This is a genomic window from Bifidobacterium samirii (assembly GCF_003952945.1).
Lineage (GTDB): Bacteria > Actinomycetota > Actinomycetes > Actinomycetales > Bifidobacteriaceae > Bifidobacterium > Bifidobacterium samirii.
On the sequence record NZ_QXGK01000010.1, the window covers coordinates 1 to 57,671 of the forward strand.

Sequence of the window (57,671 nt, forward strand, 5' to 3'; positions counted from 1 at the left end):
GCGGTCAGCGGGCGTCCCCGTTCCCGGCGACGACACCCCCCGGATCATCAACGACAGGGCGAGAAAGTCATACCGGAACCGGCGACCCGGTCCCGACCATCGGGACCTACTAAACATGGTAATGGGGAGCCACCGGCTACAAGTATAGGACGTCTCGTCCGTCTCGCGTCGCACATGTCGTCCGATGGTTGACGGCGTCGGCCGTCCGGCCTTGTCAGCGGCCGCGGCGGTAGAGGCGTTCCAGCGTGTCACGCAGCTGGGCGAGCGTCTCGCCGTGGCGTTCGGTGCGCAGCTTCGGGAACGAGGCGATCATGCGCCGCTGCTGGAAGTTGAGCGCCGAATCGGCGGCGTCGCGGATCCTCATCATCAGCTCGACCGACATGCCGCGGCCCGCCTGCCAGCGTTCGCCCAGACGGTCGTGCGCGTCGGCCATCGCATCGGCGACCGCGCCGGACACCACGCCCGGCACGCCCGCCTTCACACCGGAACGCACGTCGTCGGCGGCCTGGCCGAGCCGCTCCTGCGCGTCGGCCACGGCGTCGCCGACCGCGTCGCGCGCCAGCTCGCCGTACCGGGCCATCATCTCGGCCATCCGGTCGAGACGGTCGTCGAGGTCGGCGACGCCGGCCACGGTGACGGCCGTGTCGATCACCAGCAGCAGGAAGAACACGACGCACAGCCAATGCATCGCCGGCAGCGGCAGCATGTCGGTCCAACGCTCCACCTGCGGCTGCGCGACGCCGGTGATGACCACGCCGCCCACGCCGAACACGACCGCGCCCAGCAGGCAGATGCGGCCGTCGAGATTGAACCGGAAATTCGAATAATCCCACCATCGCGCGTGGAACAGACGCTCCATCACCCACGACGTGGCGTATTCGAGCACGCTCGCGCCGAACGCCGAAATCAGGAACACCAGCACCGGACTGCGCACGTCGCCCAGCAACACGACGGCCAGCACCGCGCCCGTACCGTAGATCGGACACAGCGGGCCGTTGAGGAAGCCGCGGTTGACCGGCCGGCGCTGCTGCACCGACACGAGGATCGACTCGTACACCCAACCGCAGCAGCTGTAGAACAGGAACCACAGGAACAGCTTCTCGACCATCAGCATCGTTCAGCCCCGCCTTCCCGCACGCGGCGCGCGGACACGGCCCCGGCCGCGGCCGCCCATGAGCCGCGGATTGTCGAAGCGCGACAGACTCACCGTCTCGCGCGTCGCGCTGAGCTTGTCGGACATGGTCACCAACCAGCCCTCCACGTAGGTGGGTGGTTTGGGCGTCATCGGGAACATGTGGCAGCGGATCGAATCGCGCTCCACATGGTTGAGACGGAAGTCGCGCATCGCGTTGCGCAACGCCGCGCCGCCGTGCGTGAATCCGTGCAGGCGATGCTCGCCGTCGTCCCAGTCGTGCCAGTCGTACAGGAAGTAGTCGTGCAGCAGGGCGGCGCGCACGAGCGAACGCGCGTCGACGCGCCGCCACAGCCGCAGCCGGTCGGCGAGCCATACCGCCAGGCAGGCCACGCGGATCGAATGGGCGAACGTGGTGACGCTGCCATGCTGGTAGCAGCCGCGTTCGATGCGCATATGCTCGTGTTCGATGATGTCGCGGCCGTGTTCGTCGACCAGTGCGCGGATCTGCGTACGGGTGAGCATTGCGTCCGTCCCCTTCCGTCGGTCATTCGTCGGTCATCTCTTGGCTGTCAGATTCCGTGGACCCGATCGGCTCCTTTTGATGCCATCGGTTCCGCGGATTCCGTTGCCGATTCTAGGACGCGGAACGCCGCGATGCGTTCGTCCGTGAGGATGATGGAACGGGTGTCGGGGATGATGCGGCGATGGTCGGCTCACACGCGGCCGTGACGCCGGGATTCCGGCGAGCGGCGTCGCAGCACCGGACCCGGACATGACGAGGCTCCCGTACGACCGGCCCCGGTCGGGACCATCGCGCGGGAGCCTCTCCCCTGTCTTAGCGTGCCTTGGCGTGCCTTAGCGCAGGGATTCGGGGGCCTTGTAGGCCGGGCCGTCGGAGACGGAGTTCGCGAACGCGCGCAGCGTCTCGACCGCGGTCTTGGCGGCGACGATCTGCTCGCGCACGCGCAGCGGCGACGTGCCGCCCTTGCCGTTGCGGGCGGAGACGGAACCCTCGGTGGAGAGCACCTCGCGCACCTGCGGGGCCAGATCGGCCGGCAGGAAGCCGTCGAACACGGCGATGAAGTCCTCGTCGGTCAGGTCCCACAGCTCCTGGCCGCGCTCCTCGGCGATCTTCACGCACGCGCCCGACAGTTCATGCGCGTGGCGGAACGGGACGCCGTTCTTCACGAGCCATTCGGCGATGTCGGTGGCCAGGGCGAAGCCGGTCGGCGCCTCGGCCTCCAGACGCTCCGTGTCGAAGGTCATCGTGGCGACCATGCCGGTGAACGCCGGCAGCAGCACCTCGAGCGTGTCGACCTGATCGAACACGGCCTCCTTGTCCTCCTGCAGGTCGCGCGCGTACGCGGTCGGCAGACCCTTGAGCGTGGCGAGCAGGCCGGTCAGGTCGCCGATCAGACGGCCCGACTTGCCGCGCGCCAGCTCGGCGATGTCCGGGTTCTTCTTCTGCGGCATGATCGACGAGCCGGTCGAATACGCGTCGTCGAGGCGCACGAAGCCGAACTCCTGCGTGTTCCAGATGATGATCTCCTCGCTCAGACGGGAGATGTCGACGCCGGCCATCGCGGCGATGAACGCGAACTCGGCGACCAGGTCGCGCGACGCGGTGCCGTCGATCGAATTGGCGGTCACGTTCGTGAAGCCCAGTTCGCGGGCCACGGCCACCGGCTCCAGGCCAAGCGTGTTGCCGGCGAGCGCGCCGGAGCCGTACGGGGAGGCGTCGATGCGCTTGTCCCAGTCGGCGAGACGCTGCACGTCGCGCAGCAGCGGCCAGACGTGGGCCATGAGCTGGTGGGCGAGCAGCACCGGCTGGGCGTGCTGCATGTGGGTGCGGCCCGGCATGACGGCGCGGCCGGCCTTGTCGGACTGTTCGATGAGCGCGACGGCGAGCGCCAGCAGCTGCTTGGCGATGATGCGGCTGTGGCGGCGCAGCCACATGCGGATGAGGCAGGCGATCTGGTCGTTGCGGGAGCGGCCGGCGCGCAGCTTGCCGCCGAGTTCGTCGCCGGCGATGGCGAGCAGGCCGCGTTCGAGCGCGGTGGCCTCGTCCTCGTCGTCCTCGATGGGGGCGAATGCGCCGGAGTCGACGCTGCGCTGGAGTTCGTCGAGCGCGTTCTCCATACGTTCCAGCTCGTCGGCGGTGAGCAGGCCGGCGCGGCCGAGGGCGCGGGCGTGGGCGCGGGAGCCGGCGATGTCGTCGTCGGCCAGACGCCAGTCGAACTGGGTGGACTTGCTCAGACGCGCCAGTTCGGGCGACGGGCCGGAGGTGAAACGGCCGCCCCACAGGGCGAGGTGTTCGGACTGCTCAGCCATGCTGTGTTCTCTCCTTGCAATGCGTTGATGCTGTGCTCTGCGAAACAGGCTAAGCCTATCAGCCAATGCCGCCATTGCCTCATTACCATGTTTAGTAGGTTCTGATAGTCAGGACCCGGTCGCCGGTTCCGGTATGACTCTCTCGCCCTGTCGCTGATGATCCGGGGGGTGCTGTCGCCGGGAGCGGGGACGTCCGCAGACCGCTGATAGGAACCAGGCCGGTCGCACGAATGCCCCAGGGACTCGCGGCGCAGGCCCCGCGTAATGTGGCTGCGGCGCGGGCGCCCGGACTCCATCCCAGTCCACGGCGGCCACGGAACATCCCCAGACGGGAGGAACGACGATGACCCCGGACGACATCGACGTGTGGATCGGCCTGGACGTAGGCAAAAGCGCGCACCACGCGCATGCCCTCGACCGCGACGGCGCCACCGTCTACGACAAGCCGGTCAGACAGGACGAGAAAGCCATCCGGACCATGCTGGAAAGGCTTTCCGAACGAGGCCGGCCGCTACTGGTCGTCGACCAGCCCAACACCATCGGCTCGCTGCCCCTGACCGTGGCCAGAAGCATGGGGATCGCCGTCGCCTACCTTCCCGGAGGCGCGATGCGCAAGGCCGCCCAGCTCCTGCCCGGCAGCGCGAAGACCGACCGGAGGGACGCGCGCGTGATCGCATGGGCCGCCCTCAAACTGCCCGAGACCCTCAAAGACGCAGGAAGCGACGACGAGACCCTCGCCGCCCTGAGGATGCTGGCGGGACACGACGAGGACCTCGCCCACGAGGCCACCCGCCACATCAACCGGGCGCGCGGCCTGCTCCTGCAGGTCCACCCCGCGTTCGAACGCGCGCTCAAAGGCGAGAGGATCGCGCGGGACTCGACCCTCGCCCTGCTCGAACACTACGGCGGCCCCGCGGGCATGAACAAGGCAGGCGTCCAGAACGTGAGGGCGTGGGCCAAGGCCAACGGCCTTCGCGCCGGCACCATCATCGACGACATGTTCCGCGCGATCGGCGAGCAGACCGTCACCGTGCCGGGCGCGCTCATGGCGGAGAGCATCATCCCCGCGCTCGCCCGCGACATCAAGGCGATCAAGGACCGGCGACGCGAGATCGGCCGTCAGGTCGAGACGCTTCTGGAGGACCACCCTCTTCTCACGGTCCTGACGTCGATGCCCGGGATAGGCGTCAGGACCGCAAGCGGCATCCTCCTCGGCATCGGCGGCGACATCGCCAACTTCAAGAGCGCGGCCCACCTCGCCGCGTACGCCGGCATCGCGCCGGTCACCAGCCAATCCGGCACCAGCATCAAGGGCGAACGGCCGGCCCGCGGCGGTAACAAGCGTCTCAAGAACGCGCTGTGGCAGACCGCGTTCGTCGCCAGCACCAAGCACCCGCCATCGATCGCCTACTACAAACGCAAACGGGAACAGGGCAAGCACCACAACGCCGCCATCATCTGCCTCGCACGCCGACGCTGCGACGTGATCTACAGCATGCTCAAAAACGGAACCCTCTACCAAGATCCCATCCTCGCCGCCTGAAAACCGAACGACGGACAAAGCACCGGACCGGCCGGCAAGGCGAAGCGCGCCCGCAAACGGCCACCGAGACCCCGATATGCCAACCCTCTACGGAGTTGACAAAAACATAGGAACACCCCCCCACGTCCGCTGCGTGACGCGGTTCGCTTCTCACCACTTATGGCGGCCGGTCGCGATGAGATGGTCGATGTCCTCGTATGCGTTACGCAGGCTTTCCTGATGGTATGTCTCGTACATGTCGCGGATTTCCTGCGTGATTCCACGCTCGTCCCACTCACGCAGCACATCCGAAGTGGGACGGTTCCGTTCGCGTGCGTAGCTTTCGATGAGCAGCATGAAGAACTCGGTTTCCTTATCCATCACTTCCTCATTCCCCACGCAGACTGGCGCAGTTCCGCGGGTCGCCCGTGATCCGTTCGGCCTCCCACATGTCGAAGATGGCCCGTGCCGGATACGCGCATAGACCATTGTCCTCGTCCTCGAGCAGGCCGTGCGTTTCGGACATGAGGAAACTGCGTACCGCGTCCATGGGCGCGTAGTCGTATTTGTCGATGATGCGGCTCACCACCGCCTTGTTGTAGTAGTCGATGGCGTAATGCGGGATTCTGTTCATAGGCTCAACACCTCCACGTAATGCAACCGTCCCGGCAGCCGCCTTGCGATGCTGCCATTCAGTGACCGCCGCCACCCTGCCTGTCATCTTACCGTCATCGGCTGGTGTCCGGGACTCGAATCAACACCATAGGAGCGGTGATGCAGTATGTTTCTTGCCGATGCATTATGCACGGAATCGTTCATTCCCAATGACGGTGTGTTCCGTGGTCCTCTCCATGCCACGGAGTGCATGATTCATGCGATTCTCCGATTCCGTGCGCAATGTTCCTGTCAGGGAATGCGGAATTGATCGATTCCTTGATTCCGTGACAAGTCTTTCCCTGACCCTCATATACGGGCAATTGCGGAATCGTTGATTTTCCAGCGGTTCCGCACGCACTGCCCTTGTCACGGAATGCCAAAATCCACCCGTGCACGATTCCCTGGCAATGTTCCTGTCACGCAATCGCAGATAAGCCGTTTTCCGGATTCCGTGGCACGATTCATCGCCACGGAGTATCGGAAACACCGCTTGGCGCGGTTCCGTGGCATGCGCCGTGCCACGGAACCGTCCTGCAACGGGTTTCCAGTGTTCCGTAACTGCGTTCCAAGGCGATTCCATCCCCGGAAGTCACACACGCGATGCTTCCACGCCGGATTCGCGACATCACGCAGAGACCGCAGGCACCGGCATCGCCCCGATATACGACGATGGGGGTTCTCTCGGACGAGAGAACCCCCATCAGTGGTCGTGTCAGGTTCCGCCGGCGCTCAGAGCGCGGCGGAGCACCGAACTACTCGGACTACTCGACGACGTTGTTCGGCACTTCGATGCCGTTGCCGAAGCGCACGTCGCGGGCGGCGGCGACGCGGGACGGCAGGCCGTAGATGTCGATGAAGCCGTTGGAGGACTTCTGGTCGAAGGTGTCGCCCGAATCGTAGGTGGCGAGGCGGTAGTCGTACAGCGACGTGTCGGAGCGACGGCCGGTGACGACGGCGCGGCCGCCGTGCAGGGTCATGCGGATCTCGCCGGACACGTACTTCTGGGTGTCCTCGATGAACGCGTTGAGCGAGGCGACGGCCGGGGAGAACCACTGCGCGTCGTAGACCAGCTCGCCCCAGCGCTTGTCGATGTCGCGCTTGATGCGGTGCTGCTCGCGCTCGAGGCAGCAGTTCTCGAGCTCCTGATGGGCGGTGATGAGCGCCACGGCGCCCGGGCACTCGTACAGCTCGCGGGACTTGATGCCGACCAGACGGTCCTCGATGAGGTCGATGCGGCCGATGCCCTGCGCGCCGGCGCGGCGGTTCATCTCCTCGATGGCCTGCAGCGGGGTGACGTCGCGGCCGTCGATCTTGACCGGGATGCCTTCCTTGAATTCGATGACGACCTCGTCCTCGACCGGCGGGAACGCCGGGTCGTCGGTGTAGGCGTAGCAGTCCTTGGTCGGACCGTTCCACGGATCCTCGAGGAAGCCGGTCTCGATGGCGCGGCCCCACACGTTCTGGTCGATGGAGTACGGGCTCTTCTCGGTCTGGGTGATCGGCAGCTGGTGCTCCTTGGCGAACGCGATCTCGACGTCGCGGGTCAGGGACAGGTCGCGGATCGGGCTGATGGCCTTGAGGGTCGGGTCGATGGACGCGATGGACACCTCGAAGCGCACCTGATCGTTGCCCTTGCCGGTGCAGCCGTGGGAGATCGTGTCGGCGCCGAACTGGTGGGCGGCGCGCACGAGGTGCTTGGAGATCAGCGGGCGGGAGATGGCGGAGACGAGCGGGTAGACGCCCTCGTACATGGCGTTGGCCTTGAGGGCCTTCATGCAGTACTCGTTGGCGAACTCGTCGCGCGCGTCGACCACGTAGGACTCGACGGCGCCGCAGGCCAGGGCGCGCTGGCGGATGGTCTCCAGGCTCTCGCCGCCCTGTCCGACGTCGAGGGAGACGGCGACGACGTCCTTGCCGGTGCGGTCCTTGAGGTACGCGATGGCGACGGAGGTGTCGAGACCGCCGGAGTACGCCAGCACGATGCGGTTGTTATCGCTCATGATTGCCTTTCTGTAAGTCGAACCGGATGCAAGTATATGCACAGGTCTGTATATATGCACCTTTGGTCGTGTCGTCGTTTCAGCTTTTGGACGCGAGTGCCAGCAGCCATCGGCTGCGGTCGGCGGCGGCCTCGCCGTCGGTGCAGATCACCATGACCGTGTCGTCGCCGGCGATGGTGCCGAGCACGCCGTCGATCGGCTGCTTGTCGACGACGCTCGCCACGTACTGGGCGGCGCCGGACGGCGTGTGCACGACGATGAGGTTGTTCGCGGCCGCGACCGATGTGACGAGTCCGGAGAGCACCTTGGCCATCTGCTGTTCGGCCTTCGCCCCGATGCCGGCGCCGTGCGACTCGTGCCGCGAGTCGGCGCCGACCGTGTAGGCGATGGTGCCGTCGGCCAGGCGCGTCTTCATCGCGTGGATCTCGTCGAGGTCGCGGCTGAGCGTCGCCTGCGTCACCTCGACCCCTTCGTCGGCGAGGATGCCCGACAGCTGGGATTGGGAGGTGATGACGTGGCTGAGCAGGATCTCCTCGATCATGCTCAGCCGGGCGGCGCGGGTCGTGGGCCGCTGCAGCGGCGTGGATTCGCTCATGCAAGCAGGCTTTCGTCGCCGCGCTGCCAGCCGACGAGCCAGGTGAGCAGCGCCTTCTGGGCGTGCAGGCGGTTCTCGGCCTCGTCCCACACGACGGACTGCGGGCCGTCGATCACCGACGAGGTGACCTCCTTGCCGCGGTAGGCGGGCAGGCAGTGCTGGAAGAGCGCGTCGGGCTTGGCGAGCGCCATGAGCTCGTCGTTGACCTGGTAGGGCCAGAACGGCTTGGAGCGGATCGCGTATTCGGCCTCCTCGCCCATCGACACCCACGTGTCGGTGAAGACGCAGTCGGCGCCGGCGACGGCCTCTTTGGGGTCGGTGGTGACGAGGATGGAGCCGCCGTTCTCGGCGGCGATGCGCTCCGCGTCGGCGACGATGGCCGGGTCGGGCAGGTAGCCGTGCGGGCCGGCGACGCGCACGTGCATGCCGGCGACGGCGCCGCCGAGCAGGTACGAGTTGGACATGTTGTTGGCCGCGTCGCCCAGGTAGGCGATGGTCATGCCCTTGAGCGCGTCGACGCCGCCCTTGAACTGGGCGAGGGTGAGGAAGTCGGCGAGGATCTGGCAGGGGTGGAATTCGTCGGTGAGGGCGTTGACGACCGGGCAGTCGGCGTACTTGGCCATCTCCTCGACGCGGTCCTGGCCGAACGTGCGCCACACGATGCCGTAGGCCATGCGGGTGAGCACGCGGGCGGTGTCGGCGACGGGCTCGCCGCGGCCCAGCTGGGAGCCGGACTTGTCGATGACGAGCGGGTAGCCGCCCAGTTCGGCCACGCCGATGGAGAAGCTGGAGCGGGTGCGGGTGGACGGCTTGTCGAAGATGACGGCGACGCCCTGGGGGCCGGCGAACGGCTGCTTGTAGAAGCGGTTCTCGCGGAACTTCATGCCCAGTTCGAGCACCTGCTTCTGCTCCTCGTGGGTCAGGTCGTCGTCGCGCAGCATGTGGCGCAGTTGCGGAGTCATGGTGTGGTCTCCTTCGGGTCGGTCGTACGGGCGGGCCGTACGGGTCGGGTGTGCGGTCAGTCGTTGGGCAGGTCGGCGGGGATGCGGGCGAGCACGGCGATGGCCTCGTCCACCTCCTCGGCGGTGACGTTGAGCGGCGGGGCCATGCGCAGCGCGTCTGGGGCGACGGCGTTGACGATCAGGCCGTGTTCGAGCGCCCACGCCATCGCGGCGTGCGCGCACGGGTGGGTCAGCTGGACCGCGTCGAGCAGGCCGCGGCCGCGCACGGAGTCGAACAGCGGGTTGCCGCAGGCGGCGATGCCGTCGCGCAGCTGGATGCCGCGCGCCTCGGCGTTGGCGACCAGGTTCTCGCCGTCGATGATGTCGATCGTGGCGAGCGCGGCGGCCGCGGCGAGCGGGTTGCCGGCGAAGGTGGAGCCGTGCGATCCGGGGGTGAACAGGGCGGACAGCTTGGCGCCGAAGGCGATCATGCCGCCCATCGGGAAGCCGCCGGCGACGCCCTTGGCGAAGGTGACGATGTCGGGGGTGATGCCGCCGGACAGGTCCTCGCGCTGGAACGCGAACCAGGAGCCGGTGCGGCCCATGCCGGTCTGCACCTCGTCGATGATGAGGAGCGCGCCGTGCTCGTCGCACATCGCGCGCGCGGCCTTGACGTAGTCGGCGCCGAGCGGGCGCACGCCGGCCTCGCCCTGGATGAGCTCCATGATGACGGCGGCGACGGGGCCCTTGCCGTAGCGGCCCGGGCCGGTCTGGGCGAACGCCTCGCGCAGGGCGGCGACGTCGGACGCCTCGACGAATTCGATGTTCGGCACGAGCGGCTCGAACGCCTTGCGGATGGCGGGCTTCCAGGTGGCGGAGAGCGCGCCGAGGGTGCGGCCGTGGAAGCCGTGGCTCAGGGCGATGATGCGCGCCGGCTTGCCGCCCATCGACGGGGTGGCGCCGGGCAGGGTGCGCCCGTACAGCTTGGCGAGCTTGATGGCGGCCTCGTTGCCTTCGGCGCCGGAGTTGCCGAAGTACACGTGGGAGCCTTCGGGCGCGCCGGCGAGTTCGACGAGCCTGGCGGCGAGGCGGATCTGCGGCTCGGTGGCGAAGTAGTTGCTCACGTGCGCGACCTTGGCGGCCTGTTCGGCGACGGCCTGCACCCACGTGGGGTGGGCGTAGCCGACGGAGTTGACGGCGATGCCGGCGAGGAAGTCGAGGTATTCGTTGCCGTCGACGTCCCACACGCGGGTGCCCTGGCCGTGGTCCATGACGCGCAGCGGCGTGCCGAACACGTTCATGTGGACCTGGGAGTACTCCCCCAGCCAGGCGGCGCCGGTCTCGCCGAGCGTCTCGAGCGGCTCACCGGCGGCGTTGTGTGCGGTGTTCTCAGTGGACATAGGAGCTCCTCATCTCCACACCGTCCTCGGGCACGACCATCGTGCCGATGCCCGCGGTGGTGAATATCTCGTTCAGGATCGAATGCGGCTGGCGGCCGTCGATGATGTGCGCCTGGGGCACGCCGCCGTCGAGGGCGCGCACGCACGCCTCCATCTTGGGGCGCATGCCGGTCTCGAGGTCGGGCAGCATGTCGCGCAGGTTCTCCACGCCGATGCGGCCGATCAGCGAGTTGCGGTCCGGCCAGTCGGCGTACAGGCCGTCGACGTCGGTGAGCACGACGAGCTTGCGCGCGCCCAGCGCGGCGGCGAGCGCGGCGGCGGCCGAGTCGGCGTTGACGTTGAGCACCTCGGTCGGATCGTCCTCGTTGGGGGCGACGGACGAGACGACGGGGATGCGGCCGGCGTTGATGAGGTCCTCGACGGCGGAGGCGTCGACGCTGACCACGTCGCCCACCAGACCCACGTCGATCGGCCTGCCGTCGACGATGGGCCGGCGCTGCATGGCGGAGAACAGGCCGCCGTCCTCGCCGGACAGGCCGACGGCGAGCGGACCGTGCGCGTTGATCAGGCCGACGAGCTCGCGCGACACCTTGCCGGTGAGGACCATGCGCACCACGTCCATCGCCTCGGGGGTGGTGACGCGCAGGCCGCCCTTGAACTCGGATTTGATGCCGAGGGTCTTGAGCATCTGCGAGATCTGCGGGCCGCCGCCGTGCACGACGACCGGGTGCATGCCCACCTGGCGCAGGAACGCCATGTCCTCGGCGAAGCACTGCTTGAGATGGTCGTCGATCATCGCGTTGCCGCCGTACTTGACGACGATGCGCTGTCCGGCGAACTCCTCGAGCCACGGCAGCGCCTCGATGAGCACTTCGGCCTTCTGGTCGGCGCGCAGGTCGGTGTGCACGTCGAAATGGAACCCAGGTCCCTTCAGTTCTTTGGTCATGTCTTCCTTCCGGCTTTCATCCCACGGGACGGGGCCTCCCGCCCCGCCCGTGTCAGCTTTCGTAGTCGGCGTTGATGTGGACGTATTCGTGCGTCAGGTCGTCGGTCCAGACGGTCGCCTGCGCGTCGCCGGCGTTGAGGTCGATGTCGATGTGGACCTCGCGCGGGGTCATGTCGACCTCGCTGCGGTCGCGTCCGGCGCCGCCGTTCTCGCAGATGCGCACGCCGTTGACGTCGACGGTGACCTTGTCGGGGTCGTAGGGGGCGACGTCGGCGGGCACGGTGCCCAGCGAGCTGACGATGCGGCCCCAGTTGGGGTCGTTGCCGGAGATCGCGCACTTGAGCAGGTTCGACGCGGCGACGGCGCGGCCGCACGCCAGCGCGGCCTCCTCGCTGGTGGCGCCGGTGACGCTGATGCGGATGTCGTGGCTGGCGCCCTCGCCGTCGCCGATGATCTGGCGGGCGAGCGAGGCGCAGGCGTCGGCGACGAGACGGTTGAACTCGTCCGGGTCGGGTTCGACGCCCGAGGCGCCGGAGGCGAGCAGCAGCACGGTGTCGTTGGTGGACATGCAGCCGTCGACGTCGATGCGGTTGAACGACGTGTCGACGCCGGCGAGCAGCGCGGCCTGGAGCTGACCTGCGGACACGACCGCGTCGGTGGTGATGACGCACAGCATCGTCGCCAGCTGCGGGGCGATCATGCCCGAGCCCTTGACCATGCCGCCGATGCGGTAGCCGGCGCCTTCGAGGCGCACGGTCTTGGGCTTGGTGTCGGTGGTCATGATCGCGTGGGACGCGTCGGCGCCGGCCTGGTCGTCGTCGGCGAGCGCCGCGTGGGCGGCCTTCGCGCCGGCGAGCACGTTGTCGAGCGGCAGCAGTTCGCCGATGAGGCCGGTGGAGCACACGGCCACGTCGCCGGCCTTGGCGCCGATCAGGTCGGCGACGGTCTTGGCGGTGGCCTCGCTCTGCGCGTAGCCGGCCTCGCCGGTGCACGCGTTGGCGCCGCCGGAGTTGAGGATCACGGCCTTGATGCGGCCGTCGGCGACGGCCTTGCGCGACCAGCGCACGGGGGCGGCGCAGAAGCGGTTGAAGGTGAACACGCCGGCGGCGGCGTCGAGGGGGCCGTCGTTGACGACGAGGGCCACGTCCTTCTTGCCTTCGACGGCGGAGATGCCGGCGGCGACGCCGGCGGCGCGGAAGCCTTGTGCGAATGTCACGCTCACGGTGCTACTCCGATCTTGGTGAGGCCTGCGTCCTCCGGCAGGCCGAGTGCGATGTTCAGCGATTGGACGGCCTGTCCCGCGGTGCCGCGGTTGAGGTTGTCGATGGCGGCGAACGCGATGAGGCGGTTCGCCTTGCGGTCGACGGCCACCTGGATGTGGGCGGCGTTCGATCCGACGATGTTGGCGGTGGCGGGCAGCACGCCTTCGGGCAGCACGTTCATGAAGTCCTGTCCGGCGTAGGCGTCGGTCCACGTCTTGCGGATGGCCTGGTCGTCCATGGCGGCGGCCTTGTCGGTCATCGGCGCGGAGACGACGGCGAGGATGCCGCGGGACATCGGCACGAGGATCGGCGTGAAACCGAGCGTGAAACGTTCCGCGTCGGCGGCGGTCAGGCCGGCGGCGTGCGCGAGGTTCTGCAGGATCTCGGGGATGTGGCGGTGGGTGCCGCCCACGCCGTAGGGCACGGCGGAGCCGAGCGCCTCGGCGGCGAGCAGGTTGGTGCGCTTGAGGTTCTTGCCGGCGCCGGAGTAGCCGACGGCCAGGTCGGCGACGACGCCCTTGGGGTCGATGAGCCCTTCGGCGGCGCCCGGCTGCATGGCGAGGGTGACGGCGGTGACGTTGCATCCCGGTCCGGCGATGCGTTTGGTGCCGCGGATCGCGTCGCGCTGGCGCAGGTAGGCGCCGTCCGCGTCCTTGCCGACGATGAGCTCGGGCATGCCGTAGGTCCAGTGCTCGTAGAAGTCGCCGCCGTAGTAGGCGTCCCATGCGGCCTGCTCCTCGAGGCGGTGGTCGGCGCCGAGGTCGACGACGACGGCCTGCGGGTCGAGTTCGGCGGCCAGCGCGCCGGATGCGCCGTGCGGCAGGGCGAGGATGATCACGTCGTGGCCGTTGAGCACGTCGGGGGTCGTGTCCTCGACGGTCAGGTCGGCGAGCTGGGGGATGTGCGGCATGTGCCTGCCGAGCTTGTCCCCCACCGAGGAGTGGCCGGCCACGCAGGTCACTTCGAAGTCCGGGTGGGCCGCGAGTATGCGCAGGGCCTCACCGCCGGCGTAACCGGTCGCGCCGGCTACGGCCACCGTGTATTTCGCCATGTCGTGCTCTCTTTTCTTGACGGTTTTCGAATACCCGGCCACCATACGCTTTATTCACGACATTGCATAATTATGCATTGGGGCCGTGTGTCGCGCCCCCACCGGCGCGACGCACGGCCCGCATCGTCGGGACATCGCCCCGATCGGCGTCCGTCAGGCGGTGATCGACCCGTCGGAGCCGCCGGAGCCGCCCATCATCGTCGAGAGCATCTCCTGGTACAGGTCGAACGCGGTCATGCCGTTCATCGCCAGCCACACGATCATGATCGTGTAGAACACGTTGATCGCCACGGCGGCGAACGCGAGCCAGAATCCGCGCATATGCAGCACGCGCACGCGCTTCATCGAGATCGCGCCCATGATGGTCGGCAGCAGCGGGATCGGCAGGAACAGCGCGCACACGAACGCCATCACGGCCAGCAGGTCCCACTTGCCGTAGAACGGGTTCGACGCCGGATCGTCCACGTCGATGCCGTTGATGATGCGGTGCGGCTGCTGCGGAGCGTACGGCTGGCCGTTCCACCCGTAGCCCGGCTGGCCGTACGGGTTCGGCTGGCCCGATTGACCATTCTGGCCGTACGCATTCGGCTGGTCGTTCCATCCGTACGGATTCGGCTGGCCGTAGCCCGGCTGCCCGTACTGCGACGGCTGCTGCGGCATGCCCTGCACGCCGTCCGCGCCCGGCTGGCCGGCGGCCGCGGACGCTCCGTCCGTCGGCTCCGGGTCGGGACGCCCGTACACGTACGGGTCGTAGCCGGCCGGATACTGGCCGGCCATCGCCCCGTATTCGGGCTGGTGGTACCGGCCGTACTGCGGCTGGCCGCCCTCGTCGGCGGGACGCTGCCCGGATTCGTCCATGTCGGACCTCCTTCGTCCGTTCGGATAAGTGCATATGCGCGTCGCACGGCGCGCACGTCGTCGGATATGCGCGCGCCCCGCACGACCGGACCGTCGTCGGCGGCCGCCGCGGCCGGCCCGAAGGCCGGGCCGACGACGGCCATGCTACCGTATGACGGCCCCGTCGTGCGGGGCGCGGCGTCGATATCGCTACGCGCGAAGCTGCGCGCCCAGCTCCGCGGCCTTCTCGACGATGGCCTTGCGGATCGCCTCGCTGTCCTCGGCGGCCAGCGTGCGGTCCGGCGCGCGGAACACGACGGCGAACGCGAGGGACTTGACGCCCTCGCCCAGCTGCTCGCCGGTGAACACGTCGAACAGTTCGATCGACTCGAGCATGTCGCCGGCGGCCTCGCGGATCACGGCCTCCAGCTGGGCGGCGCTCACCGAGTCGGCCACGGTGAACGCGAGGTCCTGCTTGACCGGCGGGAACGTGGAGATCGGCTTGGCCTGCACCGGCTTGCCGTCCAGCGACGCGAACAGCACGTCCAGGTCCAGCTCGAACGCGGCGGAGTGCTCCGGCAGGCCGAGCGCCTCGTTCACGTGCGGGTGCAGCTCGCCGACCATGCCGACGACCTGGTCGCCCGCCATGACGCGCGCCGCACGGCCCGGATGCCACTGGGCGGGCACGTCGGCGGCGGCCGGCTGGTCGAGCGTCAGGCCGGCGCCCAGACGGTCGGAGATGCGGTGCACGGCCTCGACTGCGTCGGACCAGTCGACGGCGCGCTTGGAGCCCATCCAGCCGTCGTTCTCGGCCAGGCCGGTCAGGATGCCGGCCACGTGCATCGGCTGCGCCGGCAGGCCCGCGTCGAGCGCGGCGAGCTGCTCGTCGGTCGGACGCACGCCGCCCGGCAGCGCCGGGATGGCCGGGGCCTGCGGATCCCACAGGTAGACGTGGCCGATCTCGTACAGGCTCACGTTCTCCAGACCGCGGCGCAGGTTGAGCTGCACCACGCCCGCCAGGGTCGGCAGGATGTCGCGGCGCAGGTACGGGCGGTTGCCGGCCAGCGGGTTCGCGATCTCGACGCTCACCGGGCGGATCGCATCCACGTCGTAGGCGAGGGCCTTGAAGTCCTCGTCACCCACGAACGGGTAGCTCAGCGCCTCGACCATGCCGTACTCGGCCAGCTCGTTGGCGACCTCGCGGCGGCGACGCTGCTCGTGGGTCAGACCCACGCGACCCTCGACCGGGGCCGGCGGCACGGTGACCGGGATCTCGTCGTAGCCGACCAGACGGGCCACCTCCTCGACCAGATCGCACGCCTCGTTGAGGTCCGGACGCCAGCTCGGCGCGACGACGGAGAACTCGCCGTTGCCGCCGCCGGCCACACGGCAGCCGATGTCGGTCAGGATGTCGCTGATGCGCTGCACATCCACGTCGAGGCCGGCCACGCGGGCCACCTCGGACGCCTTGAACGCGATCGGACGCGGCAGGCCCACATGGTCCACGTCGGCCGGCGTGGCGCTCGCCTCGCCGCCCGCATAGCGGGACATGAGGTCGGCGGCCATCTGCGCGGCGGCCGGCTGCAGGCGCGTGTCCACGCCGCGCTCGAAGCGGCGCGACGCCTCGGACGGGGTCTTGTGGCGGCGGGCGGAGCGCGCGATCGACACCTGGTCGAAGTGCGCGGCCTCCAGCAGGATGTTCTTCGTCTCGGCCGTCACCTCGCCGTACAGGCCGCCCATCACGCCGGCCAGACCCAGGATGCGCGAGCCGCGCTCGCCGTTCGGGGAGTCGGTGATGAGCAGGTCCTCGACGCTCAGCTCGTGGTCCTTGCCGTCGAGCGTGACGAGGCGCTCGCCCTCGCGGGCGCGGCGCACCACGATCGGGTCTTCGATCTTGTCCATGTCGTAGGCGTGCATCGGCTGGCCCAGGTCGAGCATGACGTAGTTGGTCACGTCCACGGCCAGCGAGATGGAGCGCATGCCGGCGCGGGTGAGGCGGCGGCGCATCCAGTTGGGCGTCTTGGCGGTCGAGTCGAAGCCGCGCACGGCGCGCGCGTAGTAGCGGTCGCAGCCGGGCACGCCGTGGATCGGCGCGTCGTCCTCGATCGCGATCTCGATGTCGGGCGTGATGGACGGGTCGCCGGTCACGTCCGGGGCGGCCTCGGCCAGCGCGAGCGCCGGATCGGTGTAGGCGGCGCCGGTCGAATGATGGTATTCGCGGGCGACGCCGCGGTAGGAGAACGCGTAGCCGCGGTCCGGGGTGATGTTGATCTCCAGCAGCGGCTGGTCGAGGTGCAGCAGGCTCATCGCGTCGTCGCCGGGCTTGAGGGCCTCGTATTCCTCGGCGGTGAAGCCGTATTCGCGCAGCAGGATGATGCCGTCGTGGCTGTCGCCCAGGCCGAGCTCGCGTTCGGAGGCGCACATGCCGTTGGAGATGTGGCCGTAGGTCTTGCGCGGCTCGATGCGGAAGTCGCCCGGCAGGACGGCGCCCGGCAGCGTCACGACGACCTTCTCGCCGGCCTTCATGTTGGGCGCGCCGCAGATGATGCCGCGCGGCACCTTGTTGCCGTCCTCGTCGGTCTCGTTCCATTCATCGCCGCAGTCGACGTGGCACCAGTTGATGACCTTGCCGTTCTTCTGCGGTTCGGGCGTCGCGTCGACGACGTAGCCGACGACGATCGGGCCGGTCACCTGGGAGGCGTGGATCTCCTCCTCCTCGAGGCCGACCTTCACCAGGTCCTTGGCGAGCTGCTCGTAGGTCAGGTCCGCCGGGGTCTCGACGTGGTCCTTGAGCCAGTCAATATCGATCATGGGCATGGGCAATCACTCCCCCATCACAAACTGTTCGCTGAATCGCACGTCGCCCTCGACGAGGTCGTGCATGTCGTTGATGTCGTGGCGCAGCAGCAGCGTGCGCTCGATGCCGACGCCGAACGCGAAGCCGGTGTACACGTTCGGGTCGATGCCGGCGGACTTGAGCACGTTCGGGTTGACCATGCCGCAGCCGCCCCATTCGATCCAGCCCGGGCCGCCCTTCTTGTCGGGGAACCACAGGTCGAGCTCGGCGCTCGGCTCGGTGAACGGGAAGTAGCTGGGGCGTAGGCGGCTCTTGGCCTCCGGGCCGAACATGGCGACGGCGAGCTTGTCGAGCACGCCCTTGAGGTCCGCCATGGTCAGGTTCTTGTCGACGGCGAGCGCCTCGCACTGGTGGAACACCGGGGTGTGGGTGGCGTCGAGCTCGTCGGTACGGAACACGCGGCCGGGGCACGCGATGTACAGCGGCACGCCGCGGGTGAGCAGGGCGCGCACCTGGTCGGACGAGGTCTGGGTGCGCAGCACCATGTTGGAGCCGACGAATCCGGCGGCATCCTTGGCCTGGTTGCCCTTGACGTAGAAGGTGTCCTGCATCTGGCGGGCGGGGTGGTCGGGGCCGAAGTTGAGCGCGTCGAAGTCGTACCATTCGGTCTCCACTTCGGGGCCGGCGGAGATCTGCCAGCCCATGGACACGAAGAAGTCCTCGATGTCCTCGATGACGCGCGACAGCGGGTGGCGGGCGCCCAGCGGCTTGCGGGCGACCGGCAGGGTCATGTCGACGGTCTCGGCGGCGAGCGCGGCGGCCTCCTCCTGGGCCTTGACGGCGCTTTCCTTGGCGCCGAACGCGCGGCCGAAGTCGGCGCGCAGCTGGCCCATGAGCTTGCCGGCGTCCTTCTTCTGGTCGGCGGGGAGCTTGCCGATGGCCTTGCTGGCCTGGGTCAGCACGCCGATGACTTCGCTTTTGACGGCTTTCAGTTCCTCCGAGGTGGAGGCGTTCTCGATGTTCGCGATGCCGTTGGTGACCGCGTCGGTCACCGACTGCGCATCGAATAGCACTTCTGCCACGAGCGACCTTTCCTTGTCTGGATACCTCTCGGCGCATGGAAACATGCGCGTTTTCAAGCGTTTTGCCAACTGCCCATTGTCGTGTCACGACTCGACATAGGGCCGTTGCGGTGTATGGTTTTCCCGCCCTGCGGCTCAGGCGCGGCGGGCCATCGCCAGGCTCATGAGCATGACGGCGGCGCTGGTGCCGAGGTTGAGCGATTCGGCCTTGCCGTACAGCGGGATGGACACGATCCGTCCGGCCTGGTCGAGGATGGCGGCGGGCAGGCCGCGCGCCTCGTTGCCGAACAGGACGGCCTCGCCGCGGTCCGGCGCGCCAGCGGCTTCGGAGCCGGAGGCGCGGCGTGCGGCGAGCACGTCGGGCAGGGATTCGGGGCGGCGGTCCTCGGTGCCGTACACGTCGGCGGCGACGACGTCCGTATCGTGGGACGCGGCCCAGGCGAGGAACGCGTCGGTGCCCATCGTGACGACGGGCAGGTGGAACAGCGAGCCGGCGGTGGAGCGGATGACCTTGGGGTTGAACATGTCGACGCAGTCGTCGACGAACACGACGGCGTCGCAGCCGGCGGCGTCGGCGGCGCGGATGACGGTGCCGGCGTTGCCCGGGTCGCGCACCTGCCAGAACGCGGCGACGAACGGACGGGCGCCGTCGGCCGGGTCGTAGCGCAGCGCATCGCGCATGCGTTCGAGGTCGCCCACGGCGACGATGCCCTGCGCGTCGGAGCTGATGCGGTCGATCACGTCGCGCGTGGCCTTGTGCACGTAGACGCCGGCGGCCATGGCCTTGGCGGCGATCTTCGCGACGGTCGGGTTGGCGAACGCGGCGTCGGGGGTGGTGCCGTTCGCCTCGACGTACAGGTCGGTCACGACGTTCGGATGGTGGGCGACGGCCTCGCGCACGGACTGCGGCCCCTCGATGAGGAACCGGCCGGCGCGTTCGCGGGCCTTGCGGTTGGTCAGGTCGGCGGTGCGGCGGATACGCTCGGCCTTCGGATTGGCGAGCACGGTTGCGGTAATCGGCATACCCGCTACCCTACCCCATGCCCGGTCTCGAACGCCGGCCGACGGCGGCAATGGGATTCAGAGAACGTTCAGGAACCGTCCGGGAAGCTGCCGGGTGGCTCCCGGGAACGCTTCGGCCCGCGTGCAGGACACGGCCACCGGCGGCCGGTTGGATGGGATGCGGCGGGCCGCCCGAGTTCGGCCGCGCCGCATCCACAGCATCCGACACAGGGGAACTTCCATGTTCGTAGTGAAGAACGCATGGCGCAACGTCATACGCAACAAGGGGCGTAACATTCTCATCGCGCTCATCGTCGCCATCATCGCGACGGCGGCCACCATCGGCCTGGCGATCCGGCAGGCGGCGGCGAGCGCCCGCGAGACCGGTCTGGCGGACACGGTCATCACCGCGCAGATCTCGTTCGACCGGTCCAAGGCGATCGGCGACATGCGTGCCGACGCCGACGCGTCCGACTCGTCCGATTCCACCGATTCCGCCGACGCGCAGCCGTCGTCGCCGCCCGATTTCGAGTCGATGCGCGACGCGCTGGCCGGCAAACAGCTGTCGCTGGCCGACTACGAGTCGTATGCGGCCGCGTCCGACGCGGTCAGGTCGACGTACTACACCGAGACGGCGGCGCTGGCGGCGACCGACACGTTCCAGCCGGTCGAGGATTCGACGTCGTCCTCGTCCGGCTCCTCCGATTCGTCCTCCTCCGACTCGTCCGCCGATTCCTCCGGTGACGCCCCCGGTTCCGCCGACGGCCACCCGTCCGACGGCATGGGCGGCGGCATGGGCGGCGGCATGGCCGTGCAGTCCGGCGATTTCTCACTCGTCGGCTTCTCCTCCGACGAGGCGGTCGCGGCGGCGGCCAACGGCACGTTCACGATGGACGACGGCCAGGTGTTCGGCTACGGCGAGGACTCCGACGGCGACGTCATCATCTCCCAGGAGCTGGCCGACTTCGACGGCGTCGACGTGGGCGACGAGATCACGCTCGCCGACGCGTCCGACGAGGACACGACGTACACGTTCACCGTCGTCGGCATCTACGAGAACGACACGGAATCCTCCGGCATGCAGGGCGGGCCGATGGCGTCCGCCGCGTCCGACCCGGCGAACGCGATCTACACGTCGGTGTCCACGCTCGCCTCGATCGGCCTCGACGCCGATTCGACGTCCTCCACGTCCTCGACCGACTCGTCGTCCGATTCCTCCGATTCGTCCGATTCGTCCGACTCGTCCGCCGCGTCCTCCACGCAGCTGAGCTACACGTACGTGTTCGCCGGCAAGGACGACTACGAGACGTTCGTCGCCGACGTCGCCAAGGCCGGTCTCGACGACGACTACACCGTCTCCTCCGCCGACGTCGACCAGTACGAGTCGAGTCTCGTCCCGCTCGACAGCCTGTCCGACTTCGCGTTCACGCTGCTGGCGGTCGTGCTCGCCGTGGGCGCCGTGGTGCTGGTGACGATCACGCTGTTCAACGTGCGCGAACGCAAGTACGAGGTGGGCGTGCTCACCGCGATCGGTGTGCGCAAGGCGAAGGTCGCCGCCCAGTTCACGCTCGAGCTGCTCATCGTCACGATGATCGGCCTCGCGTTGGGCGCCGGCGTGGGTGCGGTCGCCTCGGTGCCGGTGTCGAACCGTCTGCTGGCCGCGCAGGTCGAGCAGCAGCAGTCGCAGCAGTCCGACCGTCAGGCCCAGTTCGGCCGCGACATGCAGGCGCCGGGCGGCGCGCCCGGTTCGCCCGATGCCTCCGGTTCCGCCGATTCGTCCGGGTCGTCCGGTTCCGGTTCGTCCGATGCCGCAGCCGGTTCCGGCGACGGCTCGTCCGATGCGGCCCCGTCGCAGCCGGGCGGTGCGCCGGGCGGCATGATGGCCGGCTTCTCGAAGGCTGCCGACTACGTCTCATCGGTCGACGCGACCATCGATCTGGGCGTCGTGGGCAGGCTCATACTCATCGGATTGGGGCTGACGCTGGTGGCGGCGCTGGCGGCCGTCGTGTTCGTCATGCGGTACGAGCCGCTCCAGATTCTCGCCGACCGGTCGTGACGGACCGTCCGCACCCATCCGAGCCATCATCGAGCCTTACCTTGAAAGGGAACCCATCATGACCAACCCGACCCCGAATCATCCCGACGAGACGACGCCGGTGCTGAGCCTGCAGGACGTCGGCTACGCCTACACCAAGGGCGGCAAGCGCGTCCTCGACCATGTCAGCCACGACTTCCTGCCCGGCCGCGTCCACGCGATCACCGGCCCGTCCGGCGCGGGCAAGACGACGCTCCTGTCGCTCATCTCCGGTCTGGCCGTGCCCACCGCGGGCCGCGTGCTCCACAACGGCGACGACCTGGCCGGCAAGGACCGCTACGCGTACCGCAGCCGCGACATCGGCGTGATCTTCCAGAGCTTCAACCTGCTGCCCGGGCTCACGGTCGCGGAGAACATCATCCTGTCGATGGACGCGTCCGGCAAGCGCTTCGAGCGTCCCAAGCAGGACATCGCACGCGACCTGCTCGCCCAGGTGCACCTGCCCGCCGAATACGCGAACGAGCGCATCCTGCACCTGTCGGGCGGCGAGCAGCAGCGCGTGGCGATCGCCCGCGCGCTCAGCTACGATCCGCCGGTCATCGTGGCCGACGAGCCGACCGGCAACCTCGACATCGCCACGCAGGAGGACATCATGGCGATCTTCCGTTCGCTCGCGCACGAGCAGAACCGCTGCGTGATCATCGTCACGCACAGTCCGGAGGTCGCCGCCGCATCCGACGAGGTGTTCGAACTGGCCCCGCTGCGCCGCCGCAAGGCGTGACGTCGGCCGCCCAACAACATGATGAAGGGCGACGCTCCCCCATCAGGGAGGAGCGGCGCCCTTGCGTATATATAAGGAGCGCGGCGCCGATCAGCCGCCGAAGAACGCGAACCAGCCGGTCAGTGCGGCGCAGGCGAGCGCGACCGCCGGGATCGCGAGGCAGCCGACGAGGAACAGCCGGTCGCGCAGGCGCACGACGCTGACGCGCGCGTGGCTGCGCGGGCCGGTGCCGCCGAATCCGCGCGCCTCCATCGCCACGGCGAGCGTGGTCGAACGGCGGATCGACAGGACGAGCAGCGCGAACGCCTGCGGCAGGAACGCCTTGAACCGGTTGTCGTCGCCCAGGCCGCGCGAACGGCGCGACGAGGTGAGCGCAGCCCAGTCGTCCTGCAGCACGGAGAACAGGCGCATGCCGGCGAGGCCGCCGTAGACGAACCGGTCGGGCAGCCGCATCACCTGGCTGAACGCGTCGGCCAGGTCGGTCGAGTCGATGCCGAGCACGAGCACGATCGCGGGGATGCCGATCGCGAGGATGCGCAGCGCGGTGGCGACCGCCAGTTCGGCGGAGTTGTCGGTGATGTGGATCATGCCCCACTGCCACCAGGTGTCGCCGCCGGACTTGCCGTACAGGAGCACGGCGAGCGCCGATCCGGGCGCGCCGATCCACACGGGCCAGCTGGAGCGCACGACGCGCCACGGCGTCAGTCCGATGATTGCGAGCACGACGAATTCGAGGCCGAGCGCGATGCCCGCGGACATCACGTCGAGGCTGAGCAGCATCGGCAGGGAGGCGAGGAACGCGCCGAAGAGCCGGTAGGCGGGGTTGATGGACGCGAGCAGCGGCGAACGGCTGGACGGCTTGGGGTCCTCGTCGCGCGTGTTGACGGCGCTGACGGGGACGACCGCGGTGCCGTCGGCCTTGCCGGCGGGCCGGATGTCGGCCCACTGGCCGCCGTCGCCGCCGGGCACGAGTTCGACGACGCGCGCGCCGAGCGCGGTGACGAGGTCGCGGTCGTGGGTGACGACGATGATGCTGACGCCGTCGCCGCGCAGCGCGTGGATGAGCGTGACGATCTGCATCCAGGTGCGTCGGTCCTGGCCGAACGTGGGTTCGTCGAGGATGAGGACGCGCGGCGCGGCGGCGAGCGCGGACGCGACGGTGAGGCGTCTCTTCTCGCCGCCGGAGAGCGTGTACGGGTTGGCGCCGGCGTAGCGGGCCAGGTTGAAGCGGTCGAGCAGGTCGCGGGCGCGGCGTTCGGCCTCGTCGGGGGCGACGCCGCAGCGCAGCGGGCCGAGCATGACCTCCTCGAGGACGCTGCCGCGCGCGAACTGGTGTTCGGGGTTCTGGAACACGTAGGAGATGCGCGACGCGAGGTCGGTGGACTTCCATGCGATCGGCTCGCTGCCGTCGGCTCCGGCGGCGAGTGCGGGCGCGGCCTCGACGTGGCCGGCCACGGGGGCGAGGAGTCCGGCGAGGGTGAGCGAGAGCGTGGATTTGCCGGCGCCGTTGAGGCCGACGAGCGCGGTGATCTGCCCGCCGGCGAAGTCGAGGTCGATGTGTTCGGCGATGGCGTCGCCGCCGCGGCCGATGCTCAGGTCGCGGGTGCGCAGCAGGGTCTCGCCGTCGCCGGCGTCGGCCGGATAGTCGGGTTCGTCGGCGGTGTGGATGCGTCGGATCTCGTCCTGAGGGCGGCGGTAGCGGCCGGGCAGCCAGATGCCGAGCGCGGCGAAGTCGATCGCAGGGTCGGTGAACACCGTGTCGGGCGTGCCGTCGGCGACGACGACGGTGTCGCCGGTCGTCTCGGCGCGGCCGAGCACGACGACGCGGTCGATGAGGTCGATCCAGGGGCCGGCGCGGTGTTCGACGAGCACCATCGTGGTCGCGCGCTCGTCGAGCACGTCGCGTACGGCGCCGACGACCTGGTCGACGCCGTCGGGGTCGAGGTTGGCGGTGGGTTCGTCGAGGAGCAGCACGCCGGGGCGCATGGCGAGCGCGCCGGCGAGCGCGAGGCGCTGCATCTGTCCGCCGCTCAGGTGCATGACGGAACGGTGCAATTGCAGTCCGTCGAGGCCGACGGCCTTGAGGGATTCGGCGACGCGCGGCCAGATCGCCTCGCGCGGCACGTTCATGTTCTCGGGGCCGAAGGCGACGTTGTCGCCCAGCCGTTGGAAGACGGCCTGAGCGTCGGGGTCCTGCAGGACGAGGCCGACGCGGCCGCGCGCGCGGCGCACGGGGATGCCGTCGACGAGGATGCGGCCTTCGGTGACGCCGCCCTCCGCGTCAGCGACGGCCTGAGCGGTGCCGTCGGAGGACTCGGACGCGGCGGCCGGGGCGTCGGCGACGATGTCGTCGTCGGTGCCGAGCAGGCCGGCCGCGCCTTCGAGGATCGTCGACTTGCCGATGCCGGAGGCGCCCAGCAGCAGGACGTGCTCTCCGGCGTCGATCCTCAGATCGAGGCCGCGCACCGCGAACGAGGCGCGGGACGCATGCCGGTAGCCCCAGCCGCGGAATTCCAGCGACGCGGGACGCGTGGAAGGAAGGGATGATGCAATGGCGTCGGCGACGCCGGCGGATTCGGATGCTGAAGCGGGCAAGCGACGGTCCTTATATATGGGGACCCGGCCGATGGTCGGCGGGATCGGCGGATGGGGTCGGGATGCGGCGCCGCGCGGCGGACGGACGGACCGGCCGGACGGACCGGACGTCTCCGACCGCGCGGCGCGCACGCGGTCGGTCGGATCAGGCCTGGACGCCGCGGATCTCGCGGCCGGAGGCGAACTTGTCGAGCGCGCCGGTGCGGGCGATGGCCACGTACAGGTACCAGACGATCACGCCGGCGAACACGATGCCCGACAGCACGGTGGTGAGCACGTAGACCAGACCGTAGGAGCCGGCGATGTCGATGGCCTGCATGTTGGTGAAGAACGAGTAGCCCCAGCAGCCGAGCGCGGACAGCGCGCCGGAGAGGATCGTGACGGGCAGGTTCCAGCGGCGCCATGCGAACACGGCGAAGCCGACCTCGGCCATCGCGCCCTGGACGAGGGCGATGTACAGCGTGCCGATGCCCCAGATGTTGCCCAGCAGCGCTTCGAGCACGGCGGCCACGACCTCGGCGTACAGGCCGGCGCCCGGCTTGCGCACGATCACGAGGGCGAGCGGGCCGGCGAACAGCCACAGGCCGTTGAACAGGCCCGGCAGGCCCGGCACGGCGGCGTCGAGCACGCTCCACGGCGTGTAGGTGAGGGTGGCGACCAGCCAGTAGACGAGCGACGAGGCGACGCCGATCACCGAGGCGACGGCGATATCGACCACGCGCCAGCGGTAGGAGGTCTTGGAAGCGTTGATGACGACATCAGTCATGATGCGTGCCTTTCTCTCTTGGCCCGCCGACGTTCGGCGGACGTGAAGGCACGGGAAAGAGCGACGTCCGTGCGCCGGCATTACCCGGACTCACGTTCAATCGGTCGAGGAAACCCTCATCTCAGCCATGGCTTGAACTTCTTCACCACAGCCCCCGTGTCAAGGCCCCGAGTGTAGCACCCCCCTTGACTTCGCACGGCGGCATGGCCGCGGCGCCTCCTGCACACGCCGTTCAGCGGTGCTTGAAGAAGCGGAACAGCTGCGATTCGCGGATCGTCAGCCCCGCCAGCACGGCGGCGACGAGCGCGCCGGCGGCCAGCGCGGCGGGCGTGCGCGCGGCCGCGGCGAACACGGTCCACGGATCGGACCGGGAGACGCGCACGCAGTAGGCGGCCAGCAGCGAGCACGAGCACAGCGCGCCCAGTCCGGCCCATACGCCCGTCTCGAGCGCGATGCCGAGCAGCTGCGCACCCTTGGACTGTCCCGAATGCAGGGCGCCGGCGTATTCGAGCCGGCGTCGGCGCACCGAGACGACGCCGAGCGCGAGTCCGACGGCGAGCGCCGCGTACGGCATCCATCGGGTCATGCGGTTCAGGTAGCCGGTCTGCGCGTCGTAGTGCGAGTCGAAGCCCTTGTTGACGGCCGTCACGCCGGCCGGGTCGGACGCGCCGCCCGAGGCGATGACAGTCGAGTAGAGCAGCTGGTCGACGGTGTCGTCGGCCGGCCAGCGTTTCGCCCAGCATTCGGAGAACGGTTCGGCGGAAGCGGATACGGGGATGAGCAGCGCGTACACGAACCGGGTGTCGCGCCCGTCGTTGGGCCAGTCGAACACGCCGGCCACGTCGACGGGGCCGTCGGTGGTCTCCATGCGGCCGCCGGCGGCCAGGCCGAAGTCGTCGGCGACTTCGGTGGACACCCATACGCCGGATGCGTCGCGGCGCGCGTCCGGGTCGGTGGCGGTGAGGATCGACAGCATGCCGGGGGTCACCTCGTACGAGGAGATGTCCTTGCCGGGCGTGGATGCGGGCGTGACCTGCGGGCCGGTGCGCATCGCCCCGGATGCGGCGGGCGCACCGTCGCCCTGCATGGACAGCCGGTCGCATACGTCGCCGTCGATCATGGCGTCGGCGCCGAGGATGGATTTCGTGTCGGCGTACGCGCCGATGCGCGTGACCGCCTCGTTCTCCAGGGCGATGACGTTCGTCGCCTCGTAGCCGCCCAGCAGCGTGCCGGCGAGCAGCACGGCCACCATCATCGCGACGGCGTGCGCGGTGCCGTGCGCGATGTTGCGCGCGCACTCCGACAGGATCGACGTGAGTCTCATGCGGCCTCCCCTTCCCGTAAGTCCGTTGCGTCTTCCGTGTCCGGCCGCGCGTCGTCGCGCGTGCCGGCGGGCGCGTAGTCGGCCAGGTCGATGACGCGGCCGCACGCGTCGCGCGTGTCCGGGTCGTGGGTGGCGACGAGCACGATCATGCCCTGTCCGGCGAGGTTGCCCAGAACGTGGCTGACCGAGCGTGCGGTGCGCGTGTCGAGTTGGGCGGTCGGCTCGTCGACGAGCAGCATGTCGGGGCGGGAGCAGACCGCGCGGGCGAGCATGAGCCGCTGCGCCTCGCCGCCGGACAGGTCGGCGAAGCGGCGGTCGGCGGCGTAGCCGAGGTCGAACAGGTCCATCGCGGCCAGGGCCTCGGGTTCGGCGTCGCGCCGGCGCATGCCCTTGGCGAGCAGCGGGAAGACGACGTGGTCGAGCGCGCTGCGGTCGGCCACCCCGTACGGGTTCTGGAACACCCATCCGATGCGTCCGATGCCGACGCGTTCGACGCTGCCGCGGTACGGTCTCTCCCATCCGGCGAGGATCGACAGCAGCGTCGACTTGCCGCAGCCGCTGGGTCCGCATACGGCGACGGTCTGCCCGGGTTCGACGGTGAAGTCGAGGTGTTCGAACAGCAGGTCGGTGCCGGGGAACCGGTGGGCCAGGTCGTGCGCGACGACCGCGCGACGGCCGGCGTCGGCGTCCGTGCCGGCCATCATCGGCAGCTTTCGTTCGCGATGCGGCTGCCGATCGCCACCCGGGTGACGGCCGCCGGGTCGATGCCGTCGGGTTGGACGAGGCTGGCGCCCAGTTCGGATCCGACGATCGTCACCTTGACCACGTCGGGCGTGTCGGACTGTCCGTCGACGGCGATGCAGCCGCTCATGCCGTCGACGCCGAACACGGCGGCGGCCGGCACGCGCAGGACCTGCACGGATGCAGTCAGGACGAGCGACGCACTGATGCCGGCGGCGAGCATCGCCTCGTCCATCATCCGGTAGTCGTCGGTGGCGGCCACCTGCTCGCAGAACGCGGCGTCGTCGATAGCGGTCTGTCCGGCCGGCAGCGTGGTGGTCTGGCCGAGCACGCTGATGGTGCGGTCCTGGTCGGAGGGCTTCCCGTTCTTGATCGTCAGGCGGGTGAGGGTGCCGGGCACCTGGCCGACCGCGGTGCCGGCGCTGACGGCGGTGCCTTCGACCGCCGTCCACGAGCCGACGCGCACGGTTGCGGCGGGGATCCACAGGATGTCGGCGAGCGAGAGCGTGCCGTCGGACGTGTTGCCGTTGTCGTTCATCAGCTGGCGCAGCCCGTCGGACGTGGACCACCAGAACGTGTCCGATCCGGGTGCGGAGTTGTAGCCGAGGCGGTTGAGCTCGTCGTTGAGGGCGAGCACGTCGTCGCCGCTGTCGCCGGTCTTGAGGTCCCGGTAGAGCGGGGTCGCGGTGTTGAGCGCCACGACGACGCGGTCGTTGACCTTCATCGCGCCCCTGCCGGAGGTCAGTCCGCCGGACGACCAGTCGCCGGTGACGGTGCCGGTGGCGTTGCCGATCAGGTCGCGGGTGGCGGAGATGGTGGGCGTGAGCGTCACCTGCTGCGATCCGGAGTATTCCTGGGTGTTGACGGGCGCGCTGCGCGCCTCGTCGCCGGCCGACAGCAGTGCGGGCGCCCGGTCGGGCATCCACAGCGCGCATGCGCCGATGGTCAGCGCCACCGCGGTCAGCACCGCCAGCAGCGTCCATGACAGCGCGGCCCTCCCCCGGTAGCCTCCGGTCCGTCCTCGTTTCGCCGTTCCCCTGTTCCGTGACATCGTCGTCACTCCCCCTTCGTGGATGGTGCCGCCGGCGCCCGGCGGCTCCGTCCCATGGTCCCACGATTCGCCGTGCAACACCAACGCCGCGCATGTGCGTGTCGCGTATGCCGGACGGCCCGACCGACATCATTGACGGCATGCCAGCGACTACCGCAGGTCGCCCTCCAGATACGGTTCGACGAATGCGAGATTGCTGCCGCGTTCCAGCGAATGGAAATCCTGCATCGCATACCGCCAGGAGTCTGCCCACGTCGCCGGATCACCGTGTATGCGCCGCAGGGATTCAAGGGTTTTCGAGAACAGGGCCGGATCCCGTACGAATCGGTCCGCCAGTCTGATGGCGCCGCTTTGCTTCTGCCGTTCGTCCAGATTGTCGAGTCTGCCGCGGAACGCATGTTCGAGGTTGCGGCTGACGTAGAACAGACGGTAGGGAACCATAAGTTCCGTACGCCCCATCTTCTTTCGGAATCCATCGACGTTCAGCAGGGCGTCCACGCCGTTGCGATTGACCGTCCGGTCGGCGATCAGCGCATCTCGGTTCTTCGTGACGATGTCGGTCGTCGAATATCGGGTGCCTTCCGCCGATGAATCCTCCCGTACGCAGTCGTCGGACACGAACGCCCCATCCAGATCGCAGATCTGGATGATGTGGCCGAGCTGGTTCCATGTGCGATCGTGGTCCCTGAGATAGCACTCCACGAGTTCGCGCACCGTTTGTGCCGGTTTGTCCGAGGGATAGAAGCCGTTGCGCCGGTGGAACTCCTCGCGGTGGTTCGGCGCGGTCAACACGTCGCAGTGGAATTCCTGCCCTTGGAACACGCGGCTTTCGACCAACGCCGAGAACGCCGGCACGAGCAGGCTGGCGTCGCTCGCGCCTTCCACGACGAGCAGGACGATCTTGCGTTTAGCCACGGCCCGCCTCCGTCACGTCGGCGTTGAGTGCGGCCAGATCGGCGTCGATGTCCGTATCGTCATCATCGTCGGGATGGCCGGCGGCATAGAGACTGTTGCCGAACATGCGCGGGGTCGGCGAATCGTAGATGTCCGGCCCGTTCCAGCCGAGTTCGCTGGCAGACAGGTACCGTTTGCGCTGGTTGTTGGTGGAGGATTGGCGCGGCACGGTCGCGAACCGGTTGTCTGGATCGGTCACCGTCGTGCGGATGCAGCTGTTCGGCAGCACCTCCAACGCCCGCAGGTTGTGGGCGGTGAACACCAGTTGTCCCGCGCATCCGTCCGCCAGCTGGTACAGCATGTCGCCGAGCAGCAGTTCGAACACGCCGGAGTCGAATTCGTCCACGGCGACCAGCGCGTTCTCGTCGTTGTACGCGTGCTTGAGGTAGCCGAGCAGCGCGGTGACGCGTATGATGCCCTCGCTCTCGCAGCGGAATGGCACCGTGACGTCACTGCGGCGGGAGAACAGCTCTGCGGTGACCCGGTCCTCGCCGTCCCGGCCGGAGGGCGCGGTTCCGGTCTTCAGCAGGACATGCAGGCCGGGGACGATGGTCGGCAGGATGCGGTCGAAGGATGCCACGGTCCGGCCGAGTCGCTCCGCCTGACCGGGCGTCAGCGGTTTAGGTTGCAGCAGGTCGAACAGGAACTCCGTGTTACGGCCCGTAGGATTCTCCTCCATGATGGGGATGTATGCATATGCGGCGTAGGAACCTCTTCTGGTCGTGGATACGAAGATGTCGTTGGTCGCGTACCCGCACAGCGCTTCGCGCAGTCGCACGAACTCGCCGAAACGTTCGTTGATGTATGCCATCGACCTGGAGGACACGCCCTTGGCTTCTCGCATGCGGGCCACCGTCCAGTCGATCAGGAACTCGGCTTCCGGCCGTTCGTCGAGCGTGGCGCATCGGGAGAACAGGAAGGACCGTCCTTCCATGTATGCCCGGTCCGCGGTACGCGAGACGACGGCCTTCACCGGAGCGATCGACTCGATGGAACGCCACACATAGGCCGGGGTAGACACGAACCCGACTTCGGCATCATCCATCCGGTGCCCCATCACCTCCCTCCCCAGGCGCGAGGGATCGTCGCCGATGCGGACCGATTCGGCGACGACGCGCGCCCGGGTCGAATCGGGAGCCGTCTTGCGCACGGACACCCGGTACTCGAGGTATCGGAGAGCCCGCTCCTCCTCGTCAGCGCCACGCTTCTGCACCTCGTCGATAAGGAACGTCGCCGTCATCGTGGCCACCCCTGTACTGGCGTTGACGACGTCACCGGCGTTCTCCGGCAGCATCGCGCCGGAGAGCAGCGCCCGCAGCATGCCGATCGCATCGATGACGGTGGTCTTGCCCGACCCGTTCTGACCGTATATGCCCGTCACACTGCCGCCTGCGGGCAGATCATCGAAATCCAGAACGCCGTGCGATATGTTCCTCATGTCGTCCAGAACCAGTCTTTTCAAACGAATCATCGCATCGCCATTCTCTAAAATATAAAATAATCTATTTTTTATAGAAATACGCAATCATTATACAACACAAGTTCATTCAAGCGACCGGAGTTGCGCGACATTGAGCAACACATGACAATCCGCCGTCAGCATGTCAAAAACACTGCGGTCCGCCTTCCCGACTCGGGGAAGGCGGACCGCGGTGCCGCTCCGGGCGGGAGCGGCGCTACAGGTCAGCGGTCAGCGGAACCGCGGACGGCCTACTTGCCGAGCTTGACGAGCAGCAGGGCCTCGGTGATCACGTTGTTCTTCAGACCGGACAGCGAGATCGACTCGTTGGGGCTGTGCGCGTTGGCCTTCGGATCCTCCGGGCCGGTGACGAGCACCTGCGCGTCGGGGAAGATGCGCTGCAGTTCGGGGATGAACGGGATGGAGCCGCCCTCGCCCTTGTTGATCGGGGCGACGCCGAACGCCTCCTCCATCGCCTCGAGCGCGTCCTTGGTGGCCTCGGCGGTCGGGTCCATTGCCCAGCCCATGCCGTTCTCGCCCGGTTCGACGGTCACTTCGGCGCCGAACGGCGCGTGGGCGACGAGGAAGTCGGCCATCGCCCGCTGCGCCTCCTCGGGACGCTGGCTCGGCGCGGTGCGCAGGGACAGGCGGAAGCGCGCGGACGGGGCGATCACGTTGAACGAGCCTTCGACCGGCTGCGCGTCGAAGCCGATGACGGTGACGCTCGGCTTGGTCCACAGGCGCGACGCGATCGAACCGGTGCCGGCGAGACGGTACGAGTCGAGGATGCCCGCGTCGGCGCGCACGCTCGCCTCGTCGAGGTCGCGCTGCAGGCCGCCGACCGGCTCCTGGGCGGCCACGCCCGGCACCGCCAGATCGCCGTTCGCGTCGTACATGGAGGCGATGAGCATCGCGGCGAGCGTGTTCGCGTCGAGGATCGGGCCGCCGTACTGGCCGGAGTGGACCGGATGCTCGAGGGCGCGCACGGTCACGTCGAGCGTGGTGTTGCCGCGCAGCGACGTGGTCAGGGACGGGATGTCGGCGGACCAGTTGCCCGAGTCGGCCACAATGATCACGTCGGAGTCGAATTCGTCGCGATGCTCCTCGATGAACGGGATGAAGCTGGGCGAGCCCATCTCCTCCTCGCCTTCGATGAAGATCTTGATGTTGACGTTCAGCTCGTCGCCGAGCGCCTTGAGCGCGCCGGAGTGGATGATGAGGCCGCCGCCGTCGTCCGCGGCGCCGCGGCCGTACAGGCGGTCGCCGACCTCGGTGGCGACGAACGGGTCGGTGTCCCATTCGGCCGGATCCGGCACGGGCTGCACGTCGTGGTGCGCGTACAGGAGCACGGTCGGCGCCTGCGGGTCGACGATCCTGGAGCCGATGACCTCCCACGCGCCGGGCGTGCCATCGGGGTTGTGCGCCTGGGCGACGCGCGCGTCGATGCCGACCTCGCGCATCTCGGCGGCGACGAATTCGGCGGACGCCTTCATATGGTCGGCGGTGATGCCGTCGGCGGAGATCGACTTGAGCGCGATCTTGCGGGTCAGGATGTCGATGAGACGGTTCCAGTCGCCTTCGACGCGGGCGCGGATCCCATCGGCGTTGGTCTGGGCCATGATGCTCCTTTACGTGCGGTTGGTGATGCTCCAGCCATTGTACCGGCCCCGGAGAGCCTTCCGAGGGTCTATGCGTGGCCGTACGCTGGGCTGACATGACATGGAATCCGTTCAGCAAAGACAAGGACAAGGCCCAGGAGCCGGTCGAGGCCGCCGCTCCCGGTCAGTCCAAGGGCAAGGGACGCCCGACCCCGAAGATGAAGCAGGCGCAGAACCAGAACCTGCGCCCGCTCGTGCCGGCCGACCGCAAGGCCAGCGCCAAGGCCGCCAAGGCCCGCATCCGAGCCCGCGAGGACGCCGAGTACGAGGCGATGCAGACCGGCGACATCAACCACATGCCCAAGTCGGAGCGTCTGCCGTGGCGCATCTACATACGCGACTACGTGGACGCCCGCTTCAGCCTGGGCGAGGTGTTCCTGCCGGTCGCGTTCGCGATGCTCATCGTGTCAATGGTGATCACGTCGATCAACCCGGCCCTGTCGGTGCCGATCATGATCGTGCTGTACCTGTACTTCTTCGCCGTGATCATCGACGTGGTGCTCATGTGGCGCAAGCTCAAGAAGCTGCTGATCGCCAAGTTCGGCGAGGCGTCGGTGGCCCGCGGCTCGCGCTCCTGCTCGTACGCGTGGAGCCGTTCCATCCAGATGCGCCGCTGGCGTCTGCCCAAGCCGCGTCATCCCAAGCGCGGCCACTGGCCCGAGTGATCCGATAGTCAAGGCTCCCGTCCGGGGGCCTTTTCTCGTTGCCGCGATCGTCCGGGTCGCGGCGTCCGATGCTCCCGCCCTTCCCCTCCGGATTCCGGAACCGTTCCCGTTCCGCCCATTCCCGTTCCGCCCGTTCCCGTTCCGCCCGTTCCACACCGCAAAGGAGCCGTGATGAACCAGTCCGCAGCCCATGCCATCCCCCACGACCCGCCGGCATCCCCGACCGCCGGAGCGCCCGTCGTCCATGACGTCGCCGTCGTCGGCGCCGGGCCGGGCGGCTACGCCACCGCCCTGCGCGCCGCCGAACTCGGCCTCGACGTCGTGCTCGTCGAACGCGACGCGACGCTGGGCGGCACCTGCCTGAACCGCGGGTGCATCCCTTCCAAGGCGCTGATCGGCGCCACGCACGCGGTCGAGACGGTGCGCGACGCGGCAGCCGTCGGCGTCAGGGCGAGCGTCGAGGGCATCGACTTCGCCGCGTTGGGCGAGCATCGCCGCCGCACCGTCGCCACGATGACCGACGGGCTCGCCTCGCTCGTCGCCGCCCGCGGCATCGACGTGCGCCGCGGCGAGGTCGTCGCGATCGACCGCCTCGACATGGGCGGCGATGCCGCTGCTGCGGCCGCCGACGCCCGGACGTTCCGTCTCGCGATCGCCGACACGTCCGGCGCTGCCGTCGAAACCGCCGCCGGTGCCGACGCTTCCGACGACGATCCCGCCGCCGGCGCGCGCACGCACGTCCTCGCCCGGCATGTCGTCGTCGCCACCGGGTCGCAGCCGCGGCCGATGCCCGGCCACCCGTTCGGCGGACCGGTCATCGACTCGACGCAGGCGCTGGAACTCGACCGATTCCCCGACAGCGCCGTCATCGTCGGCGCGGGCGCGATCGCGCTCGAATTCGCCTCCATGTGGAACGCGGCCGGCACGCACGTCACGCTGCTCATCCGCAAGGACCGCGTCCTGTCCGGCTGGGACCGGCGCGCCGGTATGACGCTCACCCGCGAGCTCAGGCGCCGCGGCGTCGACGTCGTCACCCGGTCCGCGGTCGCCGGCATCGATATCGCCGACGACGGGCATGCGACCGTGCGCTACACGCGCGACGGCGGCGACGAGACGGCCGTCGACGCGCAGGTCGTGCTCGCCGCCATCGGCCGCGAGCCGGCCACCGACGCCGACTGGTTCGACCGGGCCGGCATCGCGCGCGACGCGGTCGGCCACGTCGTGGCCGACCCGCTCGGCCGCACGTCGGCCGACGGGATCTACGCCGTCGGCGACGTCACCGCCGGCCATGCGCTCGCCCACCGCGCGTTCGCGCAGGGCATCGTCGTGGCCGAATCGATCGCCGGACTCGACCCCGAGCCGGTCGACGAGGATACGGTCCCCTCGATCGTGTTCTCCACGCCCGAGGCGGCGGCCGTCGGCCTGACCGCCGAGCAGGCGCGCGCACGCGGCGGCTATGCCGACGTCGCCGAAACCGCCTATCCGATGCGCTCCAACGCGCGCATGATGATGGCCGGCGCGGCGGGATCGCTCACGCTCGTCACCGGCCGCATCGTCGACGCAGGCCCGGCCGACGGCACGCCGGACGCGGCGCGGCCGGACGCCGCCGCCGACGACGCGACGGAACGGACCGGCGAACCGGTCGTGCTCGGCGCGACCGTCGTCGCCCCCGGCGCGTCCGACCTCATCGCCGAACTCCAGCAGATCGTCGGCAACCGCATCCCCCTGTCGCGGGCCGCCCGGCTCGTCCACCCGCACCCCACCTTCGCCGAAACGGTCGGCGAGGCGCTGCTCAAGGCCGACGGACGTCCGCTGCACACGCGCTGAACGCGTGCGGCGACCGCGCCAACTGGTAGAGTACGGACATAGTGTGTCCATCCCGCAAGAAGAGGAGTCTCATGGCCGACAAGGATGAGAAGAAGCCGAAGAAGTCCAAGAAGAAGAACAGCACCATCAAGCAGATCATCCAGATCTACAAGTACACCGCCGCCGACGACAAGGCGCTGCCCGCGCTGCTCGCGGTCGCCGGTCTGGCCCCGGTGGTCCTGTTCGTCATCCTCGGCCTGATGTTCCACTGGACGTGGCTGACCTGGATCATGCTGATGATCACCGCGATCATGCTCGGCGCGCTGCTGGCGACGATGATGCTCACCAACCGCGCCGACAAGGTCGGCTACGCCAAGCTCGAGGGCCGCCCCGGCGCCGCCGTCAGCGTGCTGGGCAACATCAGCAAGGCCGGCTTCACCTTCCCGCAGCAGCCCGTGTGGATCGACCCGCGCACCAAGGACGCCATCTGGCGCGGCACCGGCTACAACGGCATCTACCTGCTGGGCGAGGGCGACAAGGATCGTCTCAAGCGCCCGATGGAGCGTCAGGAGCAGAGCATCAAGGGCGTGACCGCCGGCTCGAAGATCCCCGTCTACCGCATCTACGTGGGCACCGGCGAAGGCCAGGTGCGCCTCAAGGACCTGCGCCGCACGCTGCTCAAGCAGAAGGCGTACCAGCCGAAGTCCGAGCCGACCGGCTGGTGGGACAAGATGTGGTACAAGATCCGCCCGAACACCCGCTTCATGCTCACCCAGACCGAGCTGGCCACCCTCAACAAGCGCCTCGACACGCTGCAGTCCAAGGCCGGCTACGGCATCCCCAAGGGCATCGACCCGAACCGCCCGCAGCGCATGAGCCGCCGGGCGATGCGCGGCCGCTGACCGTCGCCCATCCGATCCCGCCGCCGCACGACGGCGGGATTTTCGCATGACGGACGAAAAACCGTCCGTCGAAACATGTTCGTAACCGAAACGACGAGCCGGCGAAACGCCGGCATCTAGACTAAAGCCTGTACGTTACTTCACGAAAGGAGCGGTCCCGTGACTGCACTGGCAACCAAGGCCGACGCCGAGGCCCTGATCAACAAGGAAGGCATCGAGTATGTCTCCGTCCGTTTCACCGACCTGATCGGCGTGCAGCAGCACTTCAACGTCCCGGCGAGCGAGTTCCTCAAGGACGCCTTCACCGACGGCATGGCCTTCGACGGCTCCTCCATGGAGGGCTTCCAGGCCATCAACGAGTCCGACATGAAGCTGATCCCGGACGTCGAGACCGCCTACATCGACCCGTTCCGCAAGCACAAGACCCTCAACGTGGCCTTCTCCATCGTCGACCCGCTCACCGACGAGCCGTACTCGCGCGACCCGCGCCAGGTGGCCGCCAAGGCCGAGGCCTACCTGAAGTCCACCGGTCTGGCCGACACCGCGTCCTTCGCCCCGGAGGCCGAGTTCTTCATCTTCGACAAGGTCCGCTACGAGAACTCGATGCAGCGTTCCTTCTACGAGGTCGACTCGATCGAGGCGCCGTGGAACACCGGCGTCGACGTCGAGGACGACGGCACCCCGAACATCGGCTTCAAGAACCGCGTCAAGCGCGGCTACTTCCCGGTCCCGCCGGTCGACCACACGCAGGATCTGCGCGACGACATGGTCGCCAACCTGCAGAAGGTAGGCCTGATCCTGGAGCGCGCCCACCACGAGGTCGGCGCCGCGGGCCAGCAGGAGATCAACTACCGCTTCAACTCGCTGCAGCACGCCGGCGACGACCTGATGAAGTACAAGTACGTGGTGCATGAGACCGCCGCGCTGGCCGGCAAGGCCGCGACCTTCATGCCCAAGCCGATGGCGGGCGACAACGGCACCGGCATGCACTGCCACCAGTCGCTGTGGAAGGACGGCAAGCCGCTGTTCTACGACGAGCGCAACTACGCCGGTCTGTCCGACATGGCCCGCTGGTACATCGGCGGCCTGATCAAGCACTCCTCCGCCGTGCTGGCCTTCACCAACCCGTCGCTGAACTCCTACCACCGTCTGGTGCCGGGCTACGAGGCGCCGGTCAACCTGGTGTACTCGGCCCGCAACCGCTCCGCCGCGATCCGCATCCCGCTGGCGGGCACCTCGCCGGCCGCCAAGCGCATCGAGTTCCGCGCCCCGGATCCGTCGTGCAACCCGTTCCTCGCCTTCTCCGCCCAGCTCATGGCCGGCCTTGACGGCATCCTCAACCACATCGAGCCGCCGGCGCCGGTCGACAAGGACCTGTACGAGCTGCCCCCGGAGGAGCATGCGGGCATCAAGCAGGTGCCGGCCTCGCTCGCCGAGGCGATGGACGCCCTCGAGGAGGACCACGACTTCCTGACCGCCGGCGACGTGTTCACCGACGACCTGATCGAGACGTGGCTCGACCTCAAGCGCGGCGAGATCGAGATGGCCCGTCTGGCCCCGACCCCGCTGGAGTACGAGCTGTACTTCCACATCTGAGTCTTATGGCTCGGAAACGTTGAAATGACGCCATTCTGATTCCAGCGGGAGTTGAATGGGAGTCATTTGGCGTAGACAAAGACCTTGTGAAACCAAGTTTCACAAGGTCTTTTTTTCATTTACTGGCGTGACGCACCGGCCCCCCATCGGCGCCACTCCGGGAGCGCGACAAGCCCTATGGGTCGAAATCCGCCTAAGGACTCGCGTCGCAGCCGCTCGATCGAAGCAGGGGAATCCCCTAGCGAGTGGCCCGTTCCATGCCGTCGGCGAATCGGTTCAGACGCAGTCTGCGCAGATGATCCAGTTCCTCGGCCATGGTGCGTGGCGGATTGTCCTTGCTGGATACGACGGCGTTCATCGCCTCCACCACACCATCTTGGTCGCGCTCGAGCATCACACTCAGGAACTCGTCCGGGTGCACGGCCTCCACCGCGTAGCGTTCAAGCTTCTGCGGCGGGAAATCCTTGAGATTGTAGGTGACGATATAATCGGCATCCGCGGCCAGGGCGGCGGCGAGTACGTGCCGGTCGTCCGGGTCCGGCAGATCGAGCGCCGGTTCGAGATGGCTCCAGCCGTAGATGCAATGAGTGGGGTTCATCGGCCTGATGAACGACAGGAGGCGATCCGCCTGTTCCGGAGTGCGTCCGCGTCTCTCGATGAGCGCGCGACGCGCCTCCTCCAGAATCCGTCCGGACCACACGACGTCGATCACCTGCCGTTCGTCCAAGGTGAGCATGATGTCAAGCAGCCAGACCGCGGGGAAGATATTGGCGTCAAGCAGAACGACGGGTTTCGTCACGGCATCGCCTTTCGCTCACTGGTCGAAATCGGCGACGTAGGCCGCATCGTCTTCATCGTACAGGCCCATCTCCGAGGCCGCGCGGCGCATCGAAGCCAGCGACCGCTCCATCCGTTCGCGTTCCCGATGCTGGTAGTCCATCACATCGGCCACATCCACCATGCGGCGCCCGGTGGCGCCATTGCGGGTGAACGGCAGCCTGCCGGAATCGAGGATGCGGGCCACCGTGCGTGCCGAGCAGTTCAACAGCTTCGCCGCCTCGCCGGTCGTGACCATACGGCGACGTCCCATCACACCGAACGCCGCGTTCAACGCCGCCTCGTACGCCTCGGCGCTCAGCTCCACGACATCACCGGCCGCGCCGACGAGCGCACGATCGCCACGCGGAATCGTCGTCCCATCAACATGAGGCATGTCAAGTACTGCAGTCATGATTCCTCCTTATGTCGTCACCATTCTACCAATTTCTGACAAAACGGACAATAGTCAGAATTGACTTGTCGAGTCGCATCGTATACGCGCGATGGGTCCATACGCCCCGCATGTCCGCCGGAGTTCCCCTATCATGGAAGCAGGTGGCGAAGGCGCCGCGGATTCATATGGGGGAATGGAGGTTCCCGATGATCGTCTGGTTCATCATCCTGGAATTGCTGCTGATCGGAATGGGGCTGTTCGCGCTGCTCCGCCCGACCGACATGTGGCGGTTGGAGCACTTCCTCTCCGTGCGCGGCGGAGAACCCACTGACTTCTACCTGTTCATGACCCGCCTCGGAGGAGGGTTCTCGCTGGCCGCCGCAGTCGCGCTCCCCATCTTCCTCGTCCTGAACGGCTTCTTCAGCGAGCCGGGCGTCTGGTGGTAGGACGCCGCATACGGTCGGATATGGTTGCGCCCCGGTGAACCACCGGGGCGCAACCATATCCGGACGATCCGTACGGCGCGGTGGCCCGCCGGTCAGGCCATGAGCCGCTCGGCCAGCGAACGGAACGCCTGGCCCATCGCGTCGTCGCGCAGCGTGCCGTCGGCGTTGAGGACGGCCGGGCGGCCGGATTCGCCGGTCTCGCGGAACTCGGGTTCGAGCGGCAGCTGGGCCATGAGCGGCACGTCGTGTCCGAGCGCGGCGGTCAGCTGTTCGGACACGCGCGCGCCGCCGCCGGCGCCGAAGATCTCCAGTCGTTCGCCCTTGTGCTCGTACCAGCTCATGTTCTCGACCACGCCGCGCACGCGCATCGGCACCTGCAGGGCCACGAGTCCGGAGCGCACGGCCACGTCGGACGCGCTCGGCTGAGGCGTGGTGACGACGACGAGTTCGGCGTTGGGCAGCGCCTGGGCGACCGAGATCGCCATGTCTCCGGTGCCGGGCGCCAGGTCGAGCAGAAGCACGTCGGGCGTGCCCCACCAGATGTCGGAGAGGAACTGTTCGAGCGAGCGCTGCAGTCGCGGCCCGCGCCACAGGATCGCACGGTCGGCGCCGGCGAACATGCCGATCGAGATGAGCTTGACGCCCCACGCGGTGACCGGCATGAGCATGCCGTCGAGGTTGGTGGGCTGCGTGGTCACGCCGAACAGGCCGGGCAGGGAGAAGCCGTAGATGTCGGCGTCGATGGCGGCCGTGTCGTAGCCGAGCGCGGCGAACGTGGCGGCGAGGTTCGCCGTGACCGACGACTTGCCGACGCCGCCCTTGCCGGAGGCGATCGCGAAGATGCGGGTCTTGACGCCCGGCTTGCTGAACGGGTTCTGCCGGCGTTCGGCCTTGAGTCCGGCAACGAGGTCGGCGAGCTTGTCGCGGCTCATCGAAGAAACCTCGATGTGCGGGGTGAGCGCGGCGCCCGGATAGGATGCGACGGCGCCGTTGATCTGGTTGGTGATGGTCTGCGACAGCGGGCAGCCTTCGACGGTGAGTTCGACGCGGATGTCCACGTCGTAGCCGCCTTCGGAGGCGGGATGCGCGTCGATGGCGGCGATCATGCCGAGTTCGGTGACGGAGCGGCCCAGCTCGGGGTCGATGACGTGGCTGAGCCGCTCGTAGATGTCCGCTTCGATCTGTCGGATGTCGGGTCGGATGTCGGTCATTTCGTCCTCCTTAATGCGCGTACCACACTAGCGTGAAGTGCGCCGGCATGCCAGAGGCGTCGGCGGACGGCCGTCGGAAGGTCAGTCGTCCACGCCCGGCTCGCCGTCCGTCTCCCCGTCCGCGCCGCCGCCTGCGGGGACGGCGTCGCCGGTCTCCAGCAGCGTCACGAATCCGGCCTCGTCGAGGACGGGGATACCCAGTTCGGCGGCCTTGTCGGCCTTGGATCCGGCGTTGGCGCCGACGACGACCCAGTCGGTCTTGCGGCTCACCGAGCCGGCCGCCTTGCCGCCGCGTTCGATGATCGCCTCCTTGGCGGAGTCGCGTGAGAATCCTTCCAGCGAGCCGGTGACGACGACCGTGCGTCCGGCGAGCGTCTGCGGCAGCGTGCTCACCTGCGCCTGGCCGACGCCGACGCCGGCGGCCCGCCAGGCGGCCAGCACGTCGCCGCGCCAGTCGCCCGGTTCGCGCGACGCGGCGAACCAGCCGGCCACGGATTCGGCGATCTCGGGGCCGATGCCGTCGATCGCGGACAGCTCCTCGACGCTCGCCGCGCCGATCGCGTCGAGCGATCCGAACGCGCCGGCGATGAGGCGCGCGGTGGGCGGGCCGAGCCGGCGGATCGACAGGGCGACGAGCACACGCCACAGGTCGGCGTGGCGCGCCTTGTCCATTTCGTCGAGCATCTTGCGCGTGTTCTCGCCGGGGCGGATGATGACCGGCACGTCGGCGACGCCGGCGCGTCCCGTCCTATGGTCGACGCGCACGACGGCCGCGTCGGCGGGCACGTCGTAGCCGGGGTATGCGCCGTCGGCGTCCGCCTTGCGTTTCGCCGCGGCCGGCGTGGTCCAGAACGCGGGCACCTGATGCCACAGTCCGGAGCCGCCGATGCGCTTGCGCACCTTCCGGCGCCGCCCGTTCTCGCCGACCGTCTCGTGGACTTCGATGATGGGCGCCTCGCGCCACACGCGCACGTCCTTGAGGTCGTCGGCGGTCAGGGAGAACAGGCCGGCCTCGCTCGACAGGACCGGCGTCTGCACGGCGGGCAGTTCCAGCCCGACCGGCGGCTCGTATTCGTCGGGTTCCTCGCCGGGGCCGACGACGATCTCGGTCAGGCCGGGCGCGTACGTGGCGGCCGTGTCGGGGCGGTTCTCCTCCGGGTTGGTCAGGGCGACGGCCGACTGGTCGCCCAGATGCTCGATATCGAACGCCTTGCGCGAGGCGAGGTTGATGATGCGTTCGGTCAGCTGCGCCGGGCAGCTTTCGACGTTGGGGCAGCGGATGTCCTTGTCGCCCTCCTTGGCGGGAGCGAGCGCCGCGCCGCACGACGGGCAGGCGGTCGGCATGACGAACTCGCGCAGCTCGCCTTCGCGGCCCTTGCGGCGTTCGAGGACGGGGCCGACGAGTTCGGGGATCACGTCGCCGGCCTTGCGCACGACGACCGTGTCGCCGATGAGCACGCCCTTGCGTGCCACGTCGGACGGGTTGTGCAGCGTGGTGCGGGCTACGGTCGATCCGGCGACGTGCACGGGCCGCAGGATCGCGACGGGGGTGACGCGCCCGGTGCGGCCGACCTGCACGGTGATGTCGAGCAGTTCGGTGTTAACCTCCTCGGGCGGGTACTTGTAGGCAACGGCCCAGCGCGGCGCGCGCGACGTGGCGCCGAGCGTGCGCTGCAAGGTCAGGTCGTCGACCTTGACGACGATGCCGTCGAGCGCGTGTTCGATGTCGCCGCGGTGTTCGCCGTAGTGGTCGATCATGTCGAGGATGCCGGCGAACGAGTCGACGGTGCGGTTGTGCGGGGAGACGGGGATGCCCCACGTCTCGTACAGCCGGTACGCGTCGGACTGGTCCGAGATCTCCCGGTGCGCGGAGGCGGCCGCCCCGCTCCCCCAGTCGAGCGTGCCGATGCCGTGCGCGTAGAAGCTCAGCCGGCGGGTGGCGGTGATGCGCGGGTCCTTCTGCCGCAGCGAGCCGGCGGCGGCGTTACGCGGGTTGGCGAAGGGGGCGCGGCCGGCGTCCTCCTGTTCGTCGTTGAGGGCGGCGAAGTCGTCCCAGCGCATGAACACCTCGCCGCGGATCTCGACGAATTCGGGGATGTCCTCGACGGGGCCGGACAGGTTGGCGGGGATGGAGGCGATGGTGCGCACGTTGAGGGTGATGTCCTCGCCGGTGACGCCGTCGCCGCGCGTCAGCCCCTGTTCGAGCACGCCGTTGCGGTAGATGAGGTTCAGGGCCAGACCGTCGATCTTGACCTCGCAGCTCATCGGCAGGGGGCGGCCTTCGGGCCAGTCGAGGTCGCGCAGCACGGAGTCGTGCCAGTCGCGCAGCTCGTCGATGGAGAACACGTCGTCGAGGCTCATCATGCGCGACGGATGACGGACGGACGCGAAGTCGTTGGAGAACGTGCCGCCGACGCGCCGGGTGGGCGACTGCGGCGAGTCGAGCGTCGGGAACGACGCCTCGAGCCGCTGCAGGCAGCGCAGGCGCGCGTCGTAGGCGGCGTCGGAGGAGACGGGCGCGTCGTCGATGTAGTAGGCGATCTGGTCGGATTCGACCCATGCGGCGACCTTCGCCCACAGGCGGACCGCGTCGTCGGCGCCCATCGCCGCCACGTCGAGCCGGTCGAGGCGCATCGCGTCGGCGTCGTCGGCCTGGAGGGCCGCGATCCACGCCGCCGAGCCGGGCGTCGCCGCGGCGATGCCGGTGTCGGCGACGGGCGCGGGTGCGGCCGCTCCCCCGGCGGCCGGACGACCGTCCGGAGCGTCGGATGGACCGTCCGCGGCGGCGGCACCGTCAGAATCATCGCCTACCGCGGCCGTGCCGGACGACCCGTCCCCGCCGGTCATGCCGGCCGCGTCGAACAGGTCGAAATCCCATGCCAGTTGTTCGTTCACCTCGTCACCTTCCATGTCGGCTTGCACCGTATCGGCGCATGCGCGCGTCGTCGCATGCGTGGCGCGTCCGATGCGCCGCCCCGGCCCGCGCCGTGCCGGGGCGGGCGTCGTCACGCGTTGAGGGATCGCAGGAACTGCGCCTGGATCACGTCGATGCCGTCGCTGTCGTCGTCGGCCATGCGCGCGCAGGCGACCGACAGGGTGCGGGCCGGCACGAACATGCCCGCGTCGACGCTCGCCCGGGCCGCCTCGCGCATGATCGAGGCGACTTCGGTGGCGGGCCAGACGGGCAGGCCGCGCGAGGCGAGCAGCGCCTTGGCCTGGTCGACGTCGTCGGGCAGGGGGATGCACTGCGATTCGGCGCGGGCGACGAGCTCGCGCAGCTCGCCCTCCAGCGCGCCGATCTGGCCGGGGCTGATGTGCTCGCTCATCAGATAGCCGGCGGCGGCCTCGTCGAAGCGGTCGTGCATCCACGCGCAGTAGGCGAACCGGTAGTACGCGAACGCGGCGTCGTCGCGGTCGAGGGCGACGCGCAGCGCGTTGAGGCAGGCGGCGCGCGCCGAATCCCAGTCCTCCAGACGCGCCAGCTGCACGGCGAGCTTGAGATGCGACAGCGGGTAGGCGGGCGCGTAGGAGACCATCGCGTTCAGATGCGGCAGCGCGGCGCGCGGGCCCTTGATCTGCGCGAGCAGGTCGGCGGCCTCCATATGCGTGTAGAACAGGTCGTCGGGAATGAGCACGGTGCGCTCCCCCGACGTGGCGAACAGCCGGTTGTACACGACGCGCTCCGCGTACGAGTTGAAGTAGCGGGGCACGCCCGGTTCGGCCGCGTACATGCGGTCGATCCGTTCGAGCTCGTTCTCCAGCGTCTCGATGGCGCGTTCGAGCTGTCCGGCGAAGAACTGCTCGTGGGCGCGGTCGCGTTCGCGGCCCAGGTCGTCGTTGAGGGTGAATCGGAAGTCGGGCGTGTCCTCGCCGTCGATCAGGGCGCTCGTGACCTGTGGGGCGAGCGCGGTCAGCTCCGGGTCGCCGATGCGTTCGATGAGCCGCATCGCCTCGCGCGCCTTGCCGGCCGTGCCGATCGTATGGTCGGCGGCGAGCCGGTGGAATTCGGCCACGCCGTGCTGCAGCAGGTCGGCGCGCTGGATCGACAGGCCGGCCGCGTCGGCGGCGCCCAGCACGCGCGCCACGCCCGGCCGGAACACCGTGTCGGACAGTTCCGGCTCCTCTTGGGCGCCGGTGGGCGCGAAGCGGCCGTCGCTGAGCGCGAACGCGGGTTCGGTCTCGGCGAGCGCCCCGTGCTCGTCGAACGCGAGGACCGCGTCGAACAGGCGGAACGTGTCGGCCGGGTGGAGCAGACCGTCCTCGTAGAGGCGTTCGAGGAACTCGTCGCGGGTGAACGTGACGGTCGCCATCGTGCGCACGGTCGGGTCGGCGCGCAGCGCGCTGAGCGGGTCGGACGGGTCGACGGGCATCGGGCCGTCGAATCCCGGCGCGCCCGCCATGCCGGAGCCGTCGGACGGACCGGCCGGCGCATCGGGGTCGTCCTGTCCGGGGAAGGCGTCCGGCGAGGTGAAGAGCGTCTCGTCGAAGTCGATGCCGCGCATCAGATCCTCGAAACGGCGGTCCACGCTGGCGTCCTCATCGGCGACGGAACCGACGTCCGCGGCGTCTCCGGAGTCGCCGTCGACCGGCGGCATGCCGTCGACGATCCCGTCCGCCGGCGGGATCGACGCGGCGGGCGCGTCGTCCGTATCATCGACGCCGGTCAGGGCGGACGCGTCGGAGGGCGAGGCCGGACCGAACGGTTCGGCCGGGGTGACGGCCGGTTCGACGACGCCGCGCGGGGCGAGCGCCGGATCGCCGTGGTGGTCGCCGTCCTTCGGGTCCGCCTTGCCGCCGGTCACGCCGGTCTCGCGCAGCAGCGTGCGCTCGAACCGGCGCAGCGTCTGGCCCATCATGTCGGAGATGGCGCTGTCCTGCGCGGCGGCGGCCTCTTCGAGGCCCAGCGAGTCGACGTGCACCGAGATGCGCTTGACGCGGCGGTTCGCGCCGAACATCATCGCCGCGATCATCAGGCCGACGCGCAGGTTGTAGTCGGCGCTCATCGCCGCGCGCGCATCCTCGTCGAGCGGCGTCCACGCGTGGCGTTCGTCGTCGTAGAGGGTCGACGGCATCATCGAGGGGCCGGCGACCGTGTAGCCGACGGCGGCCTCGCCGGACGCGAGGTCGGAACGGAACTCCACGTCGAAGCGGTACGGCAGGCGCAGGCGGCGCAGGAGCCGTGCCACGGTCTGGCGGTACAGCCATTCCGAATCGCCCGGATCGTGCCCTTCGGGCGGCGGGACCGGGTCGGGATTGCGCTCGGCGATACGCTGGAATTCGGCCTGCGCCTCGTCGACGAGCCGCATGACCGCATGCCAGCCGTCGCCGTCGAAGTCTGTGCCGGTCGTGTCGGCGGCGCCGTCGTCGGCGGCCGGATCGCCGGGCTTGAGCGCGTTGAGCGCCGGATCCTCCAGCAGCATCCGGTCGATGCGGGCCGCCTCGGCGCGCGTGACCGTGTCCTCGATGGGGCCGACGCCCAGCCGCGCGTTGCGTTCCAGCCAGGCGCTGACCGCGGCGAATCGGTTGAGGTTCGCCTCGATGCGCAGCGACTGGAGCGCCGCGGGGAACTGCAGTCCCGAATCCCAGGTGAAGAAGTAATTGCCCGAATACGACGACGTGTACAGGTGCAATGGTTCGGCGCCGTGCACCGCCTCGAGGCCGGCGGCCGGCTCCAGCGCCTTCGCCTCGTGCATGAGGTCCGCGAAATGATCCTCCAGGCCGGAGGCGCGCAGGCCGTGGGCGCGCGCGTCGAGCGTGTCGCGCAGGGAGCGGCGGATCGCGCCGATCGGCGCCTCACGGTTGAGACGGCGGAAGATGTTGCCCGAGCCGAAGCCGATGAGCAGGCCCTTCATCTGCGGCAGCATGTACGCGGTGAAGAACGCGACGGCGATCGCGTCGCGGTATCCGAGGTCGTGGCGCAGCGCGTCGGGCAGCGGCTGACGCACCTGTTCGAGCGTGTAGCGGTTGCCGGTCTTGAGCCAAGAGGCGAGCCACATCATGCGGCCGGAGTCGTCGCGGCCCACGATGCCGCCGTGGAACACGTCGAGCATGCGCACGGGGGCGTCGGGGTCCGCCTTATGGCCGAAGCGCGGGCCGTCGGGCAGGCGCAGGCGTCCCTCCTTGCCGAACATGAACTGGGCGCGCTTGCCCTGCACGTCCATCTCCGGGTCGGAGCCGACGAACACGCGGCCCTTGTCGTCGGCGAGCGCGATCTGGGCGAAATGGTCGCGCGACGTGAACGCGCCGAGCGCCAGCACGCTGCCGCGGCGGACCGGCAGCTGCGCCCAGCCGAGCCGCAGCCCGTCGGGCACGCCCTCCAGACCGTCGAAGACGCGGCGCTTGACCAGCGGGCCGAGCACGATCGCATGCTCGTGCAGCGACTTGACCATGTCGCCGTCGGGCGCGTTCAGCGACGCGGAGAACGGGTCGGTCGACGGCACGGTGACGGACGTCCGGCCCGCGCCGAACCGGGCGTTGACGGAGCGCACCAGCCTTCCGATCGCGGCCGACACGCTGCGGCCATGATTGCCTTGGTGTGATGCGTGAGAAAACATGCCCCATATTGTTTCAACGCAACCCGACATGGAGGCCCGATTGACGCCCTCGGAGTAATCGCGGCGCGGCGGCGTCCGGCGCGGTCCCGATACAATGTTGCCGTGTCATCTTCGCTTTCCCGCCGCATCATCCGCCCGCGCACGCTGGCCGCCGCCTGCATGGCCCTGCTGGCCGTCCTCGCGGTCGAATGCGCCGTGTTCAACCTGCCGTTCTGGTCGACGCTGTCGGCGAGCACCGATTCGTCGGCCGCGACCAACGCGATGGGCGCCGGTCTCGTGCGCGACGACGACGGCATGCTGCGCGTCGTCGACCCGACCGCCGCGTATCTGGACCTGACCGCCGACGGCACGTCCGACTACGTGCGCGTCGACGTCGCCGCGACCGACGACGCGACCGACACGGCCGACACGACCGACCTGCTGCGCACCTTCCATCTGCGCTTCGACCTCGACGGCGCCGCCGGCGACGTGCGGCCGGTGTGCGTCAACGCGCCGCGCTCCCGCTATGCGAGGACGGGCCGTGCCACGTCGATCCGCGTATGGGTGCAGGAGCCGGCCGGATCGCGCCTGCCGCTCGCCGCCGTGCGCGCCAACGCGAAGGTGCCGTTCTTGTGGAGCTGGGCGCGCGTGGCGCTGCTGTCGGCCGTGGTGGCGCTGTGCGTGGCGTGGCGGCCCGGATCGCGCCTGTGGCGCACCCGGCTCGACCCCGCCGACCGCGCCCAGCGGCGGGCGCTCGCCGCGACGCTGGGCGCGCTGGGCGTCGCCGTCCTGGCGACCGCCGGCTGGTCGATCGCCGTCATGGGGCCGCTCACCTTCCATGACGAGGGCTGGTACACGTACGATTTCGACCAGTACGCGCATGTGGCCGACGCGCTGCTGCACGGCCGCGTCTGGCTCGACCTGCCGGTCTCCGACGCGCTCGCCGCCGCGCAGTCCCCCTACGACGTGGACGTGCGCGCCTCGCTGCTCGCCTCCGGCGACGGCCCGCTCTACTGGGACTACGCCTACCATGACGGCCACTGGTACTCGTATTTCGGCGTGCTGCCGGCCGTGCTCCTCTACCTGCCGTATCAGGCGCTCACCGGCCGCATGCTGCCGACCGGCGCGGCCGTGCCGATCCTCATGTTCATGTTCACCGTGGCCGCCTGCCTGCTCATCGTGCGGCTGCTGCACCGTTTCGCCCCGTCCGTCTCGCTCGCCGCCGCGTCGATGGCGGTCGTGGGCTTCCTGATCGGCGCGAACGCCTGCTACCTGTGGTTCCGCACCAACTTCTACTCGGTGCCGATCGCCGCCTCGCTCGCGTTCACCTGTCTGGGACTGTGGTTCTGGCTCGGCGCGCTGCCGCAGGCGGCCGACGACACCGCCACCGGTCGCCACAGGCCCGACGGCAGAGTCGCCGGCCGCCCCCATGGCGAGGCCAATCGCGCTCATGCCGCCGTCGGCGCAGCCGCCGATGCCGGCACCGCACGTCGCCGCCGCCACCGCGACGCGGCCACCGGACTGTCGCTGCCGCATCTGGCGGCGGGCGGCGCGTGCATCGCCGCGAACTTCGGCTGCCGTCCCACGTTCTGTCTGGCCGCGCTGCTCGCGTTCCCGCTGTTCTGGACGCAGATCGCGCGTCTCGCCGCCGGACTGCGCGCCCGACTGTTCGGCGTGCGCGAGGCGCTGCGCGCGCCGCTGGCCATCGTGCTGCCGGCGCTCGTCGTGGTCGCCCCGCTCATGGCGTACAACGCGGCCCGGTTCGGCTCGCCCCTCGACTTCGGCAGCGTCTATCAGATGACCATCACCGACATGGTGAACTACCGTCTGCCGTCCGTGGACGTGCCGTTCGTCGTGTTCTATTACCTGTTCGCGCCGTTGCGCTTCGCCGGCGACTTCCCCGCCCTCGCATTGCAGCCCACGCCGCTGCCCGAGTGGGCGTTCACCGAGCCGGTGGTCGGCGGCCTGTTCGCCCTGTGTCCGATGGCGCTGCTCGCGTTCCTCCTGCCGTGCATGCGCACGCGCCTGTCCGCCGCGTACCGGCGCACGCTGACCGTCGCGCTGGTTCTGGCGCTCGTCCTGGTCGTCGTCGATTCGTTCGCCGGCGGTCTGGGATGGCGGTACATGGCCGATTTCGGCTGGCTGTTCTCGCTGGCGTGCCTGCCGGCGTTCGTCCGGCTCGCCGACGGCACTGCCGCCTTCGACCCGCCGGTGCGCGAGGATTCGCTCGCCGAACCGTCGTACCGCAGGACGCCGGCCCATCGGTATCTGCTGCGGCTCGCCGTGATGCTGCTGATGATGGCGATGCTCGCGGTCGCGCTGATGTCGTGCTTCGTGCGAGGCCGTTCCGATTCGCTGTCGGCCAACAATCCGGCGCTGTTCCACGAGGTGCGCTCCTGGTTCGCGCTGCTGGGCATCGGCTGACGGCCGGCTGGGCGCCTTTTCCAGCGGGCGTCCAGCCAACGCTCCAATGACGTTCCGGCTCCGCTCCGGAAACGTCCCGGCCCCGTCCCGGCGACGCCTTGCGGAAGTTCCGGTTTCTCCAAGGATGGGCGTATACCCATGGATGGGTATCGTCCATCATGCAGACTTCCGGGGTTCACCATGCAATCATTGCGATCGTTTCCGCATCGTCGCGCCGTCGTGCGCGCCGTCGGCGCCCTGTGCGCGCTGACCGTCGTCGTCGCGCTGGGACTGTGCGCGACGACCGGCGGGGCGTCGTCGGTCCGCGCCGCGCGCATCGCACGACTCAACGCGCGCATCGCCGACATCTACACCGACGACTATCAGCAGGCGGCGCACGACGCGCTCGTCGCCGAACGCGACGCCAGGGAGCACGGCGTCGACGACATCTTCGTCAAGGACAACCCGTACGGCACCAACACCACATCGCTGTACGTGTACTTCACGTCACGCTACGGATCGAACGTCACCTACACGGTGTCGGCCGACGGCTACCCCGACTTCACGCAGCAGGCGTACCAGGGCGACGAGGACTATCCCACCGAACACGAGTTCCTCGTCCTCGGCCTCGTCCCCGGCGTGACCAACACGATCACGTTCACCCTCACCGACGACAACGGACTCGACCTCACGTACGCCATCGAACACGACGGCCCGACGCTGCTGGGCACCGAGGAGACGCGGCTCGAACAGACCGTCGCCCCCGACGACGGCACCGATCTGGGCGACGGCCTGTATGCGGTCATGGGCAATGACAGCGACGACCAGGACTTCCTCTACTACTACGACACGGACGGCGTGCTGCGCGGCGAGATCCCGCTCAAATACTACCGGGCGCACCGGCTCCTCTTCTCCGACGGGCTCATGTGGTTCTCCGCGTCCACGCACACCATGGTCGGCATGGACCGGCTCGGCCGCCTCGAGAAGATCTACGACCTGTCCGACGACTACATCCTCCACCACGACTACGCGCTCGACGCCGACGGCAACATCGTGCTGCTCGCCACCCAGCTGGGACGCGACGACCACGCCGTGCAGGACCAGGTCGTCAAACTCGACACCGACACCGGCGAGACCACGCCGCTGCTCGACTTCGGCGAGCTGCTGGCCGACTACAAGCAGACGACCACGCACGCCGGCATCGACGAGTCAGACCCGAGCGCGACCGACCGCTGGGACTGGCTGCACTGCAACACCATCCAGCTGGTGGACGACGGGTCGGCCATATTCTCCGCGCGCGAGACGTCCACCATCATCAAGATCGACGACCTGGAAGGCGAGCCGAAGCTCGACTGGATGATCGGCGAGCCGAGCGTGTGGGACGGCAGCGGCTACGAGGACTCGTTCCTCGCCAAGGACGGCGACTTCGGCGACACCGGCGGCCAGCACTCCATCACCGTCGTCCAGGACGACTCGCTGCCCGACGGCCAGTACTACCTGTACATGTTCGACAACAACTACGGGTACGCGTCCACCCGGCCCGACTTCGACTGGAGCGTCGTCGACGGGATCGAGACCGAAGGCCTGACCGGCAACGACGACGCGCGATCCCAGTACCGCCGCTACCTCGTCGACGAGAACGCGCGCACGTACCGCGAGACCGACCAGTTCGACGTGCCGTTCTCCCCCTATGTGAGCTCCGCGCAGGAGCTCGACGACGGGCACATCCTCATCGACACCGGCCAGCAGGGCCTGTTCGGCGTGTACGACACGGACGGCACGCTGCTCGCGCAGTACCGGATGAAGCTCGCCACAAGCTACGTGTACCGCGTGTACCAGTACGGGTTCAAGGGCTTCTACTTCGCCTGACGTCCGGGTGCCTCGCCCCGAGTGAAAGAGGGGCGGCAATTCCACTCCCGAATCTCCCGCCGCATCAGCCCCTCACCGCCGCGACACGCCCGAATTGGTCACACAGAACCAGGGTTGTCTCTCCAAAACCCGGTGTTTCCGTGAACAACCCGCCTTCTGCATGACCAGTCCAGGCGTGTCGAGCGCTGCGCCCGGGCCTCAGCAAAGGCATCTCCAACCCGGATTCCCGACTTCGCCCGTTCTCAACAAGAGATAAAAGGACATCCGTCCTGTAGGGACACACCCGGATTGGTCGCACAGAATAGAGGTTGTCCCGCCTAGACCCGGGGTTTCCGGATATAACCTGTCTTCTGTATCACCAGTCCGGGTGTGTCGCATCGCGGGCTGCCTCAAACCCTGCCGGGGCCTGCCCCGGCTGCCGTACCATGAACGCATGAGACTCTTCTCCCGCACCCCGTCCGCCCCGGCCGCGGCCGTCACGTTCACACTCGAATCCGCCGGGTTTGTCTATCCGGAAGGTCAGACCGGCCTCGAACCGACGACGCTGTCGATCGGCCCGTCGGACCGCCGCGTCGCGCTCATCGGCCTGAACGGGTCGGGCAAAACGACGCTGCTCAAGCTGCTCGACGGCGCGCTGGCCGCCACATCCGGCACCGTGCGGCTCACCCCGGCCGCCGCCGACGGCACTCCGGCCGGCACTCCCCTCGACCCGTCGCGGCGCGGCGACGCGAAGCAGGTCGAGTCTCTCGTCGGCCGCGTGCGCCGCGAGGAGATCCCCGACGCCTACTATCGGGCCGAATCGATCCGCCAGGCGGTGGCCGAGCCGCTGCGCCGGCGACGCATGGACGAGACGTCGCGGCAGGCGCTCATCGGCAATCTGTTCGCGCATTTCGACCTGGCCAAAGTCGCGCATCTGCCGGCGTCCGCGCTCAACGCCGAACAGCGGCATCTGCTCGCCATCGCGGGTGCGCTGGGCCTGTCGCCGGCGGCGATCGTGGCCGACGAGCCGACCAAGGGGCTCGACGAGGTCGCGTCCGCGCATGTGGCGTCCGCCCTGTTCTCGTACGACCGGCAGGTGGTGTTCTCCACGCATGACACGGCGCTCGTCACCCGCCCCGAATACGCGATCGGCCGCGTGCTCGTCCTCGACGACCACCGCGTCGTCTTCGACGGCCCGCCCACCGACGCCGTCACCCGGTACGAGGCGATCATCCACACCAAGTACGAGGCCATGCGTGGCTGATTACCTCCGATTTCATTGAGAAAACGCCGCCCTCAAATCAGCTACGTCTGGGAGCAGCGTAAGTTAGGTGATGTCGCAAGTCGAATCAGGCGCAAGAACATTGACGGCTCCTGTCAAAGGGTATTGACGGTCTCCGCTCATGACGGTCTTGTTGACCAAACCGAATTCTTTGACCGGCAGATTGCAGCTAGGGATACGAGCGGCTACTACCTTCTCATGAAAGGGGAATTCGCATATAACAAAAGCTCTTCAAATGGATTCCCGTATGGGGCGGTGAAACGATTGGAGCGTTACGAAACGGGCATACTTTCAACGCTTTATATAGTGTTTAAAGCCACTGGAGTCGAGCCGTGGTTCTTGGTCTCATACTATGATTCTTCATTGTGGTACAAGGAAGTCAGTGCGATCGCCGCGGAAGGAGCGCGTAATCATGGATTGCTCAATGTAACCCCGTCGGATTTCTTTGAGACTCGCATTTGTCTGCCACAAAGCGAAAGCGAGCAGAAGCGTATTGGAGAGTTCTTCAAGACGTTGGATGATCTTATCGCGGCCCACGAGCGTAAGCTCGAGCTGCTGCGGCTGAAGAAACGCTACTATTTGCAGCAGATCTTCAGCCGAAAGCTCCGGTTCAGAGGCTTCACCGAACCCTGGCAGCAGCGTAAGTTGGGTGACCTATATGAGAAATCCAGCGAAAAGAATGACGGCAGCTATGGAATTGATGCGATTATATCCGTAGCGAACATGCGGTTCAAAGCCGATGCATCCATTCGGGATGAATCCTATCTGAAAACGTATAACATTATGAGGCTGGGAGATATAGCGTTTGAAGGACACAGCAGCAAAGATTATAGTCACGGGAGATTCGTGGAGAACGATATCGGAGACGGCATCGTCTCTCATGTATTTGAAGTCCTGAGGCCCACTGAAGATAGAGATCTCGTATTCTGGAAATACTATATTAATGATGAGCTTGTGATGAGAAACATTCTCATTCGTTCAACAAAGGCGACGACGATGATGCACACCATTGTCATCAATGATTTTCTTCGAGAGAAGTTGGACGTACCCAGCGATCCCGGTGAACAACAGATAATAGGGAAGTTTCTTGTCTGTCTTGATGCGTTGATCGACTCTTACCAAACGAAGAAGACGCATCTGGATCGACTTAAAACGTCATATCTCCAGAAACTGTTCGTCTGATTGCGACAGCCCTTCAGGCGAGAGGACGCGAAGGACGGTGGCGGCATTCAATCATACGAGACCGCCACCGTCGTTCACTTATGGGATTACAGTGTACTGAGGAACTGCATCACTTTGTCTCCATCCTTGTTTTCGAGTTCACGGACGATATGCAGATAGGTGCTTTGTGTGGTGGTCATGTTGGAGTGTCCAAGACGCTTGGCTACGGATGCAACCGACACTCCGGCGTAAAGCAGCAGCGAAGCATGGGTGTGGCGCAGTCCATGTACGGAAATCACCGGCACGCCGGCGCGCTTGCAGAGCCGTTCGAGCCGGTCGTTGACCGTGGCGTTGTATACGCGCCTGCCGCCAACGAAGAACGGCTCATCCTGTGGGAGATCTTTGACCAGCTGGCTGAACTGCATGGCCAGCTGCCAGTCGATGCGCACCTTACGCATGGATGATCGGTTCTTGGTCGGCGCGAAACGTCCTACGGATGACTTGTAATCCCAGGTCTTCGAGACGGAGACGATCTGCCTCTGGAAGTCAAAGTCCGCAGGGGTCAAGCCTAGCGCCTCCGCGAAGCGCAGTCCGGTCTTCGCGATCAGCAGAATCATGTAATCCCAATTGGGTTCGCTTCCCAGATCCAGTTCCTTCAATACGGCTTGCAGTTCGTATTGGCTGAGGTACTTCGGTTTATGCAGCCGCCGCCCGGTGCCTTTGATGACGATCTTGCGCGTCGGATCCTTGGTGATGACGCCTTCTTCGACAGCGTCCAGCAAAGCGCTCTTGACTTGGTGGTGGAAGTCCATCACCGTCTGCCGTTCATGGGTCAAGGCGTATGCGTTCAACAGCTCCTGATAAGAGGTGCGGGTCACGTTGCCGAGCCTGAGATTCGGCGCAAGCTCGCGCAGGCGCTGTTGTGTGACGACGTACTTGGCGTACGTTACATCCGATACCGCACCTTTCTTGTACATCTCCATCCACTCCTTGAAATAGGAGGAGATGGTCTGGTTCCTTTGCATAGTTGCTCCTGTCTCGTGCACGTATTTCGTGCACGAGACAGGATTCGGTGCATTATTCGCAGTGATGGGGTTGTATCGTTATGCAAGGTGGCACCAGGATTTCTCCCATTCAGACCGATGCCGTTCGTCCACTTGGCGGAGCAGCCGCTGCGTGTTGTCCCAGCATGCCTGGAAATCGTATGCGGTGTTCGATCGCTTGAATGCTTCACGGAAGGCATTCAAACGAGATGTGTCCGCTTCCAGTACGCGCACGGCATGCGGGAAGGCGGTTTCGGAGATTTCGATGCGACGTACGATGGCGCGTAACTCATCCAAGTCCGATAGGTCGACTTCGCCGGTGAGTGTCATGATGTCCGCCAGATCGCGGCCGCGTGCGCTACCGGGTTTGCTGATGGCATGCAGTTTGTCAGCCAGCTGGTCGATGGGAGCAATCATGTCCGGCGCCCGGAACGGAATGCCCACGGACTTGAGAATCGACGCGGTCTGTTCACTGATCGCAGGGGCGGCTTGCGGCAGGAAACCGCTGTGATCCGGCGTCGCTTCCAGCTCATACGAGGCGAAGGGGCCGCCGTTGTAGAAAAGCTGGATATCAAATGGCACCATACCGGCCTTCATGCCGGCGCTGTCTTTACGCGTCTGCATGACGACGGTGCCGGTGAACCCGCTCATACCCTGTTCCAGTCGAGCGGATAGTATGTCTCGGAATTCCTGGATGCTGTCGCGTACCGTCGCGTCAAGATCTCGGGAAGTGCGCCCCTTGCTCAGGGGGTAGCGCAGTGACAACGAGCCACCGCCTTTGAGAACTCCGATGCCGTGGATGAACTGTGCCAATATTGCGTTGTCAACATTCTGCAATGCCGTGGCTCGTTGCTCAAGCGGCAGACGGTTGACCTCGCGTTGGATGAGGCGACGGAGTTTTATAGCGGAAAGTCGTTGGATGTCGTCACGCATAGGCGCAGTACCTCTGCTTGAGATCCCCATACTCGGTTTCGGTGATGATGCCTTGCGACAGTGCGTCGGCCAGAGCCTCCGAGTATTTGTCTTCATCGATTTCCCCGGCTGACGAGTACACCGCGTCCCGTAGCGACTGTGAAGGGATGCCCCGTACCGTGGAGTCCGCCTTCCGGTCGGTCACCACCCAGGAGATGCCGTTGCGCTTGCGGCGACGCTTAGGGACAGCGACGCAGACCGCGCCACCGCCGATGGTTCCCAGCCGAGCCGCTTCCAGTACGCTCGGCCCCCACAGGTACGCGTCCTCTCCGCCCAAGGCCACGGCGGTGGCGGGCACCATCATGTTCCAGTCCATGTCAGTATCGTCGACGTCGTCGGGATACCAGGCGTATACGCCGCGCTCTACATGATCCACATCCTCGTTGCCTTTGGCCCAGCGTCTCAGATTGTCTGCTCGTACTCCTGCCTTGCGTGCCGCCCATACGGGAATCACGCCGCACCACTGCGCCCACACCGGTCGTAGACGTTCCTCGATTACACTCATCGCACACTCCTCTGGCACGCTTCGTTACATCAAGGTTAGACCCCGCCAAGGACCCAGAAGACACCGCACATCGTCTGGGAGCAGCGTAAGTTAGGTGATGTCGCAGAGATTGTAGGTGGAGCAACCCCGTCTACTACGCAATTGGCTTTCTGGGATGGCGACATCAATTGGTTCACGCCCGCCGAAATCGGATCTTCAAGATATGTGCAAAAGTCAACGAGAACGATCTCCAAATTGGGACTGAGGAGTTGTTCGGCGACACTGCTTCCGCCTGGCGCGATTCTGTTCACGTCGCGTGCATCGATTGGAACGATGGCGATCCTTTTGGAGCCTGCGGCTACCAACCAAGGATTTCAGTCGATGATAATCAAGAAAGATTACTCAGTCGATTTTGTTTATGCCTTGGGGGCAGTTATTCGCAAATATGCGGTAAAACATTCAGCTGGATCCACCTTTGCTGAAATCAGCGGGAAGGAACTCGCCAAGACACCGATTAGGATTTCTTCATTAGACGAGCAGAAGTGTATTGGGGAGTTCTTCAAGACGCTGGACGATCTTATCACAGCCCACGAGCGTAAGCTCGAGCTGCTGCGGCTGAAGAAACGCTACTATTTGCAGCAGATCTTCAGCCGAAAGCTCCGGTTCAGAGGCTTCACCGAACCCTGGCGGCAGCGTAAGTTGAATGAGCTGGCTTCTTTTGGAGGCGGACACACTCCCTCTATGGCTGACTCCGAAAACTATAGCGGAGGGAAGATTCTGTGGGTAACTTCTCAGGATGTCAAACAGCGATATATAGAGACTACAACAAATCTTCTTACCAAACGGGGTGCCGCAGAGCTCAATGTCTATCCGGAAGGATCTCTGATAATGGTAACCAGAAGTGGTATTTTGCGTCATATGGTACCGGTTTCGATACTTCGGAAGCCCGCTACGGTAAATCAAGATATTCGAGTCATTCAACCTCATTCAAAGAATCTTGCACCATGGCTCTTTCAATTCTTTATCTCGCATCAGAAATTAATTCTGTTAAGATATGGAAAGACAGGTACAACTGTGGAAAGCATCGATTTCAAGTCCTTGAAAGAAATGGTTCTAAGCGTTCCCACTGATTCAGAGATGGAGTTGATAGGGCTTTTTCTGGACAAAATAGACTGCCTTATTGA

45 protein-coding genes (1 of these 45 running past the window's edge) are annotated in these 57,671 nt (G+C 67.6%); 13 read left to right on the forward strand and 32 right to left on the reverse strand.

From position 1 onward, the window contains the following. Window positions 1–214 precede the first annotated feature (214 nt). From D2E24_RS10450 to argH, 3 genes are all read right to left on the reverse strand, one after another. A complete protein-coding gene (locus tag D2E24_RS10450; RefSeq protein ID WP_206430937.1) occupies window positions 215–1,114 on the reverse strand; it encodes a putative ABC transporter permease in 900 nt (299 codons plus the stop codon). Between the two features lie 3 nt (window positions 1,115–1,117). Continuing rightward, window positions 1,118–1,657 (reverse strand): HD domain-containing protein, encoded by a 540-nt coding sequence (locus D2E24_RS05895; protein WP_125968400.1) that lies wholly within the window; start codon window positions 1,655–1,657, stop codon window positions 1,118–1,120. A 333-nt stretch (window positions 1,658–1,990) separates the two neighbouring features. Then, complete coding sequence (argH, locus tag D2E24_RS05900) at window positions 1,991–3,466, reverse strand: argininosuccinate lyase (RefSeq protein WP_125968401.1); 1,476 nt, start codon at window positions 3,464–3,466, stop codon at window positions 1,991–1,993. 343 nt (window positions 3,467–3,809) lie between these two features. On the opposite strand from argH, the gene D2E24_RS05905 reads away from it, so the two are divergent. Then, window positions 3,810–5,009: an IS110 family RNA-guided transposase gene (locus tag D2E24_RS05905; RefSeq protein WP_125968402.1), complete on the forward strand. Its 1,200-nt coding sequence runs from the start codon at window positions 3,810–3,812 to the stop codon at window positions 5,007–5,009. 150 nt (window positions 5,010–5,159) lie between these two features. On the opposite strand, the gene D2E24_RS05910 is transcribed toward D2E24_RS05905, so the two are convergent. The 13 genes from D2E24_RS05910 to D2E24_RS05970 form a co-directional block, all read right to left on the reverse strand. Then, window positions 5,160–5,369: a DUF3791 domain-containing protein gene (locus D2E24_RS05910; protein WP_125968403.1), complete on the reverse strand. Its 210-nt coding sequence runs from the start codon at window positions 5,367–5,369 to the stop codon at window positions 5,160–5,162. A 7-nt stretch (window positions 5,370–5,376) separates the two neighbouring features. Continuing rightward, window positions 5,377–5,709: a hypothetical protein gene (locus D2E24_RS05915; RefSeq protein WP_206430938.1), complete on the reverse strand. Its 333-nt coding sequence runs from the start codon at window positions 5,707–5,709 to the stop codon at window positions 5,377–5,379. Window positions 5,710–6,406: 697 nt separating this feature from the next. After that, window positions 6,407–7,645 carry an argininosuccinate synthase gene (locus D2E24_RS05920; protein WP_125968404.1) on the reverse strand — a complete coding sequence of 413 codons (1,239 nt, stop codon included), beginning with the start codon at window positions 7,643–7,645 and terminating at the stop codon, window positions 6,407–6,409. Window positions 7,646–7,724: 79 nt separating this feature from the next. Continuing rightward, entirely contained in the window at window positions 7,725–8,240 is a 516-nt protein-coding gene (gene argR / locus D2E24_RS05925) for an arginine repressor (protein WP_125968405.1), read from the reverse strand. Then, window positions 8,237–9,202, reverse strand: coding sequence for an ornithine carbamoyltransferase (gene argF, locus D2E24_RS05930; protein WP_125968406.1), 966 nt, complete (start codon window positions 9,200–9,202; stop codon window positions 8,237–8,239). Before argF ends, argR begins: the two co-directional genes overlap by 4 nt. A gap of 56 nt (window positions 9,203–9,258) precedes the next feature. Continuing rightward, window positions 9,259–10,581 carry an acetylornithine transaminase gene (locus tag D2E24_RS05935; RefSeq protein ID WP_125968407.1) on the reverse strand — a complete coding sequence of 441 codons (1,323 nt, stop codon included), beginning with the start codon at window positions 10,579–10,581 and terminating at the stop codon, window positions 9,259–9,261. Further along, on the reverse strand, window positions 10,571–11,527 hold the full coding sequence (gene argB, locus D2E24_RS05940; RefSeq protein WP_125968408.1) for an acetylglutamate kinase: 957 nt from the start codon (window positions 11,525–11,527) through the stop codon (window positions 10,571–10,573). The genes D2E24_RS05935 and argB overlap by 11 nt, the downstream gene beginning before the upstream one ends. A 52-nt stretch (window positions 11,528–11,579) precedes the next feature. Next, on the reverse strand, window positions 11,580–12,749 hold the full coding sequence (argJ, locus tag D2E24_RS05945) for a bifunctional glutamate N-acetyltransferase/amino-acid acetyltransferase ArgJ (protein ID WP_125968409.1): 1,170 nt from the start codon (window positions 12,747–12,749) through the stop codon (window positions 11,580–11,582). Then, window positions 12,746–13,840 (reverse strand): N-acetyl-gamma-glutamyl-phosphate reductase, encoded by a 1,095-nt coding sequence (gene argC, locus D2E24_RS05950; protein ID WP_125968410.1) that lies wholly within the window; start codon window positions 13,838–13,840, stop codon window positions 12,746–12,748. Before argC ends, argJ begins: the two co-directional genes overlap by 4 nt. Window positions 13,841–13,993: 153 nt before the next feature. Beyond that, the gene (locus D2E24_RS05955) at window positions 13,994–14,698 is read right to left on the reverse strand and encodes a hypothetical protein (protein WP_125968411.1); all 705 of its coding nucleotides are present in this window, start codon (window positions 14,696–14,698) and stop codon (window positions 13,994–13,996) included. Window positions 14,699–14,887: 189 nt separating this feature from the next. Continuing rightward, window positions 14,888–17,494 carry a phenylalanine--tRNA ligase subunit beta gene (gene pheT / locus D2E24_RS05960; protein ID WP_125968412.1) on the reverse strand — a complete coding sequence of 869 codons (2,607 nt, stop codon included), beginning with the start codon at window positions 17,492–17,494 and terminating at the stop codon, window positions 14,888–14,890. Window positions 17,495–17,500: 6 nt separating this feature from the next. After that, window positions 17,501–18,601, reverse strand: coding sequence for a phenylalanine--tRNA ligase subunit alpha (gene pheS, locus D2E24_RS05965; RefSeq protein ID WP_125968413.1), 1,101 nt, complete (start codon window positions 18,599–18,601; stop codon window positions 17,501–17,503). Between the two features lie 90 nt (window positions 18,602–18,691). Beyond that, window positions 18,692–19,579 (reverse strand): TrmH family RNA methyltransferase, encoded by an 888-nt coding sequence (locus D2E24_RS05970; RefSeq protein ID WP_125968414.1) that lies wholly within the window; start codon window positions 19,577–19,579, stop codon window positions 18,692–18,694. Window positions 19,580–19,799: 220 nt separating this feature from the next. Here D2E24_RS05970 and D2E24_RS05975 point away from each other — a divergent pair, with 220 nt between their 5' ends. Beyond that, complete coding sequence (locus D2E24_RS05975) at window positions 19,800–21,614, forward strand: FtsX-like permease family protein (RefSeq protein WP_125968415.1); 1,815 nt, start codon at window positions 19,800–19,802, stop codon at window positions 21,612–21,614. A gap of 58 nt (window positions 21,615–21,672) precedes the next feature. Next, entirely contained in the window at window positions 21,673–22,374 is a 702-nt protein-coding gene (locus D2E24_RS05980) for an ABC transporter ATP-binding protein (RefSeq protein ID WP_125968416.1), read from the forward strand. 90 nt (window positions 22,375–22,464) lie between these two features. Here D2E24_RS05980 and D2E24_RS05985 read toward each other — a convergent pair whose 3' ends face one another. The 8 genes from D2E24_RS05985 to D2E24_RS06020 form a co-directional block, all read right to left on the reverse strand. Beyond that, window positions 22,465–24,927: an ATP-binding cassette domain-containing protein gene (locus D2E24_RS05985; protein ID WP_125968458.1), complete on the reverse strand. Its 2,463-nt coding sequence runs from the start codon at window positions 24,925–24,927 to the stop codon at window positions 22,465–22,467. Window positions 24,928–25,114: 187 nt separating this feature from the next. After that, window positions 25,115–25,735 (reverse strand): ECF transporter S component, encoded by a 621-nt coding sequence (locus D2E24_RS05990; protein WP_125968417.1) that lies wholly within the window; start codon window positions 25,733–25,735, stop codon window positions 25,115–25,117. A gap of 232 nt (window positions 25,736–25,967) precedes the next feature. Continuing rightward, complete coding sequence (locus D2E24_RS05995) at window positions 25,968–27,059, reverse strand: hypothetical protein (RefSeq protein WP_125968418.1); 1,092 nt, start codon at window positions 27,057–27,059, stop codon at window positions 25,968–25,970. Beyond that, window positions 27,056–27,763 (reverse strand): ABC transporter ATP-binding protein, encoded by a 708-nt coding sequence (locus tag D2E24_RS06000; RefSeq protein ID WP_125968419.1) that lies wholly within the window; start codon window positions 27,761–27,763, stop codon window positions 27,056–27,058. The genes D2E24_RS05995 and D2E24_RS06000 overlap by 4 nt, the downstream gene beginning before the upstream one ends. After that, the gene (locus D2E24_RS06005; RefSeq protein ID WP_125968420.1) at window positions 27,760–28,851 is read right to left on the reverse strand and encodes a hypothetical protein; all 1,092 of its coding nucleotides are present in this window, start codon (window positions 28,849–28,851) and stop codon (window positions 27,760–27,762) included. Before D2E24_RS06005 ends, D2E24_RS06000 begins: the two co-directional genes overlap by 4 nt. A gap of 150 nt (window positions 28,852–29,001) precedes the next feature. Beyond that, complete coding sequence (locus D2E24_RS06010; protein ID WP_241222885.1) at window positions 29,002–29,736, reverse strand: hypothetical protein; 735 nt, start codon at window positions 29,734–29,736, stop codon at window positions 29,002–29,004. Window positions 29,737–29,758: 22 nt separating this feature from the next. Then, window positions 29,759–31,276 (reverse strand): AAA family ATPase, encoded by a 1,518-nt coding sequence (locus D2E24_RS06015; protein WP_125968422.1) that lies wholly within the window; start codon window positions 31,274–31,276, stop codon window positions 29,759–29,761. 239 nt (window positions 31,277–31,515) lie between these two features. Continuing rightward, complete coding sequence (locus tag D2E24_RS06020; protein ID WP_125968423.1) at window positions 31,516–32,883, reverse strand: dipeptidase; 1,368 nt, start codon at window positions 32,881–32,883, stop codon at window positions 31,516–31,518. 95 nt (window positions 32,884–32,978) lie between these two features. Here D2E24_RS06020 and D2E24_RS06025 point away from each other — a divergent pair, with 95 nt between their 5' ends. The 4 genes from D2E24_RS06025 to glnA all read left to right on the forward strand — a co-directional run bounded on the left by D2E24_RS06025 (window position 32,979) and on the right by glnA (window position 37,891). Then, on the forward strand, window positions 32,979–33,587 hold the full coding sequence (locus D2E24_RS06025; protein ID WP_125968424.1) for a DUF3043 domain-containing protein: 609 nt from the start codon (window positions 32,979–32,981) through the stop codon (window positions 33,585–33,587). A gap of 171 nt (window positions 33,588–33,758) precedes the next feature. Next, on the forward strand, window positions 33,759–35,414 hold the full coding sequence (locus D2E24_RS06030) for a dihydrolipoyl dehydrogenase family protein (protein WP_125968425.1): 1,656 nt from the start codon (window positions 33,759–33,761) through the stop codon (window positions 35,412–35,414). Between the two features lie 71 nt (window positions 35,415–35,485). Continuing rightward, window positions 35,486–36,295, forward strand: coding sequence for a DUF4191 domain-containing protein (locus D2E24_RS06035; protein ID WP_125968426.1), 810 nt, complete (start codon window positions 35,486–35,488; stop codon window positions 36,293–36,295). A 159-nt stretch (window positions 36,296–36,454) separates the two neighbouring features. Then, on the forward strand, window positions 36,455–37,891 hold the full coding sequence (gene glnA / locus D2E24_RS06040; RefSeq protein WP_125968427.1) for a type I glutamate--ammonia ligase: 1,437 nt from the start codon (window positions 36,455–36,457) through the stop codon (window positions 37,889–37,891). A 238-nt stretch (window positions 37,892–38,129) separates the two neighbouring features. Here the strand turns inward: glnA and D2E24_RS06045 are convergent, their stop codons facing one another. Beyond that, window positions 38,130–38,690, reverse strand: a complete 561-nt coding sequence (locus D2E24_RS06045) for a PIN domain-containing protein (protein ID WP_125968428.1) — start codon at window positions 38,688–38,690, stop codon at window positions 38,130–38,132. Window positions 38,691–38,705: 15 nt separating this feature from the next. Next, complete coding sequence (locus D2E24_RS06050) at window positions 38,706–39,122, reverse strand: helix-turn-helix domain-containing protein (RefSeq protein WP_125968429.1); 417 nt, start codon at window positions 39,120–39,122, stop codon at window positions 38,706–38,708. A gap of 188 nt (window positions 39,123–39,310) precedes the next feature. Here D2E24_RS06050 and D2E24_RS06055 point away from each other — a divergent pair, with 188 nt between their 5' ends. Beyond that, window positions 39,311–39,550, forward strand: a complete 240-nt coding sequence (locus tag D2E24_RS06055; RefSeq protein ID WP_125968430.1) for a DUF6199 family natural product biosynthesis protein — start codon at window positions 39,311–39,313, stop codon at window positions 39,548–39,550. 92 nt (window positions 39,551–39,642) lie between these two features. Here D2E24_RS06055 and D2E24_RS06060 read toward each other — a convergent pair whose 3' ends face one another. The 3 genes from D2E24_RS06060 to D2E24_RS06070 all read right to left on the reverse strand — a co-directional run bounded on the left by D2E24_RS06060 (window position 39,643) and on the right by D2E24_RS06070 (window position 47,315). Then, window positions 39,643–40,761 (reverse strand): Mrp/NBP35 family ATP-binding protein, encoded by a 1,119-nt coding sequence (locus D2E24_RS06060; protein ID WP_125968431.1) that lies wholly within the window; start codon window positions 40,759–40,761, stop codon window positions 39,643–39,645. Window positions 40,762–40,842: 81 nt separating this feature from the next. Then, the gene (gene ligA / locus D2E24_RS06065) at window positions 40,843–43,671 is read right to left on the reverse strand and encodes an NAD-dependent DNA ligase LigA (protein WP_420897483.1); all 2,829 of its coding nucleotides are present in this window, start codon (window positions 43,669–43,671) and stop codon (window positions 40,843–40,845) included. A gap of 95 nt (window positions 43,672–43,766) precedes the next feature. Then, window positions 43,767–47,315, reverse strand: coding sequence for a collagen-like domain-containing protein (locus D2E24_RS06070; protein WP_125968432.1), 3,549 nt, complete (start codon window positions 47,313–47,315; stop codon window positions 43,767–43,769). 159 nt (window positions 47,316–47,474) lie between these two features. Here D2E24_RS06070 and D2E24_RS06075 point away from each other — a divergent pair, with 159 nt between their 5' ends. From D2E24_RS06075 to D2E24_RS10600, 4 genes are all read left to right on the forward strand, one after another. After that, on the forward strand, window positions 47,475–49,718 hold the full coding sequence (locus D2E24_RS06075; RefSeq protein ID WP_125968460.1) for a glycosyltransferase: 2,244 nt from the start codon (window positions 47,475–47,477) through the stop codon (window positions 49,716–49,718). 180 nt (window positions 49,719–49,898) lie between these two features. Further along, window positions 49,899–51,566 (forward strand): aryl-sulfate sulfotransferase, encoded by a 1,668-nt coding sequence (locus tag D2E24_RS06080; protein ID WP_125968433.1) that lies wholly within the window; start codon window positions 49,899–49,901, stop codon window positions 51,564–51,566. Window positions 51,567–51,999: 433 nt separating this feature from the next. Continuing rightward, entirely contained in the window at window positions 52,000–52,809 is an 810-nt protein-coding gene (locus tag D2E24_RS06085; RefSeq protein ID WP_125968434.1) for an ATP-binding cassette domain-containing protein, read from the forward strand. Window positions 52,810–52,824: 15 nt separating this feature from the next. After that, on the forward strand, window positions 52,825–54,009 hold the full coding sequence (locus tag D2E24_RS10600; RefSeq protein ID WP_125968435.1) for a restriction endonuclease subunit S domain-containing protein: 1,185 nt from the start codon (window positions 52,825–52,827) through the stop codon (window positions 54,007–54,009). Between the two features lie 86 nt (window positions 54,010–54,095). Here the strand turns inward: D2E24_RS10600 and D2E24_RS06095 are convergent, their stop codons facing one another. The 3 genes from D2E24_RS06095 to D2E24_RS06105 all read right to left on the reverse strand — a co-directional run bounded on the left by D2E24_RS06095 (window position 54,096) and on the right by D2E24_RS06105 (window position 56,508). After that, complete coding sequence (locus tag D2E24_RS06095; RefSeq protein ID WP_125968436.1) at window positions 54,096–55,013, reverse strand: site-specific integrase; 918 nt, start codon at window positions 55,011–55,013, stop codon at window positions 54,096–54,098. Between the two features lie 78 nt (window positions 55,014–55,091). Further along, window positions 55,092–55,964: a nucleotidyl transferase AbiEii/AbiGii toxin family protein gene (locus D2E24_RS06100; protein ID WP_164521035.1), complete on the reverse strand. Its 873-nt coding sequence runs from the start codon at window positions 55,962–55,964 to the stop codon at window positions 55,092–55,094. Next, window positions 55,957–56,508, reverse strand: a complete 552-nt coding sequence (locus tag D2E24_RS06105) for a hypothetical protein (protein ID WP_125968438.1) — start codon at window positions 56,506–56,508, stop codon at window positions 55,957–55,959. Before D2E24_RS06105 ends, D2E24_RS06100 begins: the two co-directional genes overlap by 8 nt. Window positions 56,509–56,577: 69 nt before the next feature. Between D2E24_RS06105 and D2E24_RS10605 the strand changes: the two genes are divergently transcribed. Beyond that, window positions 56,578–57,671, forward strand: partial view of a restriction endonuclease subunit S gene (locus D2E24_RS10605; protein ID WP_277594757.1) — the 5' portion only. Its footprint extends 70 nt past the window's final position; only the first 1,094 of its 1,164 coding nucleotides appear in the window; the start codon lies at window positions 56,578–56,580; its stop codon lies beyond the right edge, outside the window.

Coding starts and splice junctions, on each gene's coding strand:
- pheS (WP_125968413.1), bottom strand. CDS start 18,601: ATGTTTCCATGCGCCGAGAGGTATCCAGACAAGGAAAGGTCGCTCGTG.
- D2E24_RS06000 (WP_125968419.1), bottom strand. CDS start 27,763: ATGATGGCCGGCACGGACGCCGACGCCGGCCGTCGCGCGGTCGTCGCG.
- D2E24_RS06060 (WP_125968431.1), bottom strand. CDS start 40,761: ATGACCGACATCCGACCCGACATCCGACAGATCGAAGCGGACATCTAC.
- argB (WP_125968408.1), bottom strand. CDS start 11,527: ATGACCAAAGAACTGAAGGGACCTGGGTTCCATTTCGACGTGCACACC.
- D2E24_RS06055 (WP_125968430.1), top strand. CDS start 39,311: ATGATCGTCTGGTTCATCATCCTGGAATTGCTGCTGATCGGAATGGGG.
- ligA (WP_420897483.1), bottom strand. CDS start 43,671: ATGGAAGGTGACGAGGTGAACGAACAACTGGCATGGGATTTCGACCTG.
- D2E24_RS05955 (WP_125968411.1), bottom strand. CDS start 14,698: ATGGACGAATCCGGGCAGCGTCCCGCCGACGAGGGCGGCCAGCCGCAG.
- D2E24_RS06095 (WP_125968436.1), bottom strand. CDS start 55,013: ATGCAAAGGAACCAGACCATCTCCTCCTATTTCAAGGAGTGGATGGAG.
- D2E24_RS06035 (WP_125968426.1), top strand. CDS start 35,486: ATGGCCGACAAGGATGAGAAGAAGCCGAAGAAGTCCAAGAAGAAGAAC.
- D2E24_RS05895 (WP_125968400.1), bottom strand. CDS start 1,657: ATGCTCACCCGTACGCAGATCCGCGCACTGGTCGACGAACACGGCCGC.
- pheT (WP_125968412.1), bottom strand. CDS start 17,494: ATGCCCATGATCGATATTGACTGGCTCAAGGACCACGTCGAGACCCCG.
- D2E24_RS06050 (WP_125968429.1), bottom strand. CDS start 39,122: ATGACTGCAGTACTTGACATGCCTCATGTTGATGGGACGACGATTCCG.
- argC (WP_125968410.1), bottom strand. CDS start 13,840: ATGGCGAAATACACGGTGGCCGTAGCCGGCGCGACCGGTTACGCCGGC.
- D2E24_RS06075 (WP_125968460.1), top strand. CDS start 47,475: ATGGCCCTGCTGGCCGTCCTCGCGGTCGAATGCGCCGTGTTCAACCTG.
- D2E24_RS06015 (WP_125968422.1), bottom strand. CDS start 31,276: ATGATTCGTTTGAAAAGACTGGTTCTGGACGACATGAGGAACATATCG.
- D2E24_RS05975 (WP_125968415.1), top strand. CDS start 19,800: ATGTTCGTAGTGAAGAACGCATGGCGCAACGTCATACGCAACAAGGGG.
- D2E24_RS06070 (WP_125968432.1), bottom strand. CDS start 47,315: ATGTTTTCTCACGCATCACACCAAGGCAATCATGGCCGCAGCGTGTCG.
- D2E24_RS06085 (WP_125968434.1), top strand. CDS start 52,000: ATGAGACTCTTCTCCCGCACCCCGTCCGCCCCGGCCGCGGCCGTCACG.
- D2E24_RS10450 (WP_206430937.1), bottom strand. CDS start 1,114: ATGCTGATGGTCGAGAAGCTGTTCCTGTGGTTCCTGTTCTACAGCTGC.
- D2E24_RS06030 (WP_125968425.1), top strand. CDS start 33,759: ATGAACCAGTCCGCAGCCCATGCCATCCCCCACGACCCGCCGGCATCC.
- D2E24_RS05935 (WP_125968407.1), bottom strand. CDS start 10,581: ATGTCCACTGAGAACACCGCACACAACGCCGCCGGTGAGCCGCTCGAG.
- D2E24_RS06080 (WP_125968433.1), top strand. CDS start 49,899: ATGCAATCATTGCGATCGTTTCCGCATCGTCGCGCCGTCGTGCGCGCC.
- D2E24_RS06100 (WP_164521035.1), bottom strand. CDS start 55,964: ATGCGTGACGACATCCAACGACTTTCCGCTATAAAACTCCGTCGCCTC.
- argR (WP_125968405.1), bottom strand. CDS start 8,240: ATGAGCGAATCCACGCCGCTGCAGCGGCCCACGACCCGCGCCGCCCGG.
- D2E24_RS05995 (WP_125968418.1), bottom strand. CDS start 27,059: ATGAGACTCACGTCGATCCTGTCGGAGTGCGCGCGCAACATCGCGCAC.
- D2E24_RS05990 (WP_125968417.1), bottom strand. CDS start 25,735: ATGACTGATGTCGTCATCAACGCTTCCAAGACCTCCTACCGCTGGCGC.
- argH (WP_125968401.1), bottom strand. CDS start 3,466: ATGGCTGAGCAGTCCGAACACCTCGCCCTGTGGGGCGGCCGTTTCACC.
- D2E24_RS05910 (WP_125968403.1), bottom strand. CDS start 5,369: ATGGATAAGGAAACCGAGTTCTTCATGCTGCTCATCGAAAGCTACGCA.
- D2E24_RS06005 (WP_125968420.1), bottom strand. CDS start 28,851: ATGTCACGGAACAGGGGAACGGCGAAACGAGGACGGACCGGAGGCTAC.
- D2E24_RS05905 (WP_125968402.1), top strand. CDS start 3,810: ATGACCCCGGACGACATCGACGTGTGGATCGGCCTGGACGTAGGCAAA.
- D2E24_RS06105 (WP_125968438.1), bottom strand. CDS start 56,508: ATGAGTGTAATCGAGGAACGTCTACGACCGGTGTGGGCGCAGTGGTGC.
- D2E24_RS05920 (WP_125968404.1), bottom strand. CDS start 7,645: ATGAGCGATAACAACCGCATCGTGCTGGCGTACTCCGGCGGTCTCGAC.
- D2E24_RS05915 (WP_206430938.1), bottom strand. CDS start 5,709: ATGACAGGCAGGGTGGCGGCGGTCACTGAATGGCAGCATCGCAAGGCG.
- D2E24_RS06020 (WP_125968423.1), bottom strand. CDS start 32,883: ATGGCCCAGACCAACGCCGATGGGATCCGCGCCCGCGTCGAAGGCGAC.
- D2E24_RS06025 (WP_125968424.1), top strand. CDS start 32,979: ATGACATGGAATCCGTTCAGCAAAGACAAGGACAAGGCCCAGGAGCCG.
- D2E24_RS05980 (WP_125968416.1), top strand. CDS start 21,673: ATGACCAACCCGACCCCGAATCATCCCGACGAGACGACGCCGGTGCTG.
- argF (WP_125968406.1), bottom strand. CDS start 9,202: ATGACTCCGCAACTGCGCCACATGCTGCGCGACGACGACCTGACCCAC.
- D2E24_RS05970 (WP_125968414.1), bottom strand. CDS start 19,579: ATGCCGATTACCGCAACCGTGCTCGCCAATCCGAAGGCCGAGCGTATC.